55 protein-coding genes and 3 pseudogenes (2 of these 58 running past the window's edge) are annotated in these 57671 nt (G+C 36.6%); 21 read left to right on the top strand and 37 right to left on the bottom strand.

The genetic code is table 11. The features are described from left to right. The 6 genes from panB to NZ698_RS03480 form a co-directional block, all read left to right on the top strand. Positions 1 to 600, top strand: partial view of a 3-methyl-2-oxobutanoate hydroxymethyltransferase gene (gene panB / locus NZ698_RS03505; protein ID WP_263001703.1) — the 3' portion only. 219 nt of this gene lie to the left of the window's left edge; only the last 600 of its 819 coding nucleotides appear in the window; its start codon lies off the left edge, out of view; the stop codon is at positions 598 to 600. A 19-nt stretch (positions 601 to 619) separates the two neighbouring features. Further along, positions 620 to 1579, top strand: a complete 960-nt coding sequence (locus NZ698_RS03500) for a bifunctional helix-turn-helix transcriptional regulator/GNAT family N-acetyltransferase (protein WP_263001702.1) — start codon at positions 620 to 622, stop codon at positions 1577 to 1579. A 1-nt stretch (position 1580) separates the two neighbouring features. Then, on the top strand, positions 1581 to 1982 hold the full coding sequence (locus tag NZ698_RS03495) for a PaaI family thioesterase (protein ID WP_263001701.1): 402 nt from the start codon (positions 1581 to 1583) through the stop codon (positions 1980 to 1982). 8 nt (positions 1983 to 1990) lie between these two features. Further along, on the top strand, positions 1991 to 2245 hold the full coding sequence (locus tag NZ698_RS03490) for a hypothetical protein (RefSeq protein ID WP_263001700.1): 255 nt from the start codon (positions 1991 to 1993) through the stop codon (positions 2243 to 2245). Positions 2246 to 2359: 114 nt separating this feature from the next. Next, positions 2360 to 3412: an ATP-grasp domain-containing protein gene (locus NZ698_RS03485; RefSeq protein WP_263001699.1), complete on the top strand. Its 1053-nt coding sequence runs from the start codon at positions 2360 to 2362 to the stop codon at positions 3410 to 3412. 65 nt (positions 3413 to 3477) lie between these two features. Beyond that, a complete protein-coding gene (locus tag NZ698_RS03480; RefSeq protein WP_263001698.1) occupies positions 3478 to 4434 on the top strand; it encodes a hypothetical protein in 957 nt (318 codons plus the stop codon). Between the two features lie 142 nt (positions 4435 to 4576). On the opposite strand, the gene NZ698_RS03475 is transcribed toward NZ698_RS03480, so the two are convergent. The 7 genes from NZ698_RS03475 to NZ698_RS03445 all read right to left on the bottom strand — a co-directional run bounded on the left by NZ698_RS03475 (position 4577) and on the right by NZ698_RS03445 (position 9096). Continuing rightward, entirely contained in the window at positions 4577 to 5035 is a 459-nt protein-coding gene (locus NZ698_RS03475; RefSeq protein WP_263001697.1) for a MarR family winged helix-turn-helix transcriptional regulator, read from the bottom strand. A 123-nt stretch (positions 5036 to 5158) separates the two neighbouring features. After that, complete coding sequence (locus tag NZ698_RS03470) at positions 5159 to 5518, bottom strand: VOC family protein (RefSeq protein WP_263001696.1); 360 nt, start codon at positions 5516 to 5518, stop codon at positions 5159 to 5161. Positions 5519 to 5845: 327 nt separating this feature from the next. Beyond that, on the bottom strand, positions 5846 to 6715 hold the full coding sequence (locus NZ698_RS03465) for an alpha/beta fold hydrolase (RefSeq protein WP_263001695.1): 870 nt from the start codon (positions 6713 to 6715) through the stop codon (positions 5846 to 5848). Between the two features lie 314 nt (positions 6716 to 7029). Then, on the bottom strand, positions 7030 to 7455 hold the full coding sequence (locus tag NZ698_RS03460) for an ester cyclase (protein WP_263001694.1): 426 nt from the start codon (positions 7453 to 7455) through the stop codon (positions 7030 to 7032). Between the two features lie 92 nt (positions 7456 to 7547). After that, complete coding sequence (locus NZ698_RS03455; RefSeq protein ID WP_263001693.1) at positions 7548 to 8264, bottom strand: alpha/beta fold hydrolase; 717 nt, start codon at positions 8262 to 8264, stop codon at positions 7548 to 7550. Further along, entirely contained in the window at positions 8252 to 8443 is a 192-nt protein-coding gene (locus NZ698_RS03450) for a hypothetical protein (RefSeq protein ID WP_263001692.1), read from the bottom strand. The genes NZ698_RS03455 and NZ698_RS03450 overlap by 13 nt, the downstream gene beginning before the upstream one ends. Positions 8444 to 8535: 92 nt before the next feature. Next, positions 8536 to 9096 (bottom strand): TetR/AcrR family transcriptional regulator, encoded by a 561-nt coding sequence (locus NZ698_RS03445; RefSeq protein WP_263001691.1) that lies wholly within the window; start codon positions 9094 to 9096, stop codon positions 8536 to 8538. A gap of 916 nt (positions 9097 to 10012) precedes the next feature. Here NZ698_RS03445 and NZ698_RS03440 point away from each other — a divergent pair. From NZ698_RS03440 to NZ698_RS03430, 3 genes are all read left to right on the top strand, one after another. After that, a complete protein-coding gene (locus NZ698_RS03440; protein WP_263001690.1) occupies positions 10013 to 10990 on the top strand; it encodes a saccharopine dehydrogenase family protein in 978 nt (325 codons plus the stop codon). Between the two features lie 74 nt (positions 10991 to 11064). Continuing rightward, on the top strand, positions 11065 to 11385 hold the full coding sequence (locus NZ698_RS03435) for a nucleoside triphosphate pyrophosphohydrolase family protein (RefSeq protein WP_263001689.1): 321 nt from the start codon (positions 11065 to 11067) through the stop codon (positions 11383 to 11385). 53 nt (positions 11386 to 11438) lie between these two features. After that, positions 11439 to 12065, top strand: a complete 627-nt coding sequence (locus NZ698_RS03430; protein WP_263001688.1) for a TetR/AcrR family transcriptional regulator — start codon at positions 11439 to 11441, stop codon at positions 12063 to 12065. Between the two features lie 75 nt (positions 12066 to 12140). Here the strand turns inward: NZ698_RS03430 and NZ698_RS03425 are convergent, their stop codons facing one another. The 8 genes from NZ698_RS03425 to NZ698_RS03400 all read right to left on the bottom strand — a co-directional run bounded on the left by NZ698_RS03425 (position 12141) and on the right by NZ698_RS03400 (position 17400). Further along, a complete protein-coding gene (locus NZ698_RS03425) occupies positions 12141 to 12800 on the bottom strand; it encodes a helix-turn-helix domain-containing protein (RefSeq protein ID WP_368407644.1) in 660 nt (219 codons plus the stop codon). Between the two features lie 44 nt (positions 12801 to 12844). Beyond that, positions 12845 to 13054 (bottom strand): hypothetical protein, encoded by a 210-nt coding sequence (locus NZ698_RS19490; protein ID WP_368407643.1) that lies wholly within the window; start codon positions 13052 to 13054, stop codon positions 12845 to 12847. Between the two features lie 37 nt (positions 13055 to 13091). Then, positions 13092 to 13424 (bottom strand): nuclear transport factor 2 family protein, encoded by a 333-nt coding sequence (locus NZ698_RS03420; protein ID WP_263001687.1) that lies wholly within the window; start codon positions 13422 to 13424, stop codon positions 13092 to 13094. Positions 13425 to 13462: 38 nt separating this feature from the next. After that, complete coding sequence (locus tag NZ698_RS19485) at positions 13463 to 13669, bottom strand: hypothetical protein (RefSeq protein ID WP_368407642.1); 207 nt, start codon at positions 13667 to 13669, stop codon at positions 13463 to 13465. Between the two features lie 24 nt (positions 13670 to 13693). Then, positions 13694 to 14272: an SDR family NAD(P)-dependent oxidoreductase gene (locus NZ698_RS03415; protein WP_368407641.1), complete on the bottom strand. Its 579-nt coding sequence runs from the start codon at positions 14270 to 14272 to the stop codon at positions 13694 to 13696. A 194-nt stretch (positions 14273 to 14466) separates the two neighbouring features. Beyond that, a complete protein-coding gene (locus NZ698_RS03410; protein ID WP_263001686.1) occupies positions 14467 to 14937 on the bottom strand; it encodes a nuclear transport factor 2 family protein in 471 nt (156 codons plus the stop codon). Positions 14938 to 15021: 84 nt separating this feature from the next. Further along, complete coding sequence (locus NZ698_RS03405; protein WP_263001685.1) at positions 15022 to 15882, bottom strand: helix-turn-helix domain-containing protein; 861 nt, start codon at positions 15880 to 15882, stop codon at positions 15022 to 15024. An 807-nt stretch (positions 15883 to 16689) separates the two neighbouring features. Continuing rightward, positions 16690 to 17400 carry a DUF429 domain-containing protein gene (locus NZ698_RS03400; RefSeq protein WP_263001684.1) on the bottom strand — a complete coding sequence of 237 codons (711 nt, stop codon included), beginning with the start codon at positions 17398 to 17400 and terminating at the stop codon, positions 16690 to 16692. Between the two features lie 62 nt (positions 17401 to 17462). Between NZ698_RS03400 and NZ698_RS03395 the strand changes: the two genes are divergently transcribed. The 6 genes from NZ698_RS03395 to NZ698_RS03370 all read left to right on the top strand — a co-directional run bounded on the left by NZ698_RS03395 (position 17463) and on the right by NZ698_RS03370 (position 23576). Further along, positions 17463 to 18971: a gluconokinase gene (locus tag NZ698_RS03395; RefSeq protein ID WP_263001683.1), complete on the top strand. Its 1509-nt coding sequence runs from the start codon at positions 17463 to 17465 to the stop codon at positions 18969 to 18971. 358 nt (positions 18972 to 19329) lie between these two features. Beyond that, a complete protein-coding gene (locus NZ698_RS03390; protein WP_263001682.1) occupies positions 19330 to 20442 on the top strand; it encodes a metallophosphoesterase in 1113 nt (370 codons plus the stop codon). A 56-nt stretch (positions 20443 to 20498) separates the two neighbouring features. Beyond that, the gene (locus NZ698_RS03385; protein ID WP_263001681.1) at positions 20499 to 20915 is read left to right on the top strand and encodes a DUF1761 domain-containing protein; all 417 of its coding nucleotides are present in this window, start codon (positions 20499 to 20501) and stop codon (positions 20913 to 20915) included. 3 nt (positions 20916 to 20918) lie between these two features. After that, complete coding sequence (locus tag NZ698_RS03380; RefSeq protein WP_263001680.1) at positions 20919 to 21494, top strand: YdeI/OmpD-associated family protein; 576 nt, start codon at positions 20919 to 20921, stop codon at positions 21492 to 21494. A 105-nt stretch (positions 21495 to 21599) separates the two neighbouring features. Continuing rightward, positions 21600 to 22601, top strand: coding sequence for an aldo/keto reductase (locus NZ698_RS03375; RefSeq protein ID WP_263001679.1), 1002 nt, complete (start codon positions 21600 to 21602; stop codon positions 22599 to 22601). Positions 22602 to 22658: 57 nt separating this feature from the next. Then, the gene (locus NZ698_RS03370) at positions 22659 to 23576 is read left to right on the top strand and encodes a helix-turn-helix domain-containing protein (RefSeq protein ID WP_263001678.1); all 918 of its coding nucleotides are present in this window, start codon (positions 22659 to 22661) and stop codon (positions 23574 to 23576) included. A gap of 168 nt (positions 23577 to 23744) precedes the next feature. Here the strand turns inward: NZ698_RS03370 and NZ698_RS03365 are convergent, their stop codons facing one another. After that, positions 23745 to 24011, bottom strand: coding sequence for a hypothetical protein (locus NZ698_RS03365; RefSeq protein WP_263001677.1), 267 nt, complete (start codon positions 24009 to 24011; stop codon positions 23745 to 23747). Positions 24012 to 24300: 289 nt separating this feature from the next. Here NZ698_RS03365 and NZ698_RS03360 point away from each other — a divergent pair, with 289 nt between their 5' ends. The 4 genes and pseudogenes from NZ698_RS03360 (at position 24301) to NZ698_RS03345 (ending at position 27453) form a co-directional block, all read left to right on the top strand. Beyond that, a complete protein-coding gene (locus NZ698_RS03360; RefSeq protein ID WP_263001676.1) occupies positions 24301 to 24582 on the top strand; it encodes a Rossmann-fold NAD(P)-binding domain-containing protein in 282 nt (93 codons plus the stop codon). A 139-nt stretch (positions 24583 to 24721) separates the two neighbouring features. Next, positions 24722 to 25522 carry a 4-hydroxy-tetrahydrodipicolinate reductase gene (dapB, locus tag NZ698_RS03355; RefSeq protein WP_263001675.1) on the top strand — a complete coding sequence of 267 codons (801 nt, stop codon included), beginning with the start codon at positions 24722 to 24724 and terminating at the stop codon, positions 25520 to 25522. Between the two features lie 169 nt (positions 25523 to 25691). Continuing rightward, a pseudogene (locus NZ698_RS03350) lies at positions 25692 to 26708 on the top strand (epoxide hydrolase family protein); the annotation flags it as partial. Positions 26709 to 26745: 37 nt separating this feature from the next. Beyond that, the gene (locus NZ698_RS03345; protein WP_263001674.1) at positions 26746 to 27453 is read left to right on the top strand and encodes a 2'-5' RNA ligase family protein; all 708 of its coding nucleotides are present in this window, start codon (positions 26746 to 26748) and stop codon (positions 27451 to 27453) included. Positions 27454 to 28154: 701 nt separating this feature from the next. Here NZ698_RS03345 and NZ698_RS03340 read toward each other — a convergent pair. Together NZ698_RS03340 and NZ698_RS03335 are read right to left on the bottom strand one after the other, a co-directional pair. Further along, on the bottom strand, positions 28155 to 29036 hold the full coding sequence (locus NZ698_RS03340; RefSeq protein WP_263001673.1) for an NmrA family NAD(P)-binding protein: 882 nt from the start codon (positions 29034 to 29036) through the stop codon (positions 28155 to 28157). A 1-nt stretch (position 29037) separates the two neighbouring features. Beyond that, complete coding sequence (locus NZ698_RS03335) at positions 29038 to 29481, bottom strand: nuclear transport factor 2 family protein (protein WP_263001672.1); 444 nt, start codon at positions 29479 to 29481, stop codon at positions 29038 to 29040. Positions 29482 to 29574: 93 nt separating this feature from the next. On the opposite strand from NZ698_RS03335, the gene NZ698_RS03330 reads away from it, so the two are divergent. Beyond that, entirely contained in the window at positions 29575 to 29988 is a 414-nt protein-coding gene (locus NZ698_RS03330) for a winged helix-turn-helix transcriptional regulator (RefSeq protein WP_263001671.1), read from the top strand. 263 nt (positions 29989 to 30251) lie between these two features. Here NZ698_RS03330 and NZ698_RS03325 read toward each other — a convergent pair whose 3' ends face one another. Next, positions 30252 to 30692 carry a nuclear transport factor 2 family protein gene (locus NZ698_RS03325; RefSeq protein WP_263001670.1) on the bottom strand — a complete coding sequence of 147 codons (441 nt, stop codon included), beginning with the start codon at positions 30690 to 30692 and terminating at the stop codon, positions 30252 to 30254. A 32-nt stretch (positions 30693 to 30724) separates the two neighbouring features. Further along, positions 30725 to 31729 (bottom strand): Rossmann-fold NAD(P)-binding domain-containing protein, encoded by a 1005-nt coding sequence (locus NZ698_RS03320; RefSeq protein WP_263001669.1) that lies wholly within the window; start codon positions 31727 to 31729, stop codon positions 30725 to 30727. Positions 31730 to 31832: 103 nt separating this feature from the next. Between NZ698_RS03320 and NZ698_RS03315 the strand changes: the two genes are divergently transcribed. Beyond that, positions 31833 to 32399, top strand: coding sequence for a TetR/AcrR family transcriptional regulator (locus tag NZ698_RS03315; protein ID WP_263001668.1), 567 nt, complete (start codon positions 31833 to 31835; stop codon positions 32397 to 32399). A gap of 523 nt (positions 32400 to 32922) precedes the next feature. Here the strand turns inward: NZ698_RS03315 and NZ698_RS03310 are convergent. The 17 genes and pseudogenes from NZ698_RS03310 to NZ698_RS03230 form a co-directional block, all read right to left on the bottom strand. Continuing rightward, positions 32923 to 33834: a carbohydrate kinase family protein gene (locus tag NZ698_RS03310; RefSeq protein ID WP_263001667.1), complete on the bottom strand. Its 912-nt coding sequence runs from the start codon at positions 33832 to 33834 to the stop codon at positions 32923 to 32925. Beyond that, positions 33834 to 35375 (bottom strand): glycoside hydrolase family 32 protein, encoded by a 1542-nt coding sequence (locus tag NZ698_RS03305; RefSeq protein WP_263001666.1) that lies wholly within the window; start codon positions 35373 to 35375, stop codon positions 33834 to 33836. Before NZ698_RS03305 ends, NZ698_RS03310 begins: the two co-directional genes overlap by 1 nt. 11 nt (positions 35376 to 35386) lie before the next feature. After that, positions 35387 to 36781, bottom strand: coding sequence for a DUF4960 domain-containing protein (locus tag NZ698_RS03300; protein ID WP_263001665.1), 1395 nt, complete (start codon positions 36779 to 36781; stop codon positions 35387 to 35389). Between the two features lie 12 nt (positions 36782 to 36793). After that, positions 36794 to 38491 carry a RagB/SusD family nutrient uptake outer membrane protein gene (locus tag NZ698_RS03295; protein ID WP_263001664.1) on the bottom strand — a complete coding sequence of 566 codons (1698 nt, stop codon included), beginning with the start codon at positions 38489 to 38491 and terminating at the stop codon, positions 36794 to 36796. 18 nt (positions 38492 to 38509) lie between these two features. Further along, entirely contained in the window at positions 38510 to 41611 is a 3102-nt protein-coding gene (locus NZ698_RS03290; RefSeq protein ID WP_263001663.1) for a SusC/RagA family TonB-linked outer membrane protein, read from the bottom strand. An 11-nt stretch (positions 41612 to 41622) separates the two neighbouring features. Next, positions 41623 to 43179: a glycoside hydrolase family 32 protein gene (locus NZ698_RS03285; protein WP_263001662.1), complete on the bottom strand. Its 1557-nt coding sequence runs from the start codon at positions 43177 to 43179 to the stop codon at positions 41623 to 41625. Between the two features lie 74 nt (positions 43180 to 43253). Then, positions 43254 to 44564 (bottom strand): sugar porter family MFS transporter, encoded by a 1311-nt coding sequence (locus NZ698_RS03280; protein WP_263001661.1) that lies wholly within the window; start codon positions 44562 to 44564, stop codon positions 43254 to 43256. Between the two features lie 510 nt (positions 44565 to 45074). Beyond that, complete coding sequence (locus NZ698_RS03275) at positions 45075 to 47795, bottom strand: substrate-binding domain-containing protein (RefSeq protein ID WP_263002593.1); 2721 nt, start codon at positions 47793 to 47795, stop codon at positions 45075 to 45077. Between the two features lie 546 nt (positions 47796 to 48341). Next, on the bottom strand, positions 48342 to 48737 hold the full coding sequence (locus NZ698_RS03270) for a hypothetical protein (RefSeq protein ID WP_263001660.1): 396 nt from the start codon (positions 48735 to 48737) through the stop codon (positions 48342 to 48344). Then, on the bottom strand, positions 48715 to 48912 hold the full coding sequence (locus NZ698_RS03265) for a hypothetical protein (protein WP_263001659.1): 198 nt from the start codon (positions 48910 to 48912) through the stop codon (positions 48715 to 48717). Before NZ698_RS03265 ends, NZ698_RS03270 begins: the two co-directional genes overlap by 23 nt. Positions 48913 to 48930: 18 nt before the next feature. After that, a pseudogene (locus tag NZ698_RS03260) lies at positions 48931 to 49593 on the bottom strand (RHS repeat-associated core domain-containing protein); the annotation flags it as partial. A gap of 91 nt (positions 49594 to 49684) precedes the next feature. Beyond that, a complete protein-coding gene (locus tag NZ698_RS03255; RefSeq protein WP_263001658.1) occupies positions 49685 to 49978 on the bottom strand; it encodes a hypothetical protein in 294 nt (97 codons plus the stop codon). Between the two features lie 354 nt (positions 49979 to 50332). Beyond that, positions 50333 to 50674 (bottom strand): hypothetical protein, encoded by a 342-nt coding sequence (locus tag NZ698_RS03250; protein WP_263001657.1) that lies wholly within the window; start codon positions 50672 to 50674, stop codon positions 50333 to 50335. Further along, positions 50674 to 51258 carry a tlde1 domain-containing protein gene (locus NZ698_RS03245; RefSeq protein WP_263002592.1) on the bottom strand — a complete coding sequence of 195 codons (585 nt, stop codon included), beginning with the start codon at positions 51256 to 51258 and terminating at the stop codon, positions 50674 to 50676. Before NZ698_RS03245 ends, NZ698_RS03250 begins: the two co-directional genes overlap by 1 nt. A 27-nt stretch (positions 51259 to 51285) precedes the next feature. Further along, positions 51286 to 51552, bottom strand: a pseudogene (locus NZ698_RS19480) (RHS repeat-associated core domain-containing protein); the annotation flags it as partial. A gap of 168 nt (positions 51553 to 51720) precedes the next feature. Continuing rightward, entirely contained in the window at positions 51721 to 52206 is a 486-nt protein-coding gene (locus tag NZ698_RS03235; protein WP_263001656.1) for a hypothetical protein, read from the bottom strand. After that, positions 52206 to 57671 carry the 3' portion of an RHS repeat-associated core domain-containing protein gene (locus NZ698_RS03230; RefSeq protein WP_263001655.1) on the bottom strand. Its footprint extends 4824 nt past the window's final position, so 5466 of the gene's 10290 nt are visible here — the last part of the coding sequence; the start codon falls outside the window, past its right edge — the gene reads right to left on this strand; it ends in the stop codon at positions 52206 to 52208. The genes NZ698_RS03235 and NZ698_RS03230 overlap by 1 nt, the downstream gene beginning before the upstream one ends.

The following is a 57671-nucleotide window of genomic DNA, read 5'->3' as shown; positions in this document are numbered from 1 at the left end:
ATCTACGCAAAGTCAGTGGTGAACGGGACAAAGCGTGCATTGGTCATCGTCGATATGCCCTTTGGAACCTGCTCAGGCGACCCGATGAGATCTCTGGAAGCTGCTATCAAAATAATGCGTGAAACCGGTGCTGATGCGATAAAGGTTGAAGGCGGATCGGAGGTCAAAGATGATGTAAAGAAGATCATTGATGCAGGAATTCCTGTGATGGCTCATTTGGGTCTGATGCCTCAATCGATCAATAAATACGGAACGTATGCCATCCGTGGAAAAGATGAAAAGGAAGCGGAGAAGTTGATGCAGGATTGTCTTCTGATGGAAGAATTGGGCGCCTTCGGTATTCTGCTGGAGAAAATTCCGGCTAAACTGGCAACTGAAATTTCGGAAAAGATAAAAATCCCAACCATCGGAATCGGTGCAGGCTCAGGAACGGACGGACAGGTTTTGGTCATCCAGGATGTGATGGGAATGAACAAAGAATTCTCTCCGAAATTTTTACGAAGATATGCAGACCTTCACACCATAATGACCGAAGCGACGCAACATTATATTTCTGATGTGAAAGCACAGAAATTCCCTACTGAAAATGAAAGTTATTAATCAAATAAATATATTCTAAATGGATTTTTTTAATAGAACAGGCAAAATGGCTTTAGGAAGCAGACTCCGCCTATTAACCTCAAAAATGACAGAAGATGCCGCAAAGATCTACGAATTGTACAATGTCGATTTTTCACCAAAATGGTTTCCTGTCTTTTTTATTCTTTCTGAGGACGGCGAAAAAACAATCTCAGAGATTGCTGAACAGATTGGGCATTCTCAACCTTCTGTCACCAAAATAGTAAAAGAGATGGCAGCTGCAGGGCTCATCGAAAACAACCTTGAATCCACCGACAAACGCAGAAATGTTGTGGGCTTGACTGAAAAAGGCGTTAAAATCTCTCATCAAATTATTAAGGTACAATGTGCAGACATCGATCTGGCGATTGACGGAATGATTAGTGAAGCCAACCATAATCTTTGGGAAGCCTTGGCAGAATGGGAATTTTTACTTGAGCAGAAATCACTTTTGAAGAGAGTGCAGGAACAGAAGAAAATTCGTGAAAGTAAAGATGCGAAGATCGTTCCCTATGAGGCAAAATATCAATCCGCATTTAGGTCTCTGAATGAAGAATGGATCTCCAATTATTTTGAAATGGAGGAAGCCGATTACAAAGCACTGGATAATCCTGAGGAATATATTTTAAATAAAGGCGGGAAAATTTTTGTCGCTTTGTACAAAGATGAACCTTTGGGCGTTTGCACTTTAATTAAAATGAACGACCCGGAATATGATTATGAGATGGCAAAAATGGCTGTTTCTCCAAAAGCACAGGGTAAAAGTTTAGGTTCTCTGTTGGGAAACGCAGTCATTGATGCTGCTAAAGAATTGGGAGCATCAAAACTGTATCTGGAAAGCAACACGATCCTTAAACCTGCCATCAACCTGTATCACAAATTGGGTTTTGAAAAGATAACAGGCAGACAGACACCTTACCAACGCTGCAACATTCAAATGGAACTAAAACTGAAAGACTGATATGTACGACAGAATTAAAGAAAGCTTCGATAAACAAGGTTTGATGAAAACCCTGAATGCCAAACTAGTGAGCGTAGAAAAGGGTGAAGTGAAGATCTCCAGCGAATTCTCGGAAGCTTTGACGCAGCAACACGGTTTTTTCCACGCCGGAGTTGCCACAAGCATTGTAGACAATGCCTGTGGCTATGCTGCATTGACGATGATGCCCGAAGATATGGAAGTATTGTCGGTAGAATTTAAGATCAATTTTATAAAACCTGCTAAAACTGACAAGCTGATCGCCATTGGGAAGGTTTTGCAGTCCGGAAGAACCTTGACCATTTGCGAAGGCTACGTCTACGACAGTTCCGAAGAAAAACTGATCTCTAAAATGACCGCCACGATGATTGCTGTTAAAAAATAGACTGGTTTATGGTACAAACAATTGGTTACGCCGCTTTAACTTTAAACCTCATTTCGATGTCGATGAAGAATATTCTCTATCTAAGGGTTTGCTCGCTCACCGCCAATGCGATCTATATTGTTTATGGTATTTTGATGAACGCTCCTCCGGTATTTATTGGATGCTCGATAGGTGTGCTTCTGCATTCCTATTATATTTATAAAATAATGAGATCGACACAACAGAAAAGGGAACAGACCTTTAACAATCAGAACGTTACTTAAATTACAAAAGCTTTATGACATCTTAAAAATGGCTTAAAATTTAAACATCTCTGACGTTATTAGGTTAAGAGTTTATAAGTTTGCAGAAGAATTGATAATTAATAAAGATCAAAAATGAGTAAGAGCGTTGCAATTTTGTATCAGGCGCAAGAATCACCTGTAGTGGATGGCATCAAAAAGCCGATGAAACCGGGCGGATATTCCGACAGCGGTGCAGATATCGCTTACTCGTTGTATCAGCAAGGCATTGATGTCATCACACCTATCGAAAGTCCTGCGGTAGAAAACGACCTCGATTGGGTTTTTCCTGATACGAAGGAAGGCATTCAAAACGCAGTAAAAAAGGGAGCGAATGTACTGTGGCTGAACACTGTTCTTTTTACAGGACATCCGATCGAAAAGGCAATTTCAGAAGGGATTTCCATTGTCGGGCAAATTCCCGCAGATGCAGAAAGGTTTGATGGCAAGTGGCAAACCAATTTACTCCTTACCGAACATCACATTCCAATTCCAAGATCTGTATTGATCACCCAAGATAATTATAATGATTTTAGCTTAAGCTTTCCATTTCCCGTTGTTGCGAAACCCATCAGAGGAAGAGGAAGTCAGGGTGTTTCTATCGTCAATAATGCGTCTGAATTAAGTTCGGTGATTAAAAATATGTTTGATTCTCATCAGTTTGGAGATGCTTTATATTTAGAAGAATTCCTTCGAGGAGAAGAGATTACGATTACCATAATACCACCGGGAGAATATGTGATAGGTAATAAAACTGTCAAAAAAGATAAACATTGGTCACTTCCACCAGTTAAGAGATTCAACCATCAAAACGGAATCGCCCCGTACAATGGAACTGTAGCGGTCATCAACAACAGCGCTTTACTTACGGATGAAGAAATACAAGATCCCGCAGTTCAGAAAGCAATGCTTGAGTGTGAAAAAGCTGCAGCTTTTGTCCGAGCAAAAGCGCCTGTCCGTATCGATTGCAGGGCCAATGACAAAGGTGATTTCCTATTGTTCGATTTGAATATGAAACCCAATATGACCGGTGCATCCCGCCCTCATAGGCAAGACCAGGACAGCTTGACTGCGCTTTCTGCAAGGAAGATCGGCTGGACATTCGATGATTTGATTTTGAATATGCTGAATCAAAGCTGGCATATTTAATAATTCTCATTGCATTCATTATTTACTACTTATTCATTTTGATGATATCAGAATGACAAAGCGCTATGAAAAATCCTCTATATATTTTACTTTCCTTCTTCTTACTGACAAGTTGTGTTTCGCAGAAGAAACAAAGTCTGATGCAGAACATTTTAACCTTAAAAAACAGTTACTGCCAACCACCGGAATCTTATGATTATGAATACAATTTACCTTCAAAAAATTCAGATTCCATTTTGTACGCCAATCGAGACCTTAAACCTTATTTCAAAGACCAGAGTATTTTAATTCTCAATGCGCTGAGCAGTTTAGATGAAGCAAAAGCCATTGTCGACCTTAAAAAAAATCCCAGTCCTAATTCTCAGCTTGAAATTTTGACACTTAAAAGTCAAATCGATGGAAAAGTAAATATCGCTTTGACCGAATTGAGTTCCGTGACCGCAGAATTTGACTGTGAAGGAGAACGGGTTGAACAAATGGCTCGGTATGTCGACAATCTCAACCAATCCAGAAACAACAAGCTGATCATTGCATCAATTGTCACTGGTGCCGTATCATCGGTCGTTGGTGGAATTGCCAGCAATAACTCTTGGAAAGACGGTTCTCAGATTGCCGGAGGTGTTTTGGGAGCAGGCTTCGGTTTGGCAACACTCAGTCCCAGAGGTCGTAAAACAGAATTTTACCATCACAGAAATATCCTGCGAGATATCTGGACAGAGAACTTGAAGGACAAAAACTTTCCACCATTCATTTGGTATATGTACACCGAGAAAAAATTCTCTCCCGTTGCCGGAAAATCAATGCTGGAAAACATCAAAAGCAGATGGCTTCAATACCAGTTTGATGACAAAAAAGAATTGGCAGACCAATCGGTCATCTTTTCTGACGGCGGAAAATATTACTCCGAAGAACTTCACAACCGGGTACAGATGCTCAATCAAATGCAATCCATCACCCGAACGATAAACCAGAGCATCAATTACCTTCTGCTAGACCTTGATAGAATGTTGTATAAAAATTAGAAAAACAATTTCCTTTAAAAATTTAGAAAATGAAATTAAAAAAATGGGCACCGCTTGCATCCCGCGCCATTTTCTATTTCTAACATATTGTTTTCTGCCAGCCGTACTTCAATATTAGAAACTATAGATAAATCACTTAATCTTAATGACCAGACCTTTCAATAAGTAAAGACATATAATTATTGAAAAAAGATATCTCATTACCTAGGACAGAAAAAAATTCAAGATCACTATTTTCTACTTCAACCAATGCTCTCTGCAAAACTACTTCACCTGCACTTGTCAATCTAATGGTTTTTGCTCTGGTATCTTTCTCATGCTCCGTTCTGGTCACAAACCCTTTTTCTTCCAATGTACGCAAAACTTTTGAAACCATCATTCTGTCAGTATTGCTTTGATTGGCGATATCTACTTGGGTCACTGACTCACTGGCCTTGGAAAGCCAGCCTAAGGCAGCCAATAAAACGAACTGGGTCTGAGTCAAATTCAAGGGATCCAAACATTTTTTGATTTTACGCTGCCACAGCATTGTTACCTTACCAAGTAAATAACCCGGACTATCCTTTTGGCTCTTAAAGTGAAATTCAATTTCTTTTGACATTAGATTAAAGCATTTTTGATGAAATTAACTCGAAGTCTTGTTTGCTGGTCTTAAAAAACTGAGCGGAATCGATATGCTCGTTTCTTCATTGAAGATAAATCAAGTCTTGAAATACTATTAAAGCTATTTCGATTCCAAGAAAGTGAGTTTATAACCATCGAGATCCAATACATGAAATGCCCTTCCGAAAGGTGTTACTATAACTGGTCCAGCGGTCTGTATTCCTGTTAAAATCAATTGTTCTTTCAATTCATCTATGTTCTGATCTACAGCAAACCGAAGGGCTACCCCGATACCCAGTTCTCGATCTTCAATTGGCTCAAGCGGTGTACGAATAGCAAAACTTGCCTCACCCTCATTATATTTAAAGACACATACCTGCGGATTGACATCTTGTATCTCAAATCCTAGTTTTTCGGTGTAAAATATTTTTGATGCTTCTAAATTTTTTACCTGTAAAGATGCGAATGTTAATTGTTTCATTGTTTTATATTAAAATGTTGTCGCAAATATAATATATACGACAACAATATTCTAATTTTTTTTTAAATTTAATTTAAAACTAGTTGATTACGATACCAACACGTATCAAAATACCTCGCAATAGCAATCTTTACCACTAGCATGAATGTTGCCTAAACATTGAACTAAACAGCAATAGATCGATTTAGAATTACAGGCATTCTCAGGCCGGTTATCTAAGCAAGATGATAGATAAAGAATTCACGAACGTTGGTCTAACCAGTTACTCTGCATACTATCATGTTATATCTGTTGATATAAACTACAATAAGATTTACTAAAATTTTATTACTCCAAGATTTTGGATTTTAAAACTGCTTTGCAGATTTCATCAGGAGCGTTTTCTTGAATATAATGTTTGACTCCTTTCAATACCACTAGTTCATTTTTGGGAAAGAATTCCTGTAACCTACTAAGTTCTCCCTCGCGGAATGCGCCATCAGCATCTCCCCAAATAAACAAAACAGGTTTATCAACTAAGTTATTCATTCCGAGTTCCACATCTTTCAAAAACAATCTGCTGCCCACAATCTCCTTTGGAAAAATCCAAGTTGGGATCCTTGACTTTTTTGTCTTAAACGGAGATAGGTAAGCGGCAATTTCATTTTCTTCTAGCTTTTCATTCATACCGGATTCTAAAATAAACTTCATCATAGAATTATTGCGGGTAATGAAGAACCGTCCCAGGCCACTACCGAATATTTTAGAGACAATGGACATCGCACCAGTTGCAGGCCATGCCCATGTATTACCAATAACAAGGGAGTGAATTAATTCAGGCCGACGTCCCGCAAATCCTAAACCAATTGGGCCGCCCCAATCTTGCACCATTATTCTTATGTTATCAAGACCAAGTTGTTCAACAAATTTCTCCAAAATAAAAGAATGCTCCTCAGGAGTATATTTATATTCAGCATTAGCCACACTAAGACCAAATCCAGGATAATCAAGCGCGATGCATCTAAAACTACTTTTTAATTTCTTTATAATATGTCTATATAAAAAAGACCAAGTCGGATTCCCATGCAGCAATAACAGTACAGGACCTTGACCTTCATCAACAAAATGAATGGTATTACCATCTATATTTAAAAAACGGCTTTTAAATGGGAAAAGGCTTTTATCAAGCCAGCTTGGAGTATTTTTTATTTCAGACATGATTTAATCTGGTATTGTATTGAAGTTTTTATTTAAATATTTTGATGCAAAGCTAATTTGACTTTGTGACAGCCGTATGTCAGTAGTTTTTTAAAATTTTGCTCTTCCAGTAAATTTGAATTTTTCACGTCACAGTTTTCATGAAATACTTCCGTCGCCCAAAATTTTATAGTGATAAGCATTAATTACTTTTAAATGATTCCATTTTTCATAAAAAAAACTTACAAGCATATATTTGTAAGTTTTTATAAATTGTATTAAACTGTTTTACAATTTAATTACAATGCTTAAATGTTCCAGTTGAGTATATAAATTTAGCTTTTAAGTTGTGCTAATACTGACAGCAGTGTATTTAAGCCCCAATGTTCTACATACTTCCCATCTTTGACCTTTACTATGTCTATTACATCAATACTTATTTTACGACCACTAGCAGGAACTCCCATTAATTCACCGGTCTGAGTACCACTAATATTTTTCCGTGTTACAATTAAATCTCCTTCGCCGACCTGCTCATATATTGTTACTTTTAAATCAGGCATTGCAGGACGTAAAATATTATTAAAAGTATTAATCATTCCTTTGGGACCATTATCAGTATCAGGAGGCGCTGAATGATTGACAAATTTATCGTCCATTAATTCTTCGAAAGATTCAATATTTCCTTGCTCTATAACTTCTTTGTTAAAACGGAGTATCACATTTTTGTTAATTTCAATTAATGTTTCTTCTTGACTCATATTATTTTGTTTATAAATAAAAAATTTACTTTTTTTTCAATTTTTTCTTACACTCAATTACTTTGCTCTGAATTGCTAATCAGGGTAAATGTTCAATCTTGTGTCAAAAATTCAGAGATCAAGTTTGCTACTTCAATAGGCTGTTCTTCTACAATGAAGTGACCAGAATTTTTAATCTCTTTAAACTCTAGATTCCTGATATAATTTGGAAGAGACGCTTTCAACATTGTCGTCGCATTAGTACTTCCCAACGCTAAGGTTGGCGCCTCAATAATTTTCATATCTTTTATATCTTGAATGTCCTCTGGAAATGCCTGATACCAAGCATTTGATGCGTTAATTGCTTCTTTTGTTTCGTAAGCCTTAGCATATACCTGCCGATCGAAATCGCTTATACTATCCTTGTTTACCAGCATTTCATCAAATAGCCAATTTTGAACAATGTGGAAACGGCCTTCCAATAGATTTCCAGGTAAATCTTTTATCTGATTGAAGGCTATCCGCCATGGATGCACCGGAAGTCCTACCGGCAACATAGGAAGCTTGTAAAGATCATCTTCAGGAAATGGTGTATCAAGAACAATTAAATTTTCTGTGAGCTCCGGATAATTTCCTGCAAAGCTAATTGCTATGGTAGCGCCTATATCATGCCCAGCAATACTAACAATACCAAGTTCCATTAATCGAATTAATGACGCGATATCGCTGGCCATGTTTTTTTTACTGTAGCCACCAATTGATTTTTCAGAAGAGCCCATCCCTCTGAGATCTATCACTATAACCTTATGATGTTTAGCTAAAATTGGCATGATTTTATGGTAGCTCCACCAAGTTGCGGCCAACCAGGTAAGAGGATAAGAGTTGAACCTTGACCGCCTGATACAAAGTGTAATTGCGTACCATTTACATATTGATGATGATTAGTAAAGCCCGACAGCGTACTAACAAGATATTCATCATCATATTTTTCCTTTTCTTTTGTAATCATTTATTATGTCGTTTGCATATAGATCTGAGCGTATCCTTTGACATTCTGCTGTATCACGATCAAGGGTCACACAGATACTATTTTATTTGTTACTACTTGTTGATCATTCCAATACTACCCTTAAAGGAGTCCCATGAAAGATTTCTGATCTCATTGATTGCTACATCTCCACTCGTTTCTGCTTGAATGGCGATATCTACGATACCACCAAAAAGATTGTAAACCCACGAAATTGGTAATAAATTGTTAATCACGCCGGAATGTTGTAATCCTGTTATAAGCCTGCACCATTTTTGGTTAACCGATTCATAATCTAAACTTTCACTTTTAAGAACCTGTCCATAATTGGAACGTTTAAAAATTTTTTTCACAAAAGAATATTCAATACCAATCGAGAGTGCAGCATCAAACATCGCTTCCACTTGTTCTATAGGATCAGCACTACTTTCATAAGCGTCAGCCATTGCCCTATTACATTTTGACATCATCTTACTTAAGCAGCATTGCAATAAATTATTTCTATCTTTAAAGTATCTATGAATTGTCCGTCTATTTATTCCAAGGTGATTAGCAATTTCATCAATGCTAGCATTTTCGTTCATATTTAAGCAAAACACAGTAGCAGCAATAATTTTATCTTTTGTATCTTTCATTACTCAAATATACGACAAATGTCTCAATTACGAGACATTTCTCTCATTAAATAATTAGATACAGTTTTTGCGACCATTAAATATTTCTATGTTGAATTTCGACTTATTATAATCCACTTTTTAATTGAACAAACCGCATTATTTACCTAGTGAAACTTTTGCAAAATTTTTACAGATTGTAGCTAAATCAATTTTTCGTGACATTTGTATGCAGCAACATCTTTCCAACCTTCAAAATTTGAAAGGCATTCTCAATGGTCAACTATTATGACAGCATATTGAAGATACGGACTTCTATCTATTTGCAGCAATAATTTTAGAAATCCCCACACTTCAATGATTATTTAGTTTTACAATTCTTTCCAAATCTTCCACCAAATTTTTCGATATATTTTCACTTATGGGTCAAGACAGTCAAACCAACCAAAGACCAACTATTCCACTGCTAATTATTATAAATTTTTAATATTAAACTGCGATATAGAAAAACTACAAGAATTGTTTGATGAAAATGCGTATTGTAATTCCTGTTTAATTTGACTTAATCGAACCAAATCGTCGATAAAAGTGTTTGAAGATAAGCTCGTCTTGGTCACACACAGCCAAATGGCACCAACTAAAGACTGTTGGTGTCATTTTCATTTAATTTTCTAACAATCAATTTAAATTAACTGGAACAAAAAAATCACCAGCTCATTTTAAATAAAATTCTTATAAATTTCAATTTCTGTAACGATTGTTTCAAATAATAAATTACCTTTGTTTTAGATTTACGAGAGAAAATTTCTAAATATTATTATTCAAAAAATTAGAATAACGATTGATACAGCAAAAAAAATTTAATCCATATCTAAAACAATCGTTTCAAATTAAACAATCTTTTAAATTATTATTAATGGAAAAATCAGAAAAAAAATTGCTCATCTATGGAGCGGCAGGCTATACAGGAAAAATAATCGCCGAGCGTGCAAAAGAACTAGGTCTCGACTTTGAAATCGCAGGTCGAGGTGAAGACAGCATCATTGAAGTTGCTCACGAACTAAGTGTGCCTTATCACATTTTTACTGTGGACGACGAAAACGCCTGGAAGAAAGCGCTATCTGACAAACATGTTCTGATCAACGCTGCAGGACCTTTCACGAATACGGCAAAGAGTGCAATCGAAGCCTGTCTTAAAGCTAAGGTTCATTATCTGGATATCAGCGCAGAAATGGAAACATATCAACTGGCTGAATCTTTGGATGACCGCGCAAAAGAAGCCAATATACAATTGATTTCTGGTGCAGGGCTATTCGTAAGTTATGACGCACTTGCTGTTCATCTTTCACAATTGGTGGATGAACCTCAAAAATTAAGTATGGGTTTCCAACATTATGGCGGATTCTCAAAAGGTTCTGTACTAAGCAGTAAAAACATTGCTGATTTAGGAATATTAGTTAGACGAAACGATGAAATCCAGAAGGATAAGGATGCTCAGCCAAAAACGTTTTCTTTTGGTAAAGAAGACATAGAGTGCATTCCCACTCCGTTAGGAGGAATTATTCTGTCTTATAAATCGACAGACATCCCTAATATTGAAGAGTATTTTTCGCTTAAACTTCCTGCTCTCAGCCAGTCCGAACTTGATCCGAATAATTTGCCCGATGGACCAACCAAAGAAGAAAGAGCTGCAGGCAGAAATGCGATCTCAGGCGAAATCGTGGGTAAAGACGGAAAAATAGTGCGTGCCATGATAGATGCACCTTCAGGATACACCTTGACGCCGATTTCTGCTGTTGCCGTTGCCAACCGAATCTTAAATAATGATTTTAAAACTGGATTTCAATCGCCAGGTTCTGCTTATGGTTCGGGAATTTTGAATGATCTTCCAGACACTTATGTTATTAATCTGTAAATTGAGCTTTTGTACGGATTTCTTTTTTAAATCTGTACAATGCTTTAAAATTAAACTAAAAAAAATTGAAATAAATGAAAAATAATGATCTGGACGAAATCATTCGTCGTTCTTTAGAATTAAGACAGAAATACCATCAACTGGAATTACAACATCACGGTAGCCAATGGACTGTCGAAGAAGATGCACTGGCTTATCTTACCGATGCAGGATTGGTCGGCAGGAATATTATGTCTGAGCAAAAACGATGGCCCAATGTTGATTCAAAGTCTGAACTTGAACATAAATTGGGTGAAAATATTTGGTGGCTGATTGTTTTAGCAGAAAGATCAGAGATTGATATCAAGGAAGCTTTAAATCATTTTTTAATCAAAACTGAACAACTTTTCAAGTAATGTTTAATTATTTAGGTAAATAATAACTTTCATTAATTAATAGACTTAAATTAATGACAATACAAATATTATTTTTATCAAATTATTATCTTTGTCATATGGCAAGAAGTGTAGAATTTAACGAGAAGGAAGCAATAGAAAAAGCAATGGATGTTTTTTGGAAAAAAGGCTACAATGGCGCCTCGATGCGGGAACTTACGGATGCAATGGGAATTAATAGCAGTAGTCTGTATAACACGATTGGGGATAAGCACGAACTATTTGTACGCTGCATAAAAAATTACACAGAAGCACGTATGGCTGAAGCTGTAAAAAGTGCTGACGGAAACAAATCTCCACTGAAAACCATCATCGCTTTCATCAATGCTTCTGTAAACACCATTATCTACGGAAAAAATAGTTGCCTTGCCATTAAAACTACATTTGAAATCGCCAATAATGATCAATCAATACAAGCCATTTTAAAAGCGGATAATGATTTTACCAATTCTTTAATCTTGTCTCTGATAAAAAAGGCCATGGAAAAAGGTGAAATCAATAAGGATATAGATGCCGAGATGCTGACAGATTTCATTGTAAGTTCTTTCACCGGATGGCACGAGTCTTTTATCATTAATCAAGATCAAAAACGTATCAAAAAAATGGAAAAGTTTCTGATAAGCCAGATCTCTGCTCAATAATATTGAATTATAAATTCGAAATAAAAAAAATGACAACTTTCACGGTTGTCATTTTTTGTATCAATTATCCTAGATTTAATTGAATGAATTACGAAATTCTAATGGTGAAAGTTCTGTCTGCTTTTTAAAAAATTTATTAAATGACTGTGGATATTCAAATCCTATTCTGTATGCAATTTCGCTAACGCTAAGAGTGCTTGTACTCAACAATACTTTTGCCTTTTCAACCATTTTAGACTGAAGATATTGCTGACTGTTCATCCCCGTTATAGATTGAAGCATATCGCTAAGATAGCGCTGAGACAGACCTATCTTTTCAGCAAGGAAATATATGCTGGGAACACCATTTAACAACGCATCATCATTATTTAAAAAATCTGAGATGATATCGTCCAATTTAGACAAATGATCATTGTGATAGGTTTTGCGGGTAATAAACTGACGGTTATAAAATCGATTACTATAATTGAGCAACTGCTCGATTTGAGAGATGATGATATCCTGACTGAAATGATCAATAGAAGATAAAAGTTCAACTTCGATGCTTTCAAAAATTTTCATTATGGTTGCTTTTTCGGTCTCCGACAGGTGCAATGCCTCATTCACAGAATAGGAGAAAAACCCGAAATCTTGGATGGTTTTCATCAGCGGATAATTCCGTAAAAAATCTGAATGAATAATTAATGAACGACCGCTATAATCCGCTTCACCATCTCCAGCGGAAATCACCTTCATTGGCGCAGAAAAACTAAGTCCACTGCATCGAAATCATAGTATTTCTAACCATATTTGATACGCCCTGTAAAATTAAATTTGAAAGATATCTTGTACATATTGAGTACCATCGCCTTTGATAATTCCGAAACATCTGAGGTAATATCTGCATAATTTGAAATACTGATCAACGGGTGTTGCGGAGCTACAAGACCTAAAGTCTTATGCAATTCTGAGACAGAATTAAATATCCGAGGTTTCTTCTTGCTTTCCATCTTTTAAATTTACAAATTAAATAATTGGTCTTGCAGTTTATAATAAATCTGCTTTGATATGCGATATTTTGTCATCTTTAAAGGTAATGTCGAAGACTCCTCCAATTTTGTTTCCCGGAAAATCTCCTGTAAACTCCACTTTTAAATAAGCTTTATTATCATCAACTTTAATATCAACCAAACTTGTTTGAGTTTTGTAATCTATAAAATAATTCTCAAAATATTCTCTGATGCCTTCGTGCATTTTAAAAGATCTTCCTACGGATGGATCGTCAAGGACCGCATTTTTGTGGTATTGGTTTAAATATTTTTCTATATCGTAATCATTACTAACCTCGATCCATTGTTCTACCAATTTCTGTATATTCATTTTTAAATTCAATTAATATTTTGACTTGTTAACGATCTCTATAAGGAATAAAGCTCACTTACTTCTTCAAAATGCTGTTCCAATCCAAGTTCCTGACGTTTTTTTGTCAATTGTTCGGCATCTGGTCCTGCAATATATCTTAATTGTTTTTTATGATCTGTCGCCGCTTCCAAAACCACTTTTGCCACGTCATCTGCAGAGGAAAAATGCACATTGGTACTTCCATCTTCAAAACCTGCAATCATTTTATTCCACAGTGGCGTGTAATTTTAATTTTCTATATAAGCCAGCGATCGTCCTGCATAATCTGTAGCCATTCCACCTGGAGCAATGGTTTTTAAATAGATTCCAAATTGGTTCACTTCATAATTTACAGATTCGCTCCAGCCTTCAAGCGCAAACTTAGTCGCACTGTACACTGAAGCCAAAGGGTTAGCAACAATACCTGCCGCAGATGTGGTTATGAGAATAATTCCTTCTTTATTATTTTTTCTGAAATAAGTTATAAAGCGTTGTGTCACGCGAAAAGTTCCCAAAATATTGGTATCGATTTGACGCTTGATGTCCTGTTCAGAATAGGCTTCAAAACCACCAACCAAACCATAACCTGCGTTATTAAAAACCACATTTACATCGTGATCCTGAAGGATTTTTTCAATTTTGTTCATTACCTGCTTACTATCCGTAATATCCATTGCATACAAATGGATATTTTTCAAATTAACGAGTTCCGTTTCTTTTTCAGGATTTCTCATTGTTGTGATCACGCTCCACCCTTTTTCTGAGAATAATTTTGCAGTTGCTTTGCCTAATCCGGATGATGCTCCGGTAATAAAAATAGTTTTCATAATATTTATTTAGTTATAGGACAAAGTTCTGATTACTGCAGCGTTTAAAGTAAGCCAGATTGGTATATATTGTATCCAAAAATGAAATAGAACTATGATTATTTTTAGTTAAAGCTAAAAAAAGCCGACATCTTTTAGACATCAGCGTTCATATTTATTTCACATAATTTCTGCGTTGACAATAAACTTACAATTTAGATATCTGTAAGAACTGTAGAATCTCCTGTGCGCCATACATTGTCTATAATGACGTGTTTAATGACCCAATTTTCATTCTCTTTTATCAATTTCACATCATATCTATTTTTCATCAGATAATATTTTGTGTGGTCAAGAGTTGGTACGTGTTGCGCTTCAACCAAAACATCAAGTTTTGCTTCTTCCCCATTAAAACTGATCAGCGGATTGCTGATAGAATGCGTTGTGTCAATTTTACTTAATGAACCTCTTAAAGCGTTAACAATTGTTTCCCTGCCTTCCAAGACAGGATATTCAAAGCCTGCTTTTTTACCTGCTGGTCGAAAGTCTGATATCGCATCTGTAGCAAATGCCGATGATAAAAGTTCAAGATTTTTTTGATCCAGCCCAGCTGCAAAACGGTATAGAGTTTCTGTTATCGCAAATTTATTTACGACCTCCTGCATAGTTGTTGTTTGATTTTCCATTTTATTTATAATAATGTTAATGGAACAAATTTCCGCCATATTTAGCCATATTTAGAGGCATATTCAAGCAGGAATTATGCAAAATCAAACATTATTGTTCTTTCTGAAAACGCTCGGTGTCGTATTCATATTTTTTTTGAAAAATCGGTTGAAATGGGACAAATCTTCAAAACCAAGCGACCAGGATATTTCTTTAATATTCCATTCCGTATTGACCAGAAGTATTTTAGCCTCTTTCATCATTCTGTCCCCAATCAATTTAGTTGTGGTCTTATCGGTGACTGTTTTCAGAGAACGATTTAAATGGTTAATGTGGAGAGACAATGCCTCGGCAAATTCTAAAGGATGTCGCAAAATCATTCTTTGCGAAGGATTCATAATCGGAAACTGACCTTCTAATAATTCTTTAAAATAAGAAGTAATACGAATTGACCCATTAGATTCTTTTATTTGATTGTCACTGTCAGGAATGAGTTTCAAAGCTTTGAGAACAATTTGTAGAATCAAACTTCTCAAATTATCATATTTAAATTTAAAATCAGCATTCAACTCTTTTTCCATTTCCTGAAAAATGACTGAAAACGAAATCATTTCTTCCGCAGATATTTCGATTAAAGGCACAGATTCGGGATTGAAAAGCGGATAATTATTGATATTAACGAATTGATCAAAAAAATTGGCCGTGAATACGCACAAAAAACCGGGATGCTGTTCTCCAATCTGTTCAAATCGGTACACCATATTGGGACGAGAAAATAAGATGGCATACTCCTTAAATTCCACACTTTTATCAGCATAGAAAACCCGATTTTGACCGTGATGCAGACTTATTTTATAAATTCCTTTTTTATTATATGGCTGACAGGCAAAATCTTGAGCATTACTAGGAACAGATATTACATTAAAGCTATCAGGAAGGAAAATTTCTTCTTTTGCTGAACTCATATTTAAAGGAAAATTTACAGATTATGTATCGAACGTTTCAAAATTACGAAATTATAATAAGTTAAAGTAACAATATACTTAAATACACCAAACTTCATTTTTCAATCTATTTATCTAGTACAATCCTACTAAATTTTAATTCAAAATTAAAGACAGTTGAAGCCAAGTATGCTCTAATCGTATCTATTCAATTGTTACATGCACAAAAAAAATATGTTGCAAAAAACTTAACAACTATAAAAAATTAAATTCCAAATTAGGAAGAGCTAAATCCTTTTTAATTTGACTCAAACGAATCAAATCATCGATAAAAGTGTTTGAAGATACGCTCGTCAAGGTCACAAGACCGACATTTGAAGTTTTTTCGCTTCTTTGTCGGTTTTTTTGTTTCCTAACTCACTGTTATTATTTAGATGTTGGGTAATGCTCCTGTATTTACGCTATCGGAAACAAGATACAGATGAAATACCAGATCCAACACAATCCGGAAAAAATACTGGAGATGCATTATTTGATGGAAAAGTGTGGGGCAGCAAAAATAAAGAGCTCCAGTGCTAATCCATGTAGAAATAATACTTATCTGCAATCAGATCTTATTAGTAAAAGCGAAAATTAGAAAAGTGTTAGTTGGTAAACGATTTGAAGAACATATTGTACAAAAACATATGAAGATTGAAATTGTAAATTCACAAATTCCAACTAAAATAGTTACCACGGTATTGAACAAATAAAATTGTTTGATTCTATGTTTTAAAAAAATAGTAAATATCTACTCTGAAAAATTAGAACATACGAGAGGAGCAAATTTCACTTTGTAAAATAATGTATTTTCATCGGTATTCCCAGACTGTCTAAATTACCGTCCTCAAAAGAACTACCGGAATTTACCATCTCCTCAAGGATTACTGCCAGGCAGATAGAATCTAAAATATCATCTGCAGAAACATGTTTTCTTTTAAAATTACTCATTGAATTATTAAAAATGACTTCTGCCCTATCGGAAAAACGTTTCAATACTTTTAACCTTTCCTGCTGGCCCTCAGCGGTCTTTTTATTGTATTGCATAGATTGCTGACTGTTCAAAAAATGAAACGCTACCTCAGGATGCGATTCTTTGATTTTATCTACAAGGCTTCTGTTGTTTTGTAAAAGTTGATCGACTTCTCTGATTTTCGGAACTATACCCCAGGATTGTTTGGAAATACCTTTCTTAAATATTTCTCTATTTATCTGATTAGCTTCTTCATATGATGAAGCATAAATTGACTCCCGACACGGCACTGAAAACAGACTCGCTTTTCTTTTTTTAGATAAGATTTTTCGGGCTATCATTTCGCAGTTTCTTTCTTTCAAATCAATATTAGCGAGACCAACTGGCATATCAATCATGAACATACTGTTTTCCGGATAAAAATTGATCAGATCTGCCAAACTTTTGAAAAGGTCTGCAGTATCACTTTTCATTGACACAGCTACCCAGCCAAACTTACAGCCATCAATACCTATTAATTTTTGCATTTTGTCAAAATCTAATGTAATTTAGATCGTAAATATATCACTTAAACTTTTGATTAAAAATTATGATAATAGGATTAGATATTGGTACGTCGTCTACAAAAGCCGTTGCATTTGACCTGAAAGGCAAAGTCTTGGCAATACAAAATATTTCTTATCCTATACTGAATCCTTCTGAAGGACATTACGAACAGGATCCAGAGGTCATTTATAACGCGTGTATTGAGTCGATTGCGCATGTAATGGACGAATTACACAGCAGTGGTAAGATGTTGCAGCCTTTATGTATTTCGGTGAGCAGTGCCATGCACGGACTGATAGCTGTTGACAAATCAGGCAAGCCGCTCACGAATTGCATAATTTGGGCTGACCGGAGAAGTGAAGATATAGCTACCGAATTGAAGGCAAAGGAAGACGGTAGAATATTATATCAACAGACTGGAACGCCCATTCACCCCATGTCTCTGCTTTGCAAATTAATCTGGATAAAATCGTATGATGAAAAAGTGTTTGAACGATCCCATAAATTTATTGGTATTAAGGAATTTCTTTTTTACCGACTCTTTGCTACCTATGTGGTTGATCATTCCATTGCATCGGCTACGGGACTATTCGATATACATAAGTTAGCGTGGTCTGAATTAGCACTGAATCTGGCAGGAATCTCTGCCGAACAGCTGTCTACACCTGTCCCGATTGATCATGTTTTGGTATTGCAGGACCGAAAAACAGCAGCCTCGATGAGCATACCAGAAGGTACTTCATTTGTTATCGGTGGTAGCGATGGCTGCCTGGCTAATCTGGGAGTAGGAGCTGTGACACCCGGAGTGGCTTCCGTAACTGTTGGCACCAGCGGAGCTATACGGGTTACCTCTCCACTGCCAAATCCGGAGCAAGAGCAACGGTTGTTCAGCTATCTCCTCAGACCCAATGAATATGTAATTGGAGGAGCAGTCAATAATGGTGGTATTTTGCGCAATTGGTTCCGAAGTGCCTTCTTAAGCGAATCGACAAAAAAAATAAAGGATGAGGATTTTACCGATCGTCTAAACGAAATGATAGATTCAGTCGGTCCGGGATCAGAAGGCTTGATTTTTTTGCCTTATTTAACGGGTGAGCGTGCTCCGCACTGGAATTCCAATGCCAAAGGCGTTTATTTTGGAATACAGTTGCAGCACACCTCTGCCCACTTTGCGCGGGCTATGATGGAGGGCATGCTGTTCGCCATCTACAGCGTTGGAATTGCGTTGGAGGAAAACACTGGCTCAATTCAAAAAATCTATGTAAGCGGCGGTTTAGCGCGGTCACAGAATCTGATTCAAATGTTAGCAGACATTTTTAACAGGCCCGTTTTCGTTAAAGATACAGTGGAAAGTTCCGCATGGGGAGCCGCGCTAATAGGTATGGAAGCATTAGGAATTACGCCAAAGAAGTCTGCGGAAGAATACACAACTGCAGATATGAAAAATAACACTGAACAATTTTATGAGCCCAGTATAGAAAATCATGCAGTGTATTTAAAAAATTTCAAACAGTTTCAGAGACTTTATGATAAGCTGAAAGACGAGTTTTAATCATCAAATCTCTGAGATGTTTATACTGCTCTTCTTTAGTTAGTTTAATATGATTTAACACGTAGTGCATATTGAAAAATTGTGCAATGAATGGAATTATATCCTCTTATAACATCAGGTTTTATTGCATGGCTTTCTGAAAATTATACTTATAAATTTGAAACAGAAAATGGCGAAGAACAGATAAGGTAATTCTTTTTCAAATCCAGGGAGAAATTGTCGAAAAATATATCAAAATTTCACTGTAAAGCCTTAAAATCAGATTCCGTAGCAAATAATCTGAACACAAAAAAAAGAGATTAGCATACAAATGATCGATAGCATTAGATGAAATTTGCATTTACATCAAACAACAATTATGAATTGGTTTTTAGTAACAGCAATTTCAATATGTATCATCTTACTGATTTTTTTAGGATATAGAATAACCGGGATTGGAAATTATTCGTGGATCATTTCCGGGATCAGCATTGGTCTGATTTTATTATATCCGCTCGTCTGGTATAGTGTTTTACCTGAAAAGATTGACAGAATCGTCAGATTCATCGTCCATATTGATATGGGAATGCTCAGTTTAGTAATTGCTTTTATACTTATCAGAGATCTGCTGTTCCTTCCTATTTCTTATTTTAAACCATCCTGGTCAGATTTTGCTTTTTCAAACTATGGAACATATTTTTTGATATTATTTTCTGCATTCCTTTTATTCATCGATTTTTTACGTGCAAGTAAAGGTCCCGAGTTGGTTGATATCCAGGTGCCTGTAAAAGCCCTTCCAGATGAACTTCATAATTTCTCAATAGTACAGATCAGTGATCTTCACGCAGGAGCAGGGATTGACAAGCAATATGTTGATCGTGTTGTCGAAAAAGCTCTCAGCTTAAACGCAGACATCGTTGTTCTTACAGGAGACATAGCGGATGGCAGTTTTGAAAAATATCAGCATAATCTGCAGTCATTGTCAAGGTTAACCGAAAGGTTTCAGATTTATTATGTTACAGGAAATCACGAGTACTTACGGGACAGTGACCTTTGGATTTCTTATTTTAAAAGCATCGGTATCAAAGTTTTGATGAATGAAAATACAACCGTAAATTTTAAAGGAAAATCTATTCTCATTGCCGGAATAATAGATCCTGCTGTGAAAGAATTAAGACCCAGTTCAGGACCTGACATTCAAAAAGCGTTAGCGGGAAATTATAAGGCAGATTTTAAGATATTACTTGCACACCAACCCAATATAGCAAAAGAAGCTTCAACACACTTTGACCTGCAATTATCCGGGCACACTCATGCCGGACAGTTTTTTCCCTGGAATATTTTTATAAACCTAACTCAACCTTTCGCAAAAGGTTTGAAAAAATGTGATAAAATGTGGGTATACACCAATTCGGGAACGGGTTATTGGGGGCCACCTTTCCGATTGGGAACAACATCAGAAATTACACTTCTTCATTTGATACAACAATAATTTTCTGCTTCAAATTATCGAACCTAATCAACTAAACTTAATTTAAATACTCAATTATGATCTTAAATCAACTTTCAAATGTCAACTTGTTTGCAATTCTGGTGGCGTTTTTCGTATTCTTTATGTTGGGATATGTATGGTATCAACTTCTGTTTGTCAAAGCTTACAAAATCGCTTTGGGGAAAGAGAACGAGGAGCTGCCGAAAAAATCTGTGTATATCATTGGCCCTGCGGTCTGCTGTATAATATACATTTTAACCAGCGCAATTTTAATATATGCTCTGAACATAACAAGCTTATGGACTGCTTTGGAGTTCGCTTTGATTGTCGGAATTGGTTATTTAGTGACAAACACGACCAATATTGCCATCAATCCCAATATCCCAAAACCATTTTTATACAGTTTAATAAGTGGTGGTTATTTTTTATTAAGCATCATTCTTGTCAGCTTTATATTGGTTGTAATGAAATAAATAATGAATTCAGAAATCGAGATCTATCATCCGGAAACGCTTAATGACTGGAGAAAATGGCTGTTTGAGAACAGTAGTGTGAAGCATGCTGTTTGGGTTGTCTTTTATAAGAAAGGTTGCGATATTCCCAGTATTTCATGGAGTGATGCCGTAGATGAAGCTTTATGTTTTGGCTGGATTGACAGCAAGAAAATTAAAATAGATGATCAGAAATCTCATCACTATTTCAGTAAAAGAAAATCAAATGGTACGTGGTCTAAAATTAATAAAGATAAGATCGAAAAACTAATGCTGGAAAACAGGATGACTTCGAAAGGACTAGAATCTGTACAGGAGGCCAAAAAAAACGGATCATGGAATCTGCTTGATGATGTTGAAGCGTTAGTTATTCCAAAGGATTTACAAATAGCTTTCGAAAAAGAGCCTCAGGCCTTTGAATTTTACAGCGCACTGAGTAAAACTGCTAAAAAAAATATTCTGCTTTGGATGGTCACGGCAAAACTTTCTGAAACGAGAATCAAAAGAATCGACGCCATCATAGAATGTGCGCTTCTTAACAAAAAACCGCCTCACATCTAAACCACAGTAATCATCAATGCCCATATTAGAACACAAAGTCAAGAGATTAGAACACTACCGTGCATATTGTATTGATCAACTTTGTAATATTAAAATGTATGTATTATGAAAAAAGTAAAATTAGGATCGCAAGGTCTGGAAGTTTCACAGGTTGGCTTAGGATGCATGGGCATGACAAAATTTGCCGGTCATGATGTTTATAAAACAGCGGACGAAAAAGAAGCTTTGTTAACCATCGAGCGTTCATTAGAATTAGGAGGTAATTTTCTGGACACCGCAGATCAGTACGGACCTTGGGAAAATGAACGTTTTATTGCCAAAGCGATTTGTGAAAATAGGGATAAATATATTATTGCCACAAAGTTCGGACATGAAATTAATGACAATGGTGAATTAACATGGGGTATCAATGCAACTCCGCAATATGTAAAAAAAGCTGCTGAACGCTCTCTGAAAAATTTAAAAACCGATTGCATCGATCTGTACTATCTTCACAGACTGGATCCTAATGTTCCAGTTGAAGAAACTGTTGGTGCAATGGCAGATCTTGTACAGGAAGGTAAAGTGAAATATTTGGGACTTTCAGAAGTTTCAGTCAGCACCATTAAAAAAGCTCATGCAGTACATCCGATATCTGCGCTTCAAAGTGAATTTTCGCTGTTTGAAAGATCAGTTGAGGACAATGGAATCTTGAAAACCGTCAGTGACATGGGTATCGGTTTTGTATCTTATTCACCATTGGGACGCGGATTTCTTACAGGTGACATTAAAAGTGCAGAAGATCTGGCAGAGGGTGACTGGAGATTAAATATTCCCCGTTTTCAGGGCGAATATTTGCAAAAGAATATTGAACTGGTTAAAGAAATCGGAAAGTTGGCATCTGAAAAGGAAGTAACAACTGCCCAAATCGCATTGGCGTGGGTAATCTCCAAAGGGATTATTCCTATTCCGGGAACGTCTAAGAGAACAAATCTGGAAAAAAATTATGCTTCGGCCGACATTCAGTTAAGTGATTCCGAAATAAAGAGACTGGAAGAGATCATTCCTCCGGGAGCAGACACCGGTGCACGATACGATGAGCACGGAATGAAAAGTATTGATCAATAAAAATTTATTAATTTTGGGAGGCGGAATTTTCTGTCTCCTTTTCTTCAATTTCAATTTATGAAAGGTAAAAATACCCCACAACATGTGAATTCTGTCAGTCAGGTACATCGCATTCTGGAAATACCATCTCCCAAACATCCTTTGGTCAGCGTCATTGACCTGAGTACTTTAAATCATTCAAAGCAAGCTGTATCCGGTAGTTTTGTCAATGAATTCTATTCTATTTTTATCAAAAAAGATTTTGAAGGAAAGATGAGATACGGACAACAGTTTTATGACTTTGATAACGGCGTTATGATTTTCTGCAGTCCGGGACAGTTGATTTCTGTCGAAGATACAGGAAGTAACAAGCCAAAAGGTTGGTGGCTACTTTTCCATCCGGATTTTTTACAGACCTATCCATTAGCATCTAAAATTCTTGAATATGGATTTTTAAAATACGAAATGAATGAGGCACTGCATTTATCAGAAGATGAAGAAACGATGATTGCAGGTATTATGAGAAGTATTCATAACGAATATATGTCGTCTATCGATAATTTCAGTCAGGATGTCATTGTCTCACATATTGAACTGCTTCTCAATTATGTTAACCGCTACTACAACCGACAGTTCATTACCAGAAAACTGACAAACAACGATTTGCTGGTCAAACTGGAAAAATTACTGGATCAGTATTTTGCAGAGGATCTTCCACAAACGCAGGGGCTGCCTACAGTTGCCTATGTGTCTTCAAAATTAAATGTCTCAGCAAACTATTTAAGCGATCTGCTTCGGGTTACGACCGGACAAACTACCCAATTTTATATTCACGAAAAAATAATACAGAGAGCTAAAAATATTCTTTTGAATACGAATCTCACAGCCACAGAAATCGCCTATCATCTGGGATTTGACTATCCACAATCATTCAGTAAATTATTTAAAGCTAAAACTAACCTTTCACCGATTGAGTTCAGAAAGTCATTCAACTGATATCACTGAAGACTCCTGAATTACTCAATATGATTTAACAGTATTAAAATTAACTTCAGGTAAGGATTCTAAGTCAAACTTTAGAAAATTTCCATTTCTTAATCACTCAATCTGCTAATTATAATACTCCTGAGTTGTTCGATTAACTTAAATTTTCATAAAAACTTTTTATTTCAAAGACCATTCGCTGAATGTAGTTGAAAAATATCCAGCTTCTCGCTCAAACCTGTTATCGTAATAGTACACTGCCTTTCTGCCTTCTAAAGTATATAGCAACAGATAAGGTAAATGCCTAAAATCATAGTAAATGTACTTATTGAACTTGCCTGCAGTTGTGCTCTTTGAATTTACAAAGGTGATGGGTTTTGCTGAAAAGGCGTCAAATTGCGAAAAGTCATTCTGCTGAAAGATATGTGTAATTTCGTGTGCAACCAATCTAATTTCGTTTTTATACGGATCATGCAGTACAATTGCAGCAATAAAGACATTGCGCTGTCCGGTATTTTACGAAAGTATTTTGTATCAAACCGCTTCATTAAAAGAAACTGGAACTTTCTTTTTGCCCATTGATGGAAATTACAAAATGCCACAAGTCGCGGTAAAAGACATTGCGACGAAAGCTGTGTAATTTCTGATTGATAAAACCTGGGCAGGTGTACTAGGATATGCGATTCAGGGTCTAGAAGACATTAGCTGTAATGACATTGCAATTCAACTCAGTGAATTGACAGGCAAACCGATCCGTTTTCAGCAGGTTTCAAATGACGACTATATTAAAACTCTATTAGAACAGCACCATACATCGGAAGCATTTGCAGTCTCTTTAACTGAAATGCTGAAGGCAATTGGTAATGGCCTTTACGATACTGAACCACGAACAAATTATACTTTAACAACAATTAAAGTGTGGATGAGAGAGAATGTAGTTAATAAAATAAGGTCAGGAACTAACATAGAAACTTTCAATTGGCATTGGAAACTTAGCTTTTTATCTATCTCTTTTTAATATTTTATTTATTTTTGATACCCGACAATTGACAGTTAAAAATTTGACCATTAATTATTGCAGCAGTTTTATTCTGCTACACTTATCATTATCATATAAGAAATTAAAAGAGGATAAATACTAACAAAACACGGCGAATATGATAAAAGTATGTATTGCAGGCGGCACCGGTTGGGCAGGTTCTGAATTGAGCAAAGGCGTTTTTATGCACCCGAATATGAAATTAGTTGGTGCAATTTCAAGAAAACATAAAGGAGAAAATTTAGGTACTGTTCTTAATTTAGCTTCAGCAGACATTCCAATTTTTGGTGATGTCGAAACTGCACTAAAAGAAGTAGATTTTGAAGTACTGGTAGAATATACTAAGCCAGACATTGCATTGAAGAACGTCATCTCTTCTCTTAAAAGAGGTAAAAATGTGGTTATCGGTACTTCGGGGCTTACCGATGAAGATTATTCAGAAATAGAAAAAACAATAGACGAAAACGACGCCTCTGTTTTGGCTGTAGGAAACTTTGCTTTAACAGTCGTGCTGCTTCAAAAGTTTTCTGAAATGGCAGCAAAATACATCCCAAACTTTGAGATTATAGATTACGCCCACGAAGACAAAATAGATTCACCAAGTGGAACCGCAAGAGAATTGGCTTACCGACTTTCAAAAGTTCAGAGACCAAATCCTTATATTACTGAAGAAGATCTGATTGGCGAAAAAGCCAGTCGCGGTGCAAAACTTAATGAAGTTCAAGTGCATTCTGTCAGGCTTCCTGGTCATGTAATTTCTATTGAAGCAATTTTTGGATTAAAAGATGAAAAACTGTCCATTCGTCACGATTCAGGATCAAGTGCAGAACCTTATGTAAAAGGCGGACTTTTAGCAATTGAAAAGGTCGGAACCTTTAAAGGATTAAGAAGAGGACTTGACAGTGTAATGGAATTCTAAACCAGTGAAATTGGAATTTAGCATTCGATAAATTTGATAAAAAAGCGCAATGATAAAGCCATTTTACGCACATACTTCCGAAGAAATCCTTGACGACTTGAAGACAAGAATCAGAAACACCCGTTGGACAGATGAGATTCGCAATTCATTTTGAAGTTATGGAACCAGTCAATCTTTTTTAAAAGAATTATGCCATTACTGGCTTAATAATTTTGATTGGAGGGCAGTGGAGGCAGAAATAAATTCTTTTCCTAATTTTATCGCTACTATTGATGATCACGAAATTCATTTTTTACATGTAAAAGGAAAAGGTGAAAATTGCATTCCACTGATCGTTACGCATGGTTGGCCAGGCTCGTTTATTGAAATGATAAAACTGATTCCTATGTTAACAGAAGATAAGGATCTCTCTTTTGATCTGGTTATTCCATCGATAGTTGGTTTTGGATATTCCGGTGCAAGCAAAGTAGATGGATGCAATTCTGAGTTTGTTGCCGATCTTTGGCAGAAATTAATGCTTGAATTGGGTTACAATCAATATGGAGCACAGGGTGGCGATATTGGTTCGGGAATAAGCACATGGCTGGCTTTAAAATACCCTGACAACATAATTGGCTTGCATCTTAATTACATTTCAAGTTCTTACAAACCTTACATGAAAGACAGTGAACAAGTTACTTCTGAAGTCTTGGAATTTCAAAAACTTATTGAGATTTGGTCTTCCACAGAAGGCGCCTATTCCATTATTCAAAGCACAAAACCTCAAACTTTGGCTTACGGATTAAATGATTCGCCTGTGGGACTGTGTGCCTGGATGATAGAAAAATTTAATGACTGGAGCGATAATGATGGTAATATTTATAACGTTTTCTTAAAAGACGAACTCCTTGCGAACATAACGCTGTATTGGATCACGCAAAGCATCCACTCATCGATCCGGATATACAGTGAAAACAGCAAACATCCGATACAATTTGGAGAAAACGACTTTGTAGCAGTTCCTGTGGGTTTCGCAAAATTTCCTGAAGAAGTTCCAACCCCACCAAGGTCTTATATTGAAAAAAGTTTTAATATTGCTTATTGGACGGAAATGCCGTTGGGAGGAAATTTTGCAGCAATGAAACAACCAAGATTATTAGCCGATGACATTAAGAGGTTTTTCAAAAGTACTATATTAATAAGTTAATCTTTAAAAGCTGAAACATGAAATCTAAAATTATAATATGAGCAGTATAAGTGAATCGCAGGAAATCTACAATCAATTATATCACAGTTCAAAGCACCTTGTACGAGCTGGAGAAATTGATATTGACCAAAACTTGCTTGATCAAAAAAATGATCACCGGCGTGGTCTAAGTATTATTCTTCGTCCTGATAGCAATACAGCAAATCAAATAGAAAGATTTCAAGACGAAATGCAAAAGCTCGACAGTAGACAATACTATCAGCCCAAAACTGATCTGCATATTACTATACTATCGATCATTACAGCATATGACGGTTTCAAAATGGAACAAATTGATATTGAACATTATTCAAATATCATCAGCGACGCTTTAAAAAACCACAAAAAATTTTCGATATCGTTACAGGGTGTTACCTGTTCCACAGGTGCTGTTATGATACAAGGTTTTGATGAGAGTGGGAGCTTGCAATCCATGAGGGAAAATATCAAACATGCTTTTAAAAACTCTAAGATCAAAGATTCATTAGATTCGAGATACATATTAAAAACAGCACATTTTACGGTAGTGAGATTCATGCAACATCTTAAGGATCCGCAATCATACTTTGAAATCATAGAAAAGTACAGAGATCATTATTTTGGATCTTTTGAGATTACAGAACTGGATTTTGTCTTTCACGACTGGTATCAAAGTAATGAAAGACTTCAGATTCTTAAAAAAGTAAAACTGCATTCAACCCATTAAATTCTAGCTGCGCTATACAAATCTATATTTGTCAAGTCAACAAAGAAGGGAGTAATTCAGTACTTATCTTCTTCTGAACCACCCCCTTTAATTATATGCTAAATTAGCAGACTATTCGCCTGAGATTTACAGCATCCTTCACAAATCTTTTTTAACACCTCTTATGATGATAGTATATATAAAAATATTATTGCACTGTAAATACTCTTCTTACCTTCCCGATTTTCTGCTCATTATCCAAGCAAGTGAACATATTATAATACCTGAAAGAACAGCGTAAATTGGTAGCCAGACGAAAAGTAAGCCGCTCGTAGATGATTTTGAAGCGAGATTATTGATGTCAAAATACCACATAAGTTGTGCTGTTAGTGGAAATACCAACAATATCAATCCGGCCAAAATATAACAGATAAAAGCTGCTGTATCAGAACGATTTATTTTCTTAAAAACTGTCAGTTGAAAAACGTAAAAAATAGCGATCGGTAGCAATTGATACAAGGCAAAGTAATTAAACCCCAAGACCAGAAAAGCCACAACGGCGCATGCTAGACATAGGATAAGTGCAGTGATATTTTTCATTATCAAATATAATTATTATTTTATAAGGTAGTATTCAATTAATCTTGCATTCAAGCTGCCAGTGACAACCTTTAAAGATCTTGATCAATGATTTATTTTTAATTGTAAAAGCTTTTCCGACTTTACAGTAAAGGTAATAGTTTCTGTTCTGCAAACTGTTCAAAGCTTGTGGGCGTTGAAACTTCAGGAGTTCGCGGGGTTGCATAGGCGGCATTTGGATCTCCCAGAGCAGTGTGCAGATCGACTAATTCCTGTACTACTTTTTCTGTAATACCCAGGGTCTTAAGTTGAGCTTTTAATTCATCAAAAGATTGCTGAACATATTCTACAGGTTTTTTTGTCAGCGTTGTCAGTCGCGCCGCAATATCCTTCAGCGTAATATTTTCCGGACCCATCAGATTCAGTTTCCAATGGCCAGACCAAGTGTCATCAAGCAAGTAATGGGCCGCTGCATCACCAATATCATCTGTACTGACAAATGGAATGTCGTGATCACCGTCGAAAGGGAAGCTGAATTTTCCCTCTTCCATTATGCTTTGTGCCTGTTGCACAAAATTTTCCATAAAGTATCCCGGCCTTAATGCCAGAACATTAGTGCTGAGCCTGTCAAATGCTACTTCCATAGCTCCACAATAGCTCACCGTTCCAAGATTGGGAGTCGTAGACGCCCCGAGAGATGAGATAAGAACTACTTTTTTAATTTTATTTGCATTAACTGCTGCAATACCGGCATCGGTAACTTTCCGGTACCATTCTTCCAAACTTGTTGTTTCTAAAACCGGTGGAACAAGTAGGAATAGTGCATCTACACCTTTTGTGGCTTCAATCATCTGCTCACTTTTGCTGATATCTACTACCGCATGAGTTGAATTGCTGATATTTAATTGTGTCAATCTTTCAGGATTTTGGCCAAGCAAAACCGTTTCTGCGCCCTTACGTGCTATCTGCTGCGCTACTCTTTTCCCAATATTTCCTGTTGCTGCAGCAACTGCTATTTTCTTCATATTATTGTTTTACTGAATTGTCGATGATACGATGAGCTTCTTCTTTTGCCATCAAGGACTGCAAAACCGGCAGGACATTCCAATATTCCTTGTAGATACTGAACTTTCCGTTTTCCAGCTTAAAATTGACTACGTAATTTTGCTTGTAGACTGCACCTGAGTGTGGCACTGTAGTTTCTCCCTGAAACTCTCCCCAGTACCAATCCGCTTCCTGTAAAGCATCCACTTTAATACCGGTGAACAAGATATCGGGCATTTGTCCCAGCATATTATCGAGATGTTTTCGATAGTCATCTTTCGTCAGCTGATAAGGAAGACCCATTTCCTTTGCGTATGGATATTCAATTGTTGATTCTGAATTGAATAATTCCAATACCGTATCTGTATCCTGATTAAATGCGCGCAGCAAATCATTCAGAATTTTGTAACCTTCTGTTTTTTCCATTTAATTCTCTCTTTATTAATAACAAAGCTATGATCATTTATATATATTTGCAAGAAGGCACCCTAAAGTGCTGTAAGCACTTAAAAGTTAGAAATGGACCCAATCAACATCAATCAAGCAGAAAAAGATGATAATTATTTTAAATTGCAGCAGGCATTGCATCTAAAATCCAACCTGGATGAAAGTTGTATCCTTAATCAGTCATTAACCTTGATTGCGAATAAATGGACTCTACTTGTTTTAATGGCATTGATGCAGGGAACCAAACGTAACAGTGAACTGCAAAAGCAAATTGATGGGATATCTCCTAAGATGCTCACCCAGACTCTGAAAATTTTGATCGGCTATGGGATGGTAACACGAAAAGCATTTCCAATAGTTCCGCCAAAAGTAGAATACCAATTGACGGAATTTGGTAAAAGCACAGCAGATCCTCTAATGGCTCTTCTTGAGTGGTCTTCCAAATGGGAGTCTCAACTGACAAAATTATACAAAGAAAGCCTTTGAAAACTTGCTTACATATAGTATAAAATAATAGTATATTTTCATTATTTTAAATATCGGATGTACCCAGTCTTGCTTTGGGTCTGCTTTATAGCAGATTTTTATTTTCATTTGTATTATAAATACAAAAACTCCCGAAAATGTAAGTTTTCAGGAGTTCATCGAATGCTAAGTTGCATCTTATTCCCCAGCTAGTTGCAGGTTTACCTATACGGGCCGAAAAAATTTTCAACTTAAAATGGGAATCAACCTTGATAGATCACTACTTAAGGTTTCTTTTCTATCACGAATGCTTTCAGCTCGGCAATTTTTCCATTTTCGAAACGCCAGATATCGCAATAATTGAAGTGTTCATATTTTCCATTCTTATTTTTTAATCTGATGTTACCTGTTACGGTAACGAAATCACCTTCTTCGATTGCCAGTTCCACATCAAATACCGGTGGTTCAATGTAAAATTCTTTCATATATGCCCGAACCTCTTCTTTACCATGAAGGATACGCTCGCCGACAAATACCCATTTGGTATCAGTGGTACAGTATGCTAAAAAACTTTCGTAATTGCCTTTTGATACAAATTCATTGGCTGTGTGCAGGATTGCTGTGTTGTTCATATTTTTCTGTTGTTTTAGATTGTTATTATTTTTTGCCTGTGCATCAAGATTGATCATCAGCAAAACTGTTATAATGATTAATAATTTTTTCATAATGAAGTTGAATAGATTAGATTTGAATAAATTTAAGAAGCATCTTCAATCGTGTGAATTCCGAATTCTGATAAACGCTTGATGATGTCGTCCTCTGATACTATAGTTTCAGGAAGATACAGACCCCCTATTTTTTGTGTGGATTTTCCGTTTAGACCCAGTATATTTTCTGTAATAAGATAGACTCCGACAGCAGTGAGATGAGAATTTCCTTTTGATCCCGAAACTATGGTGCGAAGTTTAGTCTTTTCACCGGACAGCAATATACCTTCAATTTCAATATAGAGATCATGTGAAGCTTCCAAACCATTATTGGTGCCTATCGAATTTCCAACAATGAAATCGAACCGTATGTTTTCAGCACCTGTAAGTGCAGCGATACTGGGAACATCAAGGGTCCCCATTGGATGACCCACTATTGACGTACCATCGAAGAGTTTAATCATTCTTGTATTGGCTTTAGATTCTACATGCAGCCATTTTCCGTCCTTACGCATCAGTGCCCTGCCTACAAAACCTGTCACCTCGTTTGTGACCAGCGGTCCTACAGGATCTTTCTCATCATATAGCCCGGCTGTCTCTACAGTTTCAATATGGCTAAATTTTTCAGCCAGTTGCCTAACAACAAGTGTCAGCAGCCCTGCCTGCCAATGACCCGCAAAGACTACCGGAGCTGTTATTTTTTTATGCAGGCTCAGAAATGCCGTAGGAGAAATTTGGTCAGCCAATTCGCTTACTGTAATGCAGGCAATACCTTTGGCAATAGAAGTTTCTCTCAGTATATTACTTTCGTCTCCTAATGCTGATATGATAAGATCAATTTTATGAAATTGATCTAAGTTAAATCCTTTCTCCAGATTAATTTGAGCCGTTTCAGCGTTACCTAATTCCGTGGCAAGCAGTTTACCGTTTTGAGGATTTCTGCCTGCAAGAATGAGTTTAATTTTACTGTCCGATTTTCTGATCAGCCGCGCTATGTTGCTTCCCACCTGTCCATAACCGCCGATAATTAAGATTCGTTTTTCCTGTGATTCCATAAAAAATATTTTAATTTTATTTTAGGTCATTTGACCTAATGCAAATATAGGTCATTTGACCTAAACCAGCAATACTTTAATATTTTATTTTTAAATTTACAGGATGGACAAAAAGGAGGAACGTTTAAATAAGATTTTATCAACAACCATAGATTTACTTACCAAAGAAGGAGCAGAAAATCTGTCGATGAGAAAAGTAGCGAAAAATGCTGATTTGTCCTTAAGTAACCTTCAGTATTATTATAAGGATAAAAATCTGCTCTTGATTGCCACTGTAGAATTTTATTTTGAAAGCTGCAAGAAAGAACTCTCCCATGCTATTAAACTTTTGAGTGTTGACAGCACACCTGATAAAAATGTTTTTCTGGAAAAAATATTAAATATGCTGTTAATAGATGGAAGATCCAGCCATCAGACGTTAATGTTCCAGGAAATATGGACTTTAGCTTCAAGAAATAAAGAATTGCAGGATGCTGTAGAAAGGTATTATAAGACCTACTGCCTATGGATGATAGATTTAGTTTCCACATTCTGTAAAAAGCCTGATGAAATCGTTAGTTTTCTTATTCCATTTGTAGAAGGCTATACCATCGTAAGTAATGTTATTCCTACAGACAAAGAAGGAGTAATTGTAATGATGGTAAAACTAATTTCTATGTTGGAGAAATAAATTTAGATAAAATATATTTAATAATTTTGAAAAATCATCAAGTAGTTTTTATTTACATATCCTTCACTCCAGTATAAATCTAGTGAATATCTTACTCTTTTCACGTGATACGTAAATATAGTACTATTTCATTCTTTCATAATTACTTCTGTCACTTAAGCAGAGATCCATCAGTTACAACGCAGTAACGAATTACCTATCAATTTCGTCCACACCTAAAAGATCATTCAACCTTTATGGAGTATGTATAATCATTCAATATTGATCATTAAAATGCTGGAAAGCTCTACTCCTGCAAATTATATCTTCGGGGGGAGATATGTACATTAGCAGGCCGCATTAAAATTTAACAAATCACTTTCAAACTATTACAAAACCTACTTTGTGTGGTTACATATGGTTTCTTTATACCGCAAAAATATCTACTTACAAAAAAAAGCCTTCCCATCAGAAAAGTTAGATGGGCAGGCCTTTATCCGTCCAAAAGATTGGTAATTCCTACGTAATTAGATATATTCGGTCTTTAAACAGCGTTCTGTTCCAGAAATACCTCTATTTCAGAATTTTCTATTTTAGGATTTGCACCTGAGTAACTCGCTACCAAAGCACCGACAGCGCTTGCGAAATTGAGAGCATCAATAGGATTTTGATCTGAAAGCAACTTTGCAATCAGGCTGGCCAAAAAAGAATCTCCTGCTCCCACCGTATCTGCTACTTTCACAGGATAACCTTCGTGTCTATACAATTCATCATTCCATAGCAGGATGGATCCGTGTTTGCCTAAAGTTACACATATTGCCGTGGTGTTTGTTTTTTCTGATATAAACTTGATGTTTAATTCGAGATCATCGGACTTAAATCCCATTTCAGACGCAATCTCCAGAATTTCCTCATCATTAAATTTGATAAAGTCTGCCTTGTTCATAAGCTTTTCTAACAGCTGAATATTATAAAATGGTTTTCTTAAGTTTACATCAAAAACTTTAAACATTTTATCATTGGAATTTAATATGGAGAAAAGTGTGTTTTGGGAAACATCATTTCTGCAAGCAAGGCTTCCATAGAAAAAAACATCGGCCTTGTTTACGGTATCCATTATTTTCTCATCAGCACTGATAAAATCCCACGCAGAAGGAAACTTGATCTCGTAAGTTGCAGAACCACGTTCATTCAGGGAAACCTGAACAATTCCTGTTTCATATTGGGGAGAAACAATAATTCCGGCACCGTCAACAGCATTTTCTTTAATGAAATCCAGAATTACTTTTCCGTCATCATCATTTCCAATGGCACTGATGATAGAAACGGGAAATCCATACGAAGCTGTTCTCAGAGCAAGATTGAGAGGTGCCCCGCCGATTTTTTTCTCCGACCCAAAAACATCGAAAAGTACTTCTCCAAAACTTATTACATTAATTTTTTTATTGATAAACATTAATTGGGATTTTTAATATTAATATTACTGAATGAACTCTCTGATGAACTAAAAATACTCCATTTTTTATTAGCAATAGAATAAATTCTGTTGGTGAACGCAATTTTATCATTGATATAGACCACGCAAACATCGTTACTTATTGAGGCTGTAACAGTATATGATGTCCCTGAAACCGAACTTAGAGGATAATAATTCATCAAATCCTCCGAACCACTATTCATTACATAAGCTGCGATTCTGTTATTTCCAGGTTCAAACGCAATCCTTACTCCGCTGCCGGTGTCGGCGTCCTGCGCCAGAATAATACCCGCTTTTCCAGCTGATACATTCAATGTAAAGTTAATCTGATTGGCTTTCTGAAGTTTTGAAAAAGTAACCTGAGAACCAGCAGATAAATTAAAGCTACTTCCATTCTGAGAAACATTCCCAGTAATTTTCTCAACTGATATTGCAGTGTTTTGACCAAACACAGATGACAAATTTGAAACCGGTTTTACAGCCAGTGTACCGTCGGTGTTTTGAACCAGTTTGTGACTGACAATATTTCCCGCCCAATCTTTTCCTCCGGCGTTATTTTCTGGCGTTTTTCTGGCGGTCCATCCAACCAGATAACGGTTTGTATTATCTGAAACCGTTTTGGCAGCATACAGATAAGATCCGTCAAGACGGTCATTCTGAGGCGTAGTCCATGGTCCGTTTGGTGAAGTCGAAATGCGATAATGCGTTCCGGCATTGTTACTCCAGTTTTCAGAGAAAACGAGGTACCAGTAATTGCCTATTTTGAAAAGATCCGGACATTCCAGCATAATATAATTCTCGGAAGAGCTGGTGGTATAAATCGGATTTTGTACAGTCCAGTTTTCTGTTGCCGGATTGGTTGTGGTAAATTTCAGGACAACCGCCTTCTTGTCAGAAGTCTGAGCAGAAACGAGCATCCAGTATTTTCCATCTTCAGAATTAAAGAAAACGTGAGGATCACGGAATTCGTAATCATAATATCCTGCGGGAGCAGTAATTTTAAAATTCTTGACCTTCGTCCAGTTTTTCATATCCGTACTTGTTGCCAATAGAACACTCTCCCGTGGATTACCTGACAGGAATGAAGCCGTGGCATTGTGACCTGTATAAAAGTAATAGTAAGTGCTGCCTGACTTCACAAGGCTTCCTGTCCCCACCGCGAAATCGGCTTCAGATGCTGTTCCATAAGCAACTTGTCTTCCTTGATAAATAAAATCTGTAAAATTGCTGGTCTCGAAACTATGAATATCGTGAAATCCTTCACCTGCAGGTTTTGTTTTTGCATCGTGAAGAAAGAAAAGATGGAACTTCCCGTTTTCATAGTAAGGCATGACGTCCCCTGCATAACCTTCGGTGTAGTAAGGATTGTTTTCTCCCATCCACCGGTTGGGCGGCTGAGGAAAAATATTGGTTTTGCTGTATATATCCTGCGGATTAATCTCTGTTTCTGAATCGTGATTCTGACAGGAAAATGTTGCCACTGAAAGTATGGCTGCTATACATATTTTTTTTATTGACATTGATTCTGATATTAATGGGTTACAAGATAATTTAGACTGTTCTCCGTCATCTTTCTGATGTTATCCTGAAATGAATTGGCCTGGCTTGGAGTTCCGTTTACCGTCTCATTGTACCAGTCGTAGGCACCCGTACAGATCACCATACATTTTTTATTGGCAGTTCCGCCAGGAAATTCAGCAATGGCAACACGTCCGTCCAGTGTATTGTCCCAAGCTTCACTTGCAAGATTATTACCGCCTGTCTGATTTCGCCAGCCGGCACCATTGACATATCCGCCCCAATCAGGCAGAAACCACCATGCTGTATGATTCAGACGAAATGTGCCTTTCTGAAGAAGGTTAGCTTTCCCTGACTCATAAGTCTGAAGACCATCAAATACAGGATGAATCTCATTACCTTTGAAAGAAATTCCCCAGTCAATTCCTGTATCTATAAATCCGTTTGGAAGGAAATCTCCGAAAACGTTATTCGGTCCCTTCCCTGAGGGAACGATCCCCAATGCGTCAACATACTGTGCAGCAAAGCTTGTAAGCAGTATATTTCCACCACCATTCAGGTAAGTTTTGATTTTGGATGTTACATTAGAATTCATTGCATCTGTCGGTAAAGCTGTAGCAGAATCAAAATGCCACCATATCACATCAATATTGTTAAGATTTGCAGCACCGTTTGCAACATCAGCAAACGAGACGTACATCGCTCCTGAAAATTTTCCAAAAAGCCAGTCGGCAGCTGCAATCTCATCGGGATTTGTTAATCCTGTTCTCGTAGATGCCGTACCAAGAAATGCAACGGATGGTCCCGAAATAGGAGTTGTCACTTTAGCTGTATATATCTCGGTTGTGCTGCCATTGGAAACAGTAAACGAAACCGGACTGGTAAAGTTAATTGTTGTTCCCGATCCTGGACTGATGCTGACACCATTTCCCAGTTCTATCATTGGCTGCAAAGCGGTAAGATTTGTTCCTTCCGGCATTGTGAGGGAGATAGATTTTCCCGAATGATTGATGGTAGCCGATAATCCGTTAATTTTAAAGCTGATGATTGGGCTCTGAGCCTTTACAGTAACCAAATAATCTTTAAAGATGTTTCCGTTTTTTACTTTAAATTTTACCGGTTGCGAAAAATCAATCGCTGATCCCGATCCTGGTGAAACTGTTGCGCCCTGAGGTATTTCAATAACCGGAGCTAATGTATTTACACTTGTACCATAAGGTAACGTGACAGTGATTTTATCATCTTTTTGATCAATTTCTCCCGAAACCCCGTTTACCCTGAAGGAAGAGATATTTACTGAAACATCAGTAACAAGCCCATCTTCCATCTGATTTTCGCACGACCAAATCAGAGCCGCTGTCATAAGCAGAATGAATATACTGTATGTTTTCTTGATTTTTGTTTTCATTGGTATTATATTTTAATATCCGTTATTTTGTTTGTATAATCCCTGACTGAAATTGATCTGCGATAAAGGAATCGGACAGTATTCCTCAATACCGTGATCAAAACCCGCCTGCGAGTAGAAAGATCTTTTCGTCTTCTCAACAGAATAATAAGTGTTCATTGTTCCAGCTGTAACACCCCATCTCACCAGGTCAAAAAACCGGGAGCCCTCCATTGCAAATTCCATTCTTCTCTCCCATCGTAATGCTTTTCTTGCAAAATCCTGATTCCACGTGCAGTTTACACCAGGCTCATACTTGCTGATCAGATTATTGGTCGTATAATTCCCAGTAAGAACGGTACTGTTGGCAGCACGCTGCCTCACCTGATTGATTAGTGGTAATGCTTCGTTGATCTGTCCTAGTTCAATTAGGGCTTCAGCTTTCATCAGCAAAACATCGGAGTATCTTATAATGATTCTGTTTTTGGAATTGCCGTAAAAGGGATCCACATTCACAGTACAGCCACATCCTACCGGAACATTTTCTTTTAATGAAGAATAATACCCGTACGTTCCCGGGCTTCTGCTCCAGCTTTCCTGAAAGATTTTGTTTTCCTCATATTTCCATGGCAAGCCCGGCAATGCGACAGTATGATAAAGTCTGGGATCTACTTTGTAATTGTTTAATTGATTGTAGTTCAGATCTGTGTCATTGTAAGTGTCAAACATTGGTAATCCCTGAGGTGTTGTTTTGAATGCATTCACCAGATTCTGGCTTGGCTTATGAAAATCACAGCAGCCTAAACCTTGCGGAAGAGAAAGCACATCACCATAGTTAAGCCTTCCAAAGAGGGTTCCGTCATTATCTGAATACTGAATGGAAAATACCGCTTCAGGACCGTTTTCGTAGGTACCAGGCATGAAATTGTATCCAAAGTCAGGCTCAAGTGTATAATTACCTATTACCTGATTGGCAGCATCAACAGATTTTTGAAGGGTAACCGGATTTATCTGAGTAACCGTATAATTAGCGTCCTGTTCGTATGCCTGATACAGCCTTACTTTAGCAAGGTAAGCGTAGGCAGCACTTTTCTTAGGCCTTCCCACTTCAGACTGAGTAGGAGGAAGGTTGGCAGCTGCGAACTCAAAGTTTGAAGCAATGGCTTCCCATAGCTGTTGATCTGTCTTAGCCTTATTTGAAATTTTCGGATGGTCATCTATCGGAGTATTCTCATCCACATAAGGCACATATTTAAATAAAGTTTTTAATAAAAAGTAGTAATGTCCTCTTACAAAATTCATCTCCGCAATCCTCCTTTGCCTGTTTGGATATTCGGAGTCTGAAAGCTGATTAAGTGCGGCAATAGCTTTGTTACATCTGGAAATCCCTACATAATTGAGATACCATAACCTGTCTAATTCACCAAAATCAGGACGGATGTTGTTTGAAATTTCAAAAAAGTGAAAAGTCTGTATATCATTTGTTCCGCTTCCTCCCTTGTATGCATCATCAGAACGGACATTGCCGTATGGCCAAAGACTGAAAGGAGTATCATAATGGTCATTTCCAAGAGATGCATATGCAGCAACCACAAAACCATCCACATTCTGAGGTGTTACCACATCAGCTTCTGAAAGGACACCTCTGGGTTCGTTGTCAAGAAAATCGTTGCAGGAAGTGCTACCAAGCATAAAGGCAAATGCTATTATATAAAGTATATTCTTTTTCATTTTTTTATTATTTTAATATTATAGGGAAAAATTAACTCCAAAATTGAACGTTAACGGTAACGGGTAACCAAATGCCGGTGTCTCAGGATCTATTCCTGTAAAGCTTTTGGATTTTATTGTCCAGAGATTCTGTACACTTGCATACATCCTGAAATTGGATATATGATATTGCTCCATCAGAGATTTTGGGAAAGTGTAACCCAATTGCAAGACCCTCAATTTCAGATAACTTCCGTTTTCCACGTAGTAAGATGAGAATCTTGATTCTGCGTTACTGTCCACTGTTGTAAGAGCAGGAATATCCGAATTTGGGTTTTGAGGAGACCACGCATTCAGAAGCCTTGTACCTTTGTTGGAACCTACATCATCTACACTCCAAAAGTCAGTCTGATACTTTTTTGAATTGATGACATCTACATCACCGATACCCTGCCAGAATGCAGAAAGGTCAAAGTTCTTATAAGAAAAGTTGAAATTGACTCCGTACGAAAATCCGGGATTCGGATTTCCGATCCACGTTCTGTCCTTATCGTCAATAATGCCGTCACTATTTAAATCAGCATAGCGAATCCGCCCCAGTCCTTTCCCTGGCTGTGTGGCGGAATTATCCAGCTCAGCCTCTGTCCGGAAAAGCCCGTCTGCAACATAACCATACATTGAGTTGATCGGTCTTCCAAGAATATTGTCCGTTGTTCCGTTCCCACCATAGTTATTGACAACCGACTGTGGAAGTTCGGTAATTTTATTGCGGTTCATTGAAAAATTCCCGGAGACTTCGTAGCGGAAACCTCCCGCAGTTTCATTCTGATAAGATAATGCAGCCTCTATTCCTTCGTTCTCCATAGATGCCCCATTGATCCAACGATCTCCCCCTTCTCCAATCACACCAAGATACGGTGGCAAAACCAAAATATCTTTAGTTGCTTTTTTATATACATCTACGCTCCCTGTCAGTTTCTGATTAAATAATCCGAAATCCAATCCTAAATTGGTTTGTGTAGTAGTCTCCCATCGAAGGTCATCATTTTTGGTTTGTGTGGCGATAAATCCTGAAGGGAGCAATCCGCTTCCGACACCTGAAATATCGTAAGCAGTACCATAAGATGTCGCCCATGTGGGATTTCCTCCTGCATAATTTGCGATGTAGAGAGAATACACCGCAGAATTACTGATCTCCTGATTACCGGTTTGTCCCCAGCCAGCCCTTAACCTCAAATCTGAGAAAAACGGAATCAGATTTTGTGCAAAATTTTCCTTATTGATTCTCCATCCTGCCGAAAATGCAGGAAATGTTCCGAAACGATTATTCTTTCCGAATCTGGAAGATCCATCGTAACGCATCGTCGCTGAGAAAAGATAGCGGTTGTCATAGTCGTACGAAAATTTCCCGAAGTAAGACAACAGACTGTAATATGTAGAACTTCCGCCGTTGAAAGCGTCTCCGGTTCCGGCATCTGGATACATGTAATCAGGTGTTTCAATAAGAAAACCTTCTTTTCTCAGCCAGGTATTTTTAAATGTGTCCTTGTACATTTCCATTCCGCCCAAAAGATCAAATTGATGATTACCAGCTTTTGCTGTATACTGTGCTGTATTGGTCCATGTCCACTTTTCGGTATCTGACTGGTCAATATTCACTGCATTGGTTTTGTTTTGCAGATATCCGGAAACATAGCTTCGCTGCAGCATTCTTTTGTAATAGTTGGAAAGATCGATCCCAAAGCTGGATTTTAGGCTAAGGCTTTTTACGGGCTGTAATTCAGCAAAGACATTTCCGAAGAATCTTTGGTACTGATAGCCGTTATCTTTGTTGTATTCCAATAATCTTACAGGGTTTTGCCTGTCGTTCATTCCGCCAACCGGACCGCCCCATCCTATTCCGTCTACCGTATGAACCGGTATTATGGGCAAAGCACGTAAAGCAGGATCCAGAACACCCGGATCCATAAGTTCATTGGTTCTGTTAAAGGTAAAATTTTCTCCGATTTTCAGTTTTCCGTCGAAAAAGTTATAGGAGGTATTCACACGGGCAGATAATCTTTTAAAATTGGTCTGTTTCACAATTCCTTCATTATCATAGTAACCCAAGGAGAAAAAATAAGAACCTTTGTCTGAAGCACTTGATGCAGAGACATCCAGTGAATTGGCAACACCAGTCTGTGAAACTTCATCATACCAATTGGTATTGGCGGATTTAATGGTTTTTGCGGCATCTAAATATTCTGGTACGAAACTATTGTATAAAGTTGGAATACCATTTTGAACACCCCAGTCGAAATTGTAGCTGAGATTATTCAAATTCGGGTTCAGCCCGTCATTGATATTGGCCTGCCAAAGGACCTGTCCGAATTGTTTTGCATTTAGAACCTCCGTTTTTCTGGCATATTGTGAATATGCAGTATAATAATTGAGGTCGATTCTCATTTTCCCTTTTTTACCTTTTTTGGTAGTAATAATGATAACGCCATTCGCAGCCCTGGAACCGTAGATACTTGCAGAAGACGCATCTTTCAGAACCTGCATCGATTCTATATCACTTGGGTTAAGCTCGTGCATTCCAGCTTTTGTGGGAACACCATCTATTACATAAAGTGGGTCGGTATTATTCAGGGTTCCGACACCACGAATCAGTACTTTTGTGTTACTGCCTGAAGGAGATCCGTCGGCTGTGATGTTTACACCTGCTACTCTTCCCTGCAAAGATTTGATCGGATTGGGTTCGGTCTGCTTGTTCAGGTCTTTCATATCTACCACCGAAACTGCACCTGTAATATCTGCCTTTTTCTGCTTTGTATATCCGGTTACAACAACCTCGTCTATGTTTTTAATTTTTTCGGAAGCCAGGACGATGTTAAGAACCGTTTTTTCATCCACAATCACTTCACGGGTAGAATAATCGGGATATGTAAAAATTAAAGTATTCCCTTTTTGCAGATCATTGATCTGAAATCCTCCGCTGCTGTCTGTAGTAGTATTGGCTCCTGTTTCCGAAACGGTGACAACAACCCCGCTCAACGGTTTTTGATTTGAGGAAACTACCTTACCTTTAATTACTTCCTGCGCAAATACATACGAAAAAGGCAGAAGACAAAAGGCGATGGCTATTTTGTATTTCTTCATAGTAAAGTTTTTTATTTGATATTAATCTGATGAGCATTGATATTTAGAGTACTTCCTTTTGTATCTGAGGTTAAGCTCAGCTCAGAAAAGCTTTCATTAGGGAAGAAGATTTCGGTCATTACCTTTTCGCCGTCATTGAAAAAAATTTCTATGGAAGTTTTATCCAACACAATTTTGAACTTTGCATTTTTGTAGCTTTTTGTCAGTGGTGCTTTCGAAATATTGTCTGCAAAATTGCTTTTAAAATCGGTTTTACCGGATTTGGTACGGTCAATAAAAAGTTCTTTCGTGTTATTATCAATTCCGAAAATAACTTGTTCTCCCAATGAATTTTTCAAAGCAAAAGAGTAAACGCCTTTGGTCATTTTTTTGAGATCTACATCAATAACTGCCTTGGAAAGATCTATCTCACCTTTGTCGATGAGTTTTTTACCGGAAGCAAGGCTTATTTCTTTTTTAACAGCCTTTCCCTTGTATTTTTCAAGCTGTGAAACAGGAACATTTTTCAGAATATAACCTTCCTTCGTTTTTTTAAGAGAAACTTCCCTTGCCGTTGTTGTACTGCTTCGCCACGCTTCAGTAGGAACTTCCTGAGCATAATCCCAGTTACTCATCCAGCCGATAATGATTCTCTTATCCTGAGGGATATTATCGAAAGAAACACTTGCATAATTGTCTCTACCCCAATCCAGCCAGCAGGCTTTCTCCTTTTGAAGCTGTTTGGAAAAATGCTCATCTATAGTAAAAGATCTGCCATCAAAATCTCCTACAAAATACTGACCTGCAGAACCCCTGTTCGGTCCACCAGGATTGATATTGACGATAAGCACCCATTTTTCTTCGTTGCTTCCCTCCACTTTGATAGGAAACAGATCGGGACATTCCCAAACACCGCCGTGCCCGCCTGAATCTTTCCCAAATTCAGATTGAAACATCCACTCTTTCAGGTCTTTCGAGGTGTAGAAATGCGCTCTATCCTGTGCGGCCAAAGTCATTACCCACTGTTTTCTTTTTGTATCCCAAAACACTTTCGGATCACGGAAATCACGGATTCCCGGATTTTTCAATACAGGATTATTTCTGTATTTGATCCAGGATTTGCCGTTATCAACTGAGTAAGCGATGCCTTGAGACTCCACATCTGTTTTTCCGTCCTTTTCACGTTTGGGATCATGATAGGTATAAACAGCAACTACAGGATTATCAGCTCCAGTGCCGAAGCCGGAAGTATTGTTTTTATCAACAACTGCGCTGCCCGAAAAAATGTAGCCTAATTCATCAGGATAAAGTGCAATGGGCTGCTCCTCCCATTTAACAAGGTCTTTGCTTGTAGTATGCCCCCAGTGCATTGGTCCCCATTTATTACCATCGGGAAAATACTGAAAGAACATATGGTAAATACCATCCTTGTAATAAAGTCCATTTGGATCATTCATCCATCCTTTTTTCGGACTGAAATGGAAATTAGGCCTGTATTGCTTTTCCTCAGCCACCGTTGACGTCATTTGTGCACAAAGTCCTGAATTCACGGTTAGGGCTACGATCAGCGTAGTGATATATTTATTCATTGAAGTTATTTTTGATGTTCCTGTAAATCTGCCATATTTATATAACCGATTGAACAAAATGTTATTAAAGGTTCTTATTTAGATAATGTCTTACTTAATTTTTCAAGAGATACTCCTTTGGTTTCCGGCATCATCAACATGACGAATAATAATTGGAAGACCATGGCAACTGTAAATACCAAAAACACGGTCGCCGCGCCGATGGTGGCAAATAATGTAGGAATAAGTGATGGAATAATAGCTGCCAAAAGCCAATGTGTGGAACTTCCGAAAGCCTGTCCTGATGCACGCAGGTGATTCGGAAAAATTTCAGAAATAAACACCCAGATTACTGTTCCCTGACCAATAGCGTGAGAAGCAATAAACAGGAAAAGAAAAATTGGAATTGCCAATCCCGACCAATGAAAATAGAACGCCATAGAAACCAATCCCAAAGAAATGATGTAACCTACAGATCCCATATACATCAGAGTTCTTCTTCCTACTTTATCAATGAGATTGACTCCAACCAAAGTGAAAACCATATTTACAATCCCAATTCCAATACTGCTGAGAAGTGCCGTTTTTTCACCCAATCCTGCTTCTCCAAAAATTCTCGGTGCATAGTAAAGGAATGCATTAATTCCTGACATCTGATTGAAAAACGCTACCAAAAAAGCCAGTATCAACGGAAAACGGTATTTTTTCATAAAAATATTTTCACTTGGCGAATCTGAGTGCTCTTCTTCCATCTGCGAAATCAAACTTTCAGAATCCTGATCGGGGCTCAAAATTCTCATTACTTTTTTAGCCTCATCTATTCTGGATTGGGAAACCAGCCATCTTGGGCTTTCAGGAATGGTAAGAACACATAAAGTATAAATAGCCGCAGGGATTGCCTGCACACCAAGCATCCATCTCCAGTCATTGTCTCCAATGCCACTTAGTAAATAATTTGATAAAAATGCGATTAGAATTCCCAGAACGATATTAAACTGATACAGGGAAACCATTCTGCCACGGTCTTTTGCAGGTGCAATTTCTGAAATATATGCAGGCGCAGCAATCGTAGAGGCACCAACGCCCAAACCGCCCATAAATCTGAAGAATGCAAACAAATAAGGATCATTTGAAAGTGCAGTTCCTATTGCAGATAATGCATACAAAATACCAATAATTAACAGTGTTTTTTTCCGTCCTAATTTATTAGTCGGTAATCCTCCGAAGATGGCGCCTATCACTGTACCCCATAATGCCATTCCCATTACTACTGCTCCGTGAAATGCATCCGAGCTATTCCAGAGTGTCTGCAGTTTTTTATCTGCTCCGGAAATCACTACAACATCAAATCCGAAAAGAAATCCTGCCAAAGCTGCCGTGACAGACCACATAAGAATTTTATTCATCCTTAAAAATATTTATTTGTTTGTTTGTGGCTAATATATCACGGGGCGGCAATTGGAAGGTCTAAAAATGTAACTAAATATTTCGGCAAGGTTAACTATTTGTTAATTAATTATAATCAACTGATAATTAGTATATTATACGAATAATATTTAATTAAATTCTTATCAGATTTTAAAAATGTAACATTGTTTTATAAAAATGTTACCTGTGTTTTGTTGTATTTATGCTCTTCAGGCAATTATTACTATTAAAATTTTAACCGAAATAAGATGCAGGGTACAAAGGTTTTCAGCACAGCCACTTTTAGAAATTATGAATCGTTCATCAATCCATATATTCGTTCAGATAAGATCAGGTGGTAGAGAAAGTATAATAAAAAAAGCAGCAGTATAAATTACTACTGCTGAACTAAATTCATATGAGATCTAAAAATTATTTTATATCTAGAGTAAATCCGCAAATATTGTTACTGAGGTATCACTTAAAAGCAATGATCATTATATTTAATTTTATAACTGGTCCTTTCCTGCGGACTTTCTAAAAGCATTAGGCGATACTCCGAACTTATTTTTAAATACAGTAGAGAAATAATTTGGCGACGAAAAACCAGTTTTATAGGCAATCTCAGAAATTGTAAGTTCATGATTTTGCAGCATTGATTTTGCCTGTTCCAAACGGAAATTATTAATATAATCACTCACATTCAAATCAAACATTGCTTTTATTTTTCTGTAAAGCTGAATTCTGGAAATACTGAGCAGGTCTGCAAGATTTTCTACTGAAAAATCAGGATTGTCGATATTGGTTTTAATGAGTTGATTCAGGTTGTTCACAAAAATCTGTTCCATGCTTCCAAATGATTTGCTGTCGACGATTCTGCCAATATTGTTTGTATAATAATAACGTAGCTTCTCGCGGTTGTAAAGAAGTGCCCGCAGCGACTGTATCAGAATCGGGTAATTGAACGGTTTTGTAAGGTAAAGATCTACGCCGGATTTTAGTCCCTGAAGATAAGATTCTTTATTATCCAGTGCTGTCAGTAGAATGACCGGAATATGCGATGTTCGCAGGTCATTCTTTAGTAATTCACATATTTCAAAACCATTTTTTCCCGGTAGATTGACATCACAGATGATAATATCCGGAATTTCGTTCAACGCCTTATCAATCGCATCTGTACCGTCAGAGACCATCACCTCAAACTCGTTCTTTAGCTTTTTGCTTAAGAAGAAGGACAGATCTGTATTATCCTCCACCAGAAGAAGAGAATATTTTTCTCCTTGAGATTCCTGATTTTCAGTAATCGTGTCGTCTTCAAATGCCGTGAAAATGCTATCGTTTAAAAGACTGTCGGCATTTGCAAGACTAGGCTCTTTTACGATTTGGTCTTCGTTGAAATGCTTGTTTCCTTTAAAAAGAGTAATAATAAATTCCGTTCCCTGAAAAGAGCTTACTTCTATCTTCCCGAGATGAAGGTCAATGAATTGTTTACTAAGATGAAGTCCAATTCCTGAACTGTTTTTTCTGTTGTTGGAGCCTTTGAAATAAGCTTCAAAAACATTACTGATTTCTTTTTCGGGAATTCCAATTCCGTTATCTTTAAAACTGATTACTGCCTGATTTCCTTTTTCCTGAATCGCAATTTCAACTTTTCCGTTATCCGGTGTAAATTTGAAAGCATTGGACAAAATGTTGAAATAAACTTTGTCCATCAGGTTTCTGTCGATGAAGAGCTCAAGGCCCTTATTCTCTGAACGAATTTCGAATTTGATGCTTCTTTTCTTAGCTTCATTTGCAAAATCACGGAAAATAGCATACGTAAAATCGTAAATATTTGTCCTCGAAACTCTTAAATTAAACGTTTGGTTTTCTATTTTCCTAAAATCCAGAAGGTTATCTACCAAGCGCAATAATCGATTAGAGTTTTTATTAATCAGTTCCAATTCGTAGGATGGTTTTGTACCTTTAGCTTTTCCGGAATCCAAAGATTCCAACGAACTAAGGATAAGCGTAATGGGGGTCTTAAATTCGTGTGACAATCCCGTGAAAAAATTTACTCTGGCTTCATTACTGTCTTTTAACTCATTGGCAATGGTTTCAATCTGGTTTCTTTGAATGGTAATTCTCTCGTTGGTAAGTGTAAGCTGTTTATTTTTTATTTTAATCGCATAAATAAGGTAAATGGAATAGGCAACCAGGCAAAACATCAAGATCAGTATTACCACAGACCACCGAAACAATTCTTTTTGTGAAGAGTACAGCTCGATCTGTTTTTTAACCGCGTGTACCTGATTTTCTATCACACCTTGCTGTTCAATGATTTTATCAAATTGATTGCGCATAATTTCAGCATTCATCCGGTCAATGATTGTCGTACTGAGCTTGATGCGTTTTGGAACGGTTACATCGTTATGAATCTTAATCGCCGTCTCGATTGCTTCTGCTCCACCTGTTGGATACAACAAAGTAGCGTTTAGTTTTCCATCCAATACCATCTGTATTCCGCCATCTTTTGTATTCAGTCCATCAACACCAATAAATTTAATTTGATTCTCCAAACCTTTCTTCCGTGCAGCCTGCCATGCATTGGCAGCAAGCTCATCATTAAAAGCGAAAACATATAGACTTTGATTTCCTAAAGAATCCAGCGTTTTCCTGAAAGCGTCTGCCGGTAAACCTTTAAAGGTTTTTATCAGATCTATATTGGGATTGTTCTTGATTATTTGCTGAAAGCCGAGACTTCTTTCTATGGTTGGGGAAGATTGGTCATCGCCTCTTATTTCGATTACCTTTTTATAATTTTTAGAATCTGAGAGAATGTAATTGGCCGCTTCTTTACCTATTTCAATGTTATCTGCGCCAATATAAGTTGTATATTTTTCTGAATTGATCTTCCTGTCGAGCAAAATAACCGGAATATTTTTGGCTGCTGCTTTTTCTACTACCGGTAACAATGATTGTGGATCTATGGGTGAGATAATAATCACATCCACCTTATTATTAATCATTTTCTCTATATCCTGAACCTGCTTATTAACAGAACTTTCTGCTTTCTTTATATTTAGCTCTACTTCGGAATGAAGCGATGCCTGTATCTCCATAGAATGATTCATTGCAAGCCTCCACGGATGGTTTCCCAAGCCTTGTGAAAACCCGATAGTAATTTTGTCTGACGTTTTCTGCGATTTTTTACAAGAAAAAAAAACAAGGAAAAATAGAAAGAATAACATTCTATAAGCCTTAGGAAAACCGAAAACTTTCAAAAACTTTATTGTTAACATATTAACACAATATTAATAAAGATGTTGCAGACAGGCAATTTTTAATGATAATAATTTGGTTTAAATCTACTGTACTAATTCTATGTAAAAAAGTTAAATAATATCAATTGAATACACGCTAACCAAGATTGCCTTTGTCAAATGCTTAAAATTAAATTGTACTAAACTTAGTCTAAATGACGATTACCTGATAAAAATGAGTTTTGTAATTAAGATTTAATATGGCTTAATCAAACCAAATCATCTATAGAAGTGTTTGAAGATATTCCCATCTTGATCACAACAGCCAAATGGCGCCAACTGAAGACAGTTAGCGCCATTTTTTTACTTTAAATATTTGCTTTTATTCATTATATAATTAAAAATATTTGATAACGGCCTTGTACACAAAATACTATTTGGTACACTCAAATTTATTTTCACCATTACTATATTATTTTTTCATAGAGTGAATATGAAAGATTGGATTATTTGCTTTATAAGTTCCACTATAAATTATTCACATATATAATCTTGATTAATTAGTCTATTTTTACCGAAATAAAATCGTGCATAGCATTTATCCGAACTATCATTGATAGCACTATTATTACAGATTGTCTGTAAATAGTATACTAAAATTAAAACGTTTCCATCTTTTTCTACGTCATTGGGTTTTCCAAAAAAATTAATAAATTTTTCTTTTGAAGAGCGTTCTAATTTATACTTAAGAATCATCTTTTTTGCTAAGTTCTCGTTTCTTTTATTTAGGCATCCCAAAGAATCGCTGATCCAATTTTGATTTATTTCTAGTTTCTTAGTTTCTTTTTTTTCTTTTGTCTCACAATTCTGCAGAATTATTGAAAAAAATAAAATAAATTGTAATAATCTAATTTGTTTTCTTTGCTCCATTTTCATTATAAATTGTATTCGTAGTTCTTCCGATTTGTCCTTTTCCACTTTTGTTGAATCTAACATTTCTCAACATATTATTTACATCAGCATTATTGACTCTTCTTGTATTTGGATTCATTTTTCCACTTTTATTAGACCATTTAGAATTAACTGTTGCTCCACGTTCTGTCATAATACTTGGAGCAGTTTTCTAATCTTGGCCCGAAATAGTATGTGATGTATCAACTGTGTTACTTTCATCGCGATATCCTAACCCATGACCGTTTTCATGACTTGCTGTTGTTGATCCTGCTAAATCATCTTGCGTACTTAAAAACCCTCCGTTACCTCCGTCTTGCATAAAACTACTACTTTTAGCATCAGAAACTCTAAAAGAATTAACCTTAATACTTTTATTAGTTTTGGCCATATCGATAGTTTCCGTTTCTGAGACGGTTTGATATGTCATTTTAAATTTAACTTTATATTCAACACCATCAACCATTTTAGTTGCTCTTGCTCTATTATATTGTGAAACCATTCCTGTAACGATATTTGCAGAAAGTTTTTCGCTTGCTTTGCTCCCATAAAAAACGAAATGTTGATTCACTGTTATAGTTTTGCTTTTTTTGTCGATAACAGGTTCTTCACTTCTTCCATCTGGATCAATAAAATTTGTTGGGTTATTAAAAGTGTATACATATGGACTCCAGTTAGGGAACTTCTCTGCCAGTGGATCTACACCATACCAGATACTCAACCTCGGACTATAGTATCTCGCTCCATAATAATACAAACCGGTATCTCCATCTAATTCTTTCGCATTGAATTTAAACTGATTGTCATACGATCCATCCATCTGCTCAATCATCGTTTCACCGAAAGGTAATTTTAGGAAAAATTGCGTTGCTTATGATTGTGAATTGGTAACAAATGTCGCAGTTCCTAAATGATCGCCGTGCAAATTAGTATAAGTCAGGACTCCATGTTCTTTCTCTGAGCTCCAAAGAGAGACCTTTACCTACCCCAGATTTCTCAAGATACTTCTCAAAATCAGATTGTGCATCTGCAGGTTTTACAGATGGCTGATCTTCAGCTGTTCTATTGGTGTACAATACAGCTGGATCTTTAAACCTGTCTACACCGTCCATCAGCCTGCTCGCAAACCTTTTTGAACCTTCAAAATAGTGTTTTGTATACTGACCTGTTGAGCTTACCGTTACATAGGCATTCGGATATATTTTGTATAATAAAAACACACTACCACACGAAGGATTCGTGTGGTAGCGAGGGGGGAACCATATTTTCGAGACAATTCTTTTCAGTCTGAGCCGACTCATACTCCTTTAAAATTGCCAAAATTTGATTATTTGTAAATTTACCTGTTCACATTAATCTTTTTTGTTAATAATGTAGGGTGATAAAATGTCAGTTTTTAGGGAGACTTACACTATTTTATTCACTCAAAAAAAGGCTATCTCACTTTTAAGACAACCTCTCTTTTATTTTTTTAATCGTTCTTAATTATTGATTTTTTAAGAACGAATAAAGCTTTGGAAAAGTAACATATATTTTTTTATCTTTCAAATTACGAAAATTACCATATTGTAATCCTACATCCAAGTAGGAAAGTATATTTTTTTTTGTTCTAAATTTAAAGAGTGTATTGCATAAATATACTTTTCCTCACCTATTTTACATATTATTTTGACGAGAATTGCACCATGATCATAACCTGCAGAATCTTTAAAGTCAATAAGAGATAACTGTTTTATAGCTTGATTGTTACCATTTAGAGCCAAATCTAACAACTCACAATAAGCGACAGATTTTTCCTGTGATACTATCAATAATTGCTCCGTCACTACAATTCCCTTGACATTGCAATGCCTGTTGCACGCTAATATGCAGCAAAATACTAGGATCATAAATCCTGTTCTGTAAATTAAATTCATTATTGTCCTGGTTTTTTAGCCGGTACTTTATCAGTTCCAGTAACCTTTAGAGTTCCATAATTTGTTAGCCATGAAAATGGATTCCATTTTTGTTTACCTCTTTTCTCCTTAACTGTTTCTGTTTCTGTTGAGTTTATAGCCCCGCTGATTATATTCCACTCATCTTCTCTACTGCCTTGTGAGATATCACAAGTTACACAGCCCCAACTTACAGTTCCTAAATGCAATCTAAATCCATTTCTTCCAGAAGCATCATCTTTATCATTATGTGGACTACTATCTATTTTATCTAATCTAAACCAACCAGAATGGTTAGTATCAGCATCATTATCTAAAATATTATAATTTCCATTCGGTATTGGCTTTTCATTAGAAGTACTACTATTATCCCTAGAGACAACTCCACTTTCTGAATGACCGCCAGTAAATACGTTTTTAACCTGTATTCCATAATTAAATTTAGTTTTATCTTGATTAGTAAGTCTACTATAAGTTTGAGCAGAAACGAATTTATTTGAAAGCCTTGGATTGAGTTTACTGACATTAGGTATAATGTTAAGAATACCTGTTGACTTGTTAAACACCGCATCCACTTGCTTTCCATTTGGATCAATATAGCGTATTGGATTTTGATAAGTGTAAATATATGGATTTAAATTCCCCCAGTTGTAAACACCTTGGTTATGTTGACCATCACCATAAAACTCAGTCTCCATTACTGGATTATAAACCGCTAATGGGTCTACACCATACCAAATACTTAACCTCGGATTATAATATCTAGCTCCATAATAATACAAACCAGTATCTTCATCTAATTCTTTTGCATTAAACTTAAAAGGATTGTCATAAGATCCATCCATCTGCTCAATCATTGTTTCTCCGAAAGGTAAATTTAGGAAAAATTGCGTTGCCTGTGATTGAGAATTGGTAACAAATGTTGCGGTTTAGATAATAAAAACAAACTACCACACGAAGGATTCGTGCGGTAGCGAGGTTTCATAATTTAATCTTTAATATCAATCAGTTTTTTCGAGTGAATTACATTATTTAATTTGAATTTTAATTTCACCAATTTTGTAGCCAGACTTAGGATTTTTAACAAGTAACGTTACTTCCTCACCTAATTCTCCATCATAATGGCCTTTATAGAAGGCTTCTCCTAAGTAATTACCTTTTTCATCCTCAATAACCCAATTTCTACCAAGAGACTGTTTAATAGGCTCTTCCCAAATAATTCTTCTATAACGTTCATCTTCCATATCGAATGAAATTAAGAAACCATAAAATTTTTGGAAAGTAGATTTACTCAAATAAAACTTATTTTTAAGATCACTCACATTTTGCAAAGAATCCCCCTCAATAGTGATATCTAGATTACTTGAAGTAAAAGTTTTATTTTGTTTCGCTTCCTCAATACTGTTATAAGAATAGTAATTTTCCATAGTAAAATTACCACCAAAAATTAGCAAACTTATAATATAATATAAGATTATAACAAGTATGATTACAATAAATATTTTATTTTTCATTACCAACTTCCATTAACTCCATTTGAAGTTCTTTTAATTTTATAATCAACATCTTTACCTTTATTTTTCATTTCAATAGCTCTCTGTTTTGCCGCCGGAAGATAATTTGTTTCAATATATTCCTCACCTGTTTTCGCATCATATCTTCCCGTTTTATTTTGTTCACCATTTTGTAATCCTCCAGCATTAAGAGCCATCTCCGCAACTGTAGTACATTGATTTGCTTGCGTTAAAGTTTTAAACTGTGTCCATTTACTATCAAAAACCTCGGTTCCTGCTTTTATCATATTGGCATCAGTTTCTTCAGACGTAGAAATTTGATAAGCATTTTGATATCTTTGAATTATATTCCCATTGGAATCTCTGTGGGAACTACTTAAGCCTTTACCATCATCATAATCTTCCTTAAAAGTATTATGTTCAGAGTTTTTAAACTCATCTAAACTTTTAAACGTTTTTGCAGTGTAGTTATCATTTCTACCATTTTTACCTCTACCTTTATTATCACCCTTATCATAATCATATGATAAATATCTCCATCCTGATTTATCATTTCCAATTAATACTGCCATATGTCCTACAACATGTTTGTGTCCATTTGTTTTTCCACCATCCATACTTGTCTGTTTGCGTCCTCCGTGTGATAGAACTATTATATCTTTTCCATTTGGATCAATGGCATTAACAGGATTATTAGCTACATAAGCATAGGGAGATAGATCAGGATATTTTTCTGCTAATGGGTCAACGCCATACCAAATACTCAATCTCGGATTATAATATCTAGCTCCGTAATAATATAATCCTGTATCTTCATCTAATTCTTTTGCATTGAACTTAAACGGATTGTCATAAGATCCATCCATCTGCTCAATCATTGTTTCTCCAAAAGGTAAATTTAGGAAAAATTGTGTTGCCTGTGATTGAGAATTGGTTACAAATGTTGCGGTTCCTAATTGATCTCCATGCAGATAGTATAAATCAGGACTCCAGGTTCTTTCTCTGAGCTCCAAAGAAAGACCTTTACCGACACCAGATTTTTCAAGATACTTCTCAAAATCAGATTGTACGTCTGCAGGTTTAGTAGATGGTTTATCTTCCGCTGTTCTGTTGGTGTACAATACAGCAGGATCTTTAAACCTGTCAGCACCATCCATAAGTCTGCTCGCAAACCTTTTGGATCCTTCAAAATAATGTTTCGTATACTGCCCTGTTGAGCTTACCGTTACATAGGCATTCGGATATATTTTATATTCAAATAACTTTAATTCGTTAATTTCAACCGGCACCCCATTCTGATAGAGCTGAGTAGGGATTTCAAGCCCATATTTGATCACTCTCTCTCCTTTATCATTATATGTATAATATTGATAGGTACCGGTATTATCGTTATAAAAAGCTCTCAAACGATCCTGCTCATCCCAAAACATTTTCTTGACACCGTTGCTATCGCTATGATTCAAGGCATTTCCGTTAAAATCATAGTCAAAATATTCAGCATTACCAGATGATTGGTCTACAACTCTTTCCACTTTATGGGTATTCTGAACATAGTCATATCTATTTTCATACGTATTCTCATGTACAACATTCTGATCTCTTTCATGATGCTGGTGTTTCCTTGTAATTCCTCCAACATTATTATACTCCATTACAAGATTGTAAGTCGATGGGGTAAAAGAAGTTATAGGGATTTGACCTTCCTTTTCACGTATAATTACCTGTCCAGTCTCAGTACCTATCAACCTGTTGAGCGTATCGTAATTCAAATTAAACTGAAATGCCCCACCCATGCCGTTTGTCAACGGATCTGCCTGATTCTGAATCATACTGATGTTTGAAAACGGATCATATTTATACGTATTATGCAACATCATCTGATTGGCATTATTCATTAGGTAGTACCGGTCTAACCTTCTGTTTTGTGCGCTGTAAGCATAATGTTGTGACGTACCATTTCCATAGGAAATTTTTAAACGTTGCTCATAGTTATCATAATTAGAGTTTTCAATCAATGTTTCGCCATAATTATTATCGACCGATTTCAGGTTACCCCCTTTATCATAATGATAAGAGACAAGTTCTTCATCCGGATATTTGATCTTAGTCAAACGGTTCCAGCTGTCATAGTTGAAGTAAGTCTTGAAGTACATTTCAGGAATATGGGCTCCGCGTATAATTCTCAGCTCAGATATCACTTCTCCCATTCTTCCGTATTTATAGACTGTATCACCGGAACCGTCAGCTTTTGTAATGATTTTACCTGCATTATTACCTGCGGTTGAAAGTCCATACTGATACTGTACGTTGCCTGGGTTGGGATCTCCTGAAGGAAGATCTGGTAAGAATATTCCTAAAAGTCTGTTATAATCATATTTGTATTCAATATAGTGCGTATTGATACTGGAATCATTCAATAAATTATCCGTGGTTAATCTTCTAAGATTTCCAGCCTGGTCATATTCATAACTCGTTATTCCTTTATCAGGATGCCTCTTTTGCGTACGTCGTCCTGCAAGATTATAAGAATAACTTGTAGTCATTCCCTCTGGGTCTTTCACTTCCATTAATTCACCAATGGTATTATATTTAAATATTGTGGAAAGCGGTTGTGAATATAGATAATCATCTTTTTTCACAGTTTTACCTTCAGCGTTAGCGTAAGATTCCGATTTCTGATTTAAAAATTCATCAGTTGTTTTAAACAAGTTATTTGTAATGCTATATTGAGTTAACTTTGTGTTTGCGTCTTCATCTGTTGCAGAAACAACTCTATCCTTATTATCATAAGATTGAGAGGTACTTGGTCCGGTTGCTCCGTTCTGATAAAGATTCGTATTCCCAAGCATTTCAAATTTCGGATGATACTTCTGAATTGTTCTTCCCAAAATATCATAAACAGTTCTTCCTGAAATTGATCTCCATTCTGCACCGCTTAATTCTATGTCTTTTTTAACCTGTACCACTCGTCCTAAAAAGTCAGCATACGTATCGGTCATAATCGTGTTGTTAGTACTTGCATATTCCGGATCATAGTTTGAGGTTGATGCACGGTAGATTTTTACTGCGCTATTATTGTTAGCGATTCCTGCATGATCTGTCCAATATTTATATTTTACAGTAGGTACCGTAGAGTTGCTTGCAATCTCATTAGGTCCCATAATCGATGAGGGTCTTCCAAAACCGTCGTAATAAAATACCATAGCATTTCCGCCGGTGTCAACTTTTCTCGTTACAACGTCAAATAGTGGATTATAAACAGCCGTTGACTGAATGCCGTGAACATCTTTACTCATTGTCACATATTTATCAGTTACCGCATTATCATAGGTGTATTCAATCCAATATCTGTCATTATTATGATTGGGAGGAGAGGTTACTTTTTTAATATTTCCTGAAGGATGATATTCAATGTTCGTTGTAATATCATCAGTACCGTCATAAGTTATGTATGCACCAATATCACCATTATATTGGTTCACTGCTTCTATCCTTCTGTGTCGAAGTAACGTGCCTGTACCAGTTCCTTCATAAACTTCTACTACTGAAGGAAGAACAATATTATTGTTCAGTGACATGTATGATATTTGAGTATTGTACGCCGTTGAAGGGCTTGTGTATTGATAAATTGATATCATGCCCTTTGTGGTGTAAGAAAACTGCTCGGTAGTTGTAATATCTCCACCTGATTCGTGAACTGTATTTGTTTTCTCACTCAACAAAGCAATAGCCATCTTTCTTCCTTCTCTACCCCCAGTATCATAATCAGTTCCCAAATTTGAATTTAGATCAATCTGCGTTGTATTGTTAATAAATCGTTGAAGCTTATATTTGTAATTAGTCTCGGAAATAAGACCACCACTCCCGTTCATTACAATGTTTTTATCTGGCAAACCGCTCATTAGATAACTGTTATTGTAGTAATAGTCTTCGGAGACTCTTTCTGCTGATCCTCCATTCATCTCGGAAGTCCTTACAACTCCGAAACCAAAATCCTCTCTTTCTCTTCTGTCATACTTTCTATTACTGAAAGAGTAAACTGTTTCCATTTTGTTCCCTTGATCAGTCGTATAATTTGGAGAAAATACATCAGGTTCTGTTACCGTAATTTTATTAACAACCAATTTAGCATGAGGGTTATCATAATTTGATCTTGCAAATTGATAATCTAAGTTATATCTACCTTTTGAGATCGTATTGGTAATTGCTTTTAGCTTATTCGTTCTTCCAACCTGCGAATAATTTACCGTAAAACCACTGTTGTTATCAACCACCAAATCAGCATATCCATCACCGTTCATATCTTTAAATGCTTTTCTTGTTTCAGAAACATTTAATCCTATATTCGCAGTAGCTCCTGCTCCAGCTTTAATCCAAAGTATTAAAACTACAATAGGTGGTATCAGTGTAATAGGACCTATGTTGAACATATAATTTCCTCCAAATGAAAACGAACCGTTGAATGATCTCGTCTCATCAGTAAAGTCAATTGCTCCTGCTGATTTAAGGAGAGGTGTAGGGTTATCAAATTTATTTCCGAGATTGTATCGTACTGTGGATGAATTGTTGGAATTATTTACTTCAAGGATATCAATCAGTCCATCACCGTTTATATCTTCGTACACTGTTTCGGCAGTTCCAGTAGACGCTGATGCTCCAGCACTTGCACTGATTCCAAATCCAAAACTACTTAATGCGCTCAAGTTTGCAGAACCTCCTAATGACGCTCCTATACCAAGACTGAAACTTCCTTTAGGTCTTGAACGGTAGGTGATCAGATTTTCGTAAGAGGAATATCCCCCTAAGCTTCTCCCCAAATTCATAGCATAAGTCATGTACTGTGTACCTCCATCTTTAATCCTATCAGGTAGCCCATCTCCATTAATATCCAACCAGAAAGATTTTCCGGAATCATAAGAATCATAATAATCATTGACGCCCGCACTGATAGATGCTCCTCCTGACCAAGGCATGCCGGTGTCAGCACGTGTTGAGGTTCCGTTTCCTCCTTGCGCTCCGATTCTCCCTGTGACAGAAAATGCATTGTATGAGAAGCCAAGCGAATTCATTTTTTGATAACTGTTTGAACTGGTCGGAAAGTCTCCCGAATCAAGTATCTGCATATTATTCAAACTTCCTGTAGAATTGGTGAACTGAACAGATTGTGGATAAACAATGTCAGGATAGCCATCACCATTAAGATCAGAAAAAGTTTGGGTTTCTACACTGCCGATTCCTGAAAGCTGTGTTACAGAGTTGCCTGCACTTCCCATTCCAAAACTTAGACCTTGTGTATTATTGTATGAACCACTTTTATTAACCCTGTTAATTCCTTTCATTGTCGTGTCAACAGAAAGTTGTCCCGAAGTATAAGTAACCGGAGTTACAGGAGGCAATACGGCAACAGGATTATTGAAATAATTGACCGTTTCATCATTATTGAAACCCCATTCATTTGTAAACTG

This window comes from Chryseobacterium edaphi, assembly GCF_025628985.1.
GTDB classification, from domain to species: Bacteria; Bacteroidota; Bacteroidia; order Flavobacteriales; family Weeksellaceae; genus Chryseobacterium; species Chryseobacterium edaphi.
The sequence above is the reverse complement of the archived record's forward strand: the minus strand, read 5'-3'. Positions and strand labels throughout refer to the sequence as shown.

Bases quoted from the DNA above. Each gene is read 5' to 3' on its own strand.
- NZ698_RS03500 (WP_263001702.1), top strand. From the start codon at position 620: ATGGATTTTTTTAATAGAACAGGCAAAATGGCTTTAGGAAGCAGACTC.
- NZ698_RS03495 (WP_263001701.1), top strand. From the start codon at position 1,581: ATGTACGACAGAATTAAAGAAAGCTTCGATAAACAAGGTTTGATGAAA.
- NZ698_RS03490 (WP_263001700.1), top strand. From the start codon at position 1,991: ATGGTACAAACAATTGGTTACGCCGCTTTAACTTTAAACCTCATTTCG.
- NZ698_RS03485 (WP_263001699.1), top strand. From the start codon at position 2,360: ATGAGTAAGAGCGTTGCAATTTTGTATCAGGCGCAAGAATCACCTGTA.
- NZ698_RS03480 (WP_263001698.1), top strand. From the start codon at position 3,478: ATGAAAAATCCTCTATATATTTTACTTTCCTTCTTCTTACTGACAAGT.
- NZ698_RS03475 (WP_263001697.1), bottom strand. From the start codon at position 5,035: ATGTCAAAAGAAATTGAATTTCACTTTAAGAGCCAAAAGGATAGTCCG.
- NZ698_RS03470 (WP_263001696.1), bottom strand. From the start codon at position 5,518: ATGAAACAATTAACATTCGCATCTTTACAGGTAAAAAATTTAGAAGCA.
- NZ698_RS03465 (WP_263001695.1), bottom strand. From the start codon at position 6,715: ATGTCTGAAATAAAAAATACTCCAAGCTGGCTTGATAAAAGCCTTTTC.
- NZ698_RS03460 (WP_263001694.1), bottom strand. From the start codon at position 7,455: ATGAGTCAAGAAGAAACATTAATTGAAATTAACAAAAATGTGATACTC.
- NZ698_RS03455 (WP_263001693.1), bottom strand. From the start codon at position 8,264: ATGCCAATTTTAGCTAAACATCATAAGGTTATAGTGATAGATCTCAGA.
- NZ698_RS03450 (WP_263001692.1), bottom strand. From the start codon at position 8,443: ATGATTACAAAAGAAAAGGAAAAATATGATGATGAATATCTTGTTAGT.
- NZ698_RS03445 (WP_263001691.1), bottom strand. From the start codon at position 9,096: ATGAAAGATACAAAAGATAAAATTATTGCTGCTACTGTGTTTTGCTTA.
- NZ698_RS03435 (WP_263001689.1), top strand. From the start codon at position 11,065: ATGAAAAATAATGATCTGGACGAAATCATTCGTCGTTCTTTAGAATTA.
- NZ698_RS03430 (WP_263001688.1), top strand. From the start codon at position 11,439: ATGACAATACAAATATTATTTTTATCAAATTATTATCTTTGTCATATG.
- NZ698_RS03425 (WP_368407644.1), bottom strand. From the start codon at position 12,800: ATGAAGGTGATTTCCGCTGGAGATGGTGAAGCGGATTATAGCGGTCGT.
- NZ698_RS19490 (WP_368407643.1), bottom strand. From the start codon at position 13,054: ATGGAAAGCAAGAAGAAACCTCGGATATTTAATTCTGTCTCAGAATTG.
- NZ698_RS03420 (WP_263001687.1), bottom strand. From the start codon at position 13,424: ATGAATATACAGAAATTGGTAGAACAATGGATCGAGGTTAGTAATGAT.
- NZ698_RS19485 (WP_368407642.1), bottom strand. From the start codon at position 13,669: ATGATTGCAGGTTTTGAAGATGGAAGTACCAATGTGCATTTTTCCTCT.
- NZ698_RS03415 (WP_368407641.1), bottom strand. From the start codon at position 14,272: ATGAAAACTATTTTTATTACCGGAGCATCATCCGGATTAGGCAAAGCA.
- NZ698_RS03410 (WP_263001686.1), bottom strand. From the start codon at position 14,937: ATGGAAAATCAAACAACAACTATGCAGGAGGTCGTAAATAAATTTGCG.
- NZ698_RS03405 (WP_263001685.1), bottom strand. From the start codon at position 15,882: ATGAGTTCAGCAAAAGAAGAAATTTTCCTTCCTGATAGCTTTAATGTA.
- NZ698_RS03400 (WP_263001684.1), bottom strand. From the start codon at position 17,400: ATGCAAAAATTAATAGGTATTGATGGCTGTAAGTTTGGCTGGGTAGCT.
- NZ698_RS03395 (WP_263001683.1), top strand. From the start codon at position 17,463: ATGATAATAGGATTAGATATTGGTACGTCGTCTACAAAAGCCGTTGCA.
- NZ698_RS03390 (WP_263001682.1), top strand. From the start codon at position 19,330: ATGAATTGGTTTTTAGTAACAGCAATTTCAATATGTATCATCTTACTG.
- NZ698_RS03385 (WP_263001681.1), top strand. From the start codon at position 20,499: ATGATCTTAAATCAACTTTCAAATGTCAACTTGTTTGCAATTCTGGTG.
- NZ698_RS03380 (WP_263001680.1), top strand. From the start codon at position 20,919: ATGAATTCAGAAATCGAGATCTATCATCCGGAAACGCTTAATGACTGG.
- NZ698_RS03375 (WP_263001679.1), top strand. From the start codon at position 21,600: ATGAAAAAAGTAAAATTAGGATCGCAAGGTCTGGAAGTTTCACAGGTT.
- NZ698_RS03370 (WP_263001678.1), top strand. From the start codon at position 22,659: ATGAAAGGTAAAAATACCCCACAACATGTGAATTCTGTCAGTCAGGTA.
- dapB (WP_263001675.1), top strand. From the start codon at position 24,722: ATGATAAAAGTATGTATTGCAGGCGGCACCGGTTGGGCAGGTTCTGAA.
- NZ698_RS03345 (WP_263001674.1), top strand. From the start codon at position 26,746: ATGAGCAGTATAAGTGAATCGCAGGAAATCTACAATCAATTATATCAC.
- NZ698_RS03340 (WP_263001673.1), bottom strand. From the start codon at position 29,036: ATGAAGAAAATAGCAGTTGCTGCAGCAACAGGAAATATTGGGAAAAGA.
- NZ698_RS03335 (WP_263001672.1), bottom strand. From the start codon at position 29,481: ATGGAAAAAACAGAAGGTTACAAAATTCTGAATGATTTGCTGCGCGCA.
- NZ698_RS03330 (WP_263001671.1), top strand. From the start codon at position 29,575: ATGGACCCAATCAACATCAATCAAGCAGAAAAAGATGATAATTATTTT.
- NZ698_RS03325 (WP_263001670.1), bottom strand. From the start codon at position 30,692: ATGAAAAAATTATTAATCATTATAACAGTTTTGCTGATGATCAATCTT.
- NZ698_RS03320 (WP_263001669.1), bottom strand. From the start codon at position 31,729: ATGGAATCACAGGAAAAACGAATCTTAATTATCGGCGGTTATGGACAG.
- NZ698_RS03315 (WP_263001668.1), top strand. From the start codon at position 31,833: ATGGACAAAAAGGAGGAACGTTTAAATAAGATTTTATCAACAACCATA.
- NZ698_RS03310 (WP_263001667.1), bottom strand. From the start codon at position 33,834: ATGTTTATCAATAAAAAAATTAATGTAATAAGTTTTGGAGAAGTACTT.
- NZ698_RS03305 (WP_263001666.1), bottom strand. From the start codon at position 35,375: ATGTCAATAAAAAAAATATGTATAGCAGCCATACTTTCAGTGGCAACA.
- NZ698_RS03300 (WP_263001665.1), bottom strand. From the start codon at position 36,781: ATGAAAACAAAAATCAAGAAAACATACAGTATATTCATTCTGCTTATG.
- NZ698_RS03295 (WP_263001664.1), bottom strand. From the start codon at position 38,491: ATGAAAAAGAATATACTTTATATAATAGCATTTGCCTTTATGCTTGGT.
- NZ698_RS03290 (WP_263001663.1), bottom strand. From the start codon at position 41,611: ATGAAGAAATACAAAATAGCCATCGCCTTTTGTCTTCTGCCTTTTTCG.
- NZ698_RS03285 (WP_263001662.1), bottom strand. From the start codon at position 43,179: ATGAATAAATATATCACTACGCTGATCGTAGCCCTAACCGTGAATTCA.
- NZ698_RS03280 (WP_263001661.1), bottom strand. From the start codon at position 44,564: ATGAATAAAATTCTTATGTGGTCTGTCACGGCAGCTTTGGCAGGATTT.
- NZ698_RS03275 (WP_263002593.1), bottom strand. From the start codon at position 47,795: ATGTTATTCTTTCTATTTTTCCTTGTTTTTTTTTCTTGTAAAAAATCG.
- NZ698_RS03270 (WP_263001660.1), bottom strand. From the start codon at position 48,737: ATGGAGCAAAGAAAACAAATTAGATTATTACAATTTATTTTATTTTTT.
- NZ698_RS03265 (WP_263001659.1), bottom strand. From the start codon at position 48,912: ATGACAGAACGTGGAGCAACAGTTAATTCTAAATGGTCTAATAAAAGT.
- NZ698_RS03250 (WP_263001657.1), bottom strand. From the start codon at position 50,674: ATGAATTTAATTTACAGAACAGGATTTATGATCCTAGTATTTTGCTGC.
- NZ698_RS03235 (WP_263001656.1), bottom strand. From the start codon at position 52,206: ATGAAAAATAAAATATTTATTGTAATCATACTTGTTATAATCTTATAT.